Source organism: Maribacter sp. 1_MG-2023 (assembly GCF_030547005.1).
Classification (GTDB): domain Bacteria; phylum Bacteroidota; class Bacteroidia; order Flavobacteriales; family Flavobacteriaceae; genus Maribacter.
On sequence record NZ_JAUOPN010000021.1, the window covers coordinates 1 to 50,246 of the forward strand.

Sequence of the window (50,246 nt, forward strand, 5' to 3'; positions counted from 1 at the left end):
GACAATCTTGAAGCAGAGCAAACAACTCAGAATACCGCAATAGCTGCAAATGCTACAGATATAGATACTCTTGAAGCTGAGCAAACAACTCAAAATACTGCAATAGCTGCAAACGCTACAGATATCTCGACCAATGCAACTGCAATTGCAGCGCACAATACTGCCGACGAAGATGTTTCTGCAACGAACGAACTTTCTGACCTAAGCTTAAGTGCTACCAACATTCTTACCTTAACGAATGCGGAGGCTGGCGCGACAGGTGTAGACCTTTCTGGATATAAGTTAACTGGTACTACAGGTTCTATTTTCTTTGCTGATACAGACGGAACTCCTACTGAAAATAACGATCAATTATTCTGGGATAATACTAATAATAGATTAAGTATAGGCAATCCGCTAGCTGGCACGAATAAATTAACTGTAAACGGTGCAACAAGAACTAGTGGCTTGAATAACTCTGACGGTACTTTAAGCCTACCATCATATAGATTTTCTGACGATTCTGATACAGGTACTTACAGTCCTGCAGCAGATGAAATAGGTTTAGTTGTTGGCGGAATAGAAGCTTTAAAAGTTGAAGAAACATCAAATAAGACTTCTGTAATTATAAACGAAACTTTAGAATTAGAAGGCGCTGTATTAGATGAAAATGATTCTGCCGGTACAGCTGGACAAGTACTTAGTTCTACGGCTACAGGTACAGAATGGGTAGATAATTACAACCCTGTAAAAGCAATAGGTAAAATCAGCTCAACTGGTACTATAACCAAGGCAACAACCGGAGTTACGGTCGCTAGAATTAGTGTTGGTTACTACCGTGTTACCTTACCTGCAGGCTCAGTATCTGATGCAGATTATATTATACAATTATCGCAACCAGGTAGAAATGGCGCTGGTAATGACGACCCAGGTATCTCCTACTCCAACCAAACTGCAACTAGCTTTGAGGTAATCATTGGTGATAATGATAATGGTGGCACTGATAGAAGTCGCTTCGATTCTGAATTTATGTTTACCATTTTAGATTTATAATATGAATTATTCAAAATACATTGTCTATATATGTGTGTTTTTATTAGGTATTACAGCCAATGCACAATTAGATAGCGGTCTACTTGTTGGCTTAACCACAGGTACGACCACTGATATCACTAGCACTACTGATGCCGCACAAGGTTCTTTAGTGTTTAATACTGATGACAACGAGGTATATGTTTTTGACGGTACATCATGGAATGTTATGGGGAAGAAAAAAACATATACCGGTACATTTAGAATAACCAACTCTGGTTCTTCATCAATTACCGGTATTCCATTTCAACCTTCATCTGTGTCATTTGTTGCCTATGCAAATGTTGAAGATTATGATATGGATGTTGATAATGGAACTAGAAACAATGAAACAGGCTTACCTAATACTTACGGTAGTATGAAAGGGTTCGCTAGAGATGAAAATGGTACAATTACAGAACAAGTAATTTTTAATGGAGGTAGTGGAAATTCAATAAACGATATATCTAGATATGCATCTAGTTCTCATAGTATTGGGATAAAATATGCCAACCAAAATGGAGACAACTTAGGTTTAACTACTGCCACGGTCAGCAGTTTTACCTCAGACGGATTCACTATTAATACTGACAGCTTCGCTGATGGCTTAGCAATAATTTTTGAAGCTTACAAATGATAAAAAAAACACTAATTATATTATTAATTTTAATTGCCAAGTTGGGCTTTTCGCAAGCACCTACCGCAGGTGACTTGGTAGCTATACATTCGGCTACTTTAGCTGAAATAAATGCCATTGTTAGCCCATATGAAGGTTCGTTAATTTACAATTCCGATGATAGCTTTCTGTATCAATTTACAGGTAGTACATGGCAGAAACTTACCCCTGAGGGTAATGAAACAAAAATAATATCTGACGGAAATGTAACTATCGTTGGTACAGGTACATCGGCAGATCCATATATCGTTTCTTCGATTAAACCTACGTTCACAACAAACCCTGATGGTTCTTTTACATTTTCTAATGGTGTTGACCCAGATGTAAACTTTTTACCAACTGTTCCAGGTAATACTCCTATTGTTTCAAATTCTGATGCTGGAACTGGAAACTGTTCTTTATTTGGAACTAATGAAACCAGAAATGTAATCATTCAAGGCGCCTACTTTGACGGTGCTTCTACAGTAGCTATTACCGGGCAAACAGTAAATTCGGTTACAATAAACAGTTCTTCTCAAATTACGGCTAATGTAACTTCTGGTTCTTCTTTTGGTAATTATGACATTTCAGTAACTAATAATGCAGGTACTAGCACATTATCAGGAGGGTTTGTTTTACAGTCATCTACAACTTTAACGACCAATAGCATTGGTATTGCAGATATGATTCTGACCGGTTCTATGACATATGATGGGAATAAATTATTAAAGACAGCCACAGCAGGTTGGAATGCACAAGGATATTCTTCAGCACATGCTATTAGCGCAACAACTGGCGGACACTTAGACTGGATTGCCGATCAATCTAACAAGTACGTTATGATCGGTTTAAGTACCACCCCTTCTACAAGTGCATCTTATACTAATTTAGATTACGCCATGTATATGGTAACAAACAGCAATATTCAAATTAGAGAAAACGGAGCCAGCTTAGGCTATGTTAGTGGATATTCAGCTGGAGATAGATTAACGATCAATGTAGATTGCTTAGGTAACGTAACTTATTTGAAGAATGATATTGTCATATTTTCTTCATCTAAAAAAGCTACCAACCCACTGTATTTTGATTCGTCATTTCACGGTGTAGACGCCTCTATTTCTAATATAACAATGACCTACTAAAATCATGAAATTATTCAAAATCATACTTGCCTTCCTACTACTACAAAATACAAGTGTAGCACAAGATGCAGTGCATAATCATGGTAATATTCAAATTCATGATGATGGTCTAGTCGGTTTTCATATGGATGTTATAAATAATGGTGCATTCAATCAAAACAAAGGTTTAGTCGGTTTTTATTCTTTCGACAAGCCCTTAACGATATCGGGTGGATCTAATCCTATTTTTTATGATTTTGAAGTTGCAGTAGATAATGATCTTTATATTGATAATACGGTCGGTATTCAAAATAATGCAAATTTTATTACGGGTGACATTGTTACATCAAGGGTAGCATCCGAAGTAAATATTAATTTTTTGAATGATTCATTTTATACTGGTGATGAAAATTTAGCTAAGGTTGACGGCTATTCAGCCATTAGCAAGAAATCTGAATTTACCTTTCCAATTGGTCAATTCGATAAAATACGTCCGTTGAGTATAGCATCGGTGAGCTCTAATGATTACGCAAAATCTGCCTATTATTATGAAGATCCTAATACCCCGAGTGTATTTGGAACAAGCTTTAGTACATTCATTAAAGAAAACGAAGCCTTATCAATTAGTGAATATGAATTTTGGCATTTAGAAAGTACCATACCTTCAAAAGTAACTTTAACGTGGGACGAAGAAAGTAATGCCTACCTATTCGGAGAGACTATTGAGGAAATTAAAGTTGTAGGCTGGAGTGTCGTTGATAAAATTTGGGTTGATTTAGGGAACACCAATGTTGAGGGTAATTTTGCTTATGGCTCGGTAACTTCTAAAGAGTTTATACCTAGTGATTATGAAATTATAACTATTGGCGGTAATTCTGATATAATAGAAACACTTGACAATATTACTTTAGACAATTATTATATGACCCCTAACGGCGATGGTATAAATGACTTTTTAGAGATTGAAGGTATTGAAGGTTCACCAAATAACGAATTACAAATTTATAATAGGTATGGTAGACTCGTTTTTTCAATGAATGGTTATAGCAATCAGTTTACGGGCATATCTAATGTAAACGGCGTAGTAACTAGAAATACTGGTCTACCTTCAGGCATCTATTTTTATATTGTAAAACTGAATGATTTAAAATATAAGCATCAAGGCTATTTATATCTTACCTCCTACGCGGAAAATTGATGTTAAATTCTATTCCAATCAATATTTATTACTTTTACTTTAAGATTGCATGATTTACAACTTTCAAAAGTTTTTCTCTTTTGGTAAAGTTTGGCAAATCTTTTGCATTGAATAACACAACATATAATTATGCAGAGAAGAACATTTATCAATAGAAGTAGTTCGGCAGCTTTAGCCCTTGCCCTTGCCCCTAATTTCTTTATACAAGAAGAAACCGAGTATGGTATATTAGAACTCATGGGCAAAGAAGATATTAAGTTGTACGGTAAAGACATCAATCTTAGAAAAGAAGCTCATGATGCTTTTCTGGAAATGAAGAAGGCCGCATATAAAGATGGTATTGATCTAAAAATAGTTTCAAGTTTTAGAAGTTATGATAGACAAGCAGCTATTTTTGAACGTAAGTATTTAACATATACAGATGATGATGGCATGAACCCAATAGATGCTATTAATAAAATAATAGAATATTCTACCATACCTGGTACCAGCAGACATCATTGGGGGACCGACATTGATGTAGTAGACGGCTATAGAAAAGTGGATGGAGATGTATTGGTGCCTCACAAATATGAAGGTGACGGCCCTTACGTAGATTTTAAAAAGTGGATGGACGAAAATTCTGAAGCTTACGGCTTTTTTCTAGTTTACACAGACGAACCAAAAAGAAGAGGTTTTAAATATGAGCCTTGGCATTACAGCTACGCTCCTCTATCAGTACCAATGCTTGAACAATTTAGAAGTAAAAATGTCGCTTCAATTATAATTAGAGAAGATTATTATGGGACAGAGCATTTTACCATGAACTTTTTAAAAACATACATTCAAAATAATATATTAGATATCAATAGAAACTTATTATAAGCATTTCGTACATTAGAGTCTGTACTATAACACATTACCATGAGAAGAGGAAGTTGGAAAATTAGAATATTTATAGGTCTGGCCATTGTTGCCTTTGCATTTATACAAAAATGCAGCAACACTGAAGAAAACCCTTATACCGGTCGATCCCAACATATTACCATGTCTTCTGAACAAGAAATAGCTATTGGTTTACAGAGCGCCCCAGAAATGGCACAACAACATGGTGGTTTATATCCTGATCAACAATTACAGGCATTTGTTGAATCTGTTGGCAACAAACTGGTTCAAAATAGTATTGCCAAAGAAACGCCTTACCAATATGATTTTCATTTGTTGGCAGATGATCAAACAATAAATGCCTTTGCTTTACCGGGCGGACAATGCTTTATTACCTACGCATTATTTTCACAACTTAACGAAGCTCAACTAGCCGGAGTTCTTGGTCATGAGATAGGTCATGTAATAGGTAGGCATTCCGCAGAAAGAATAGCAGACAGCCAAACATGGCAAACTGCTACCATGGGCGCCACAGTTGGTGCGGGAGATATGGGTAGTATACTAGGAAGCATCGGTCAGAATACCTTATTAAAAAATGGTCGTGGTGATGAATTGGAAAGCGATGAACTAGGTGTACTATTTATGATTCAATCTGGTTATGATCCTTATGAAATGATTAAGGTGATGAAAATTTTAAAGGCAGCTGGTGGACCAGACCGTACTCCTGAATTTCAGAGCACCCACCCTGATCCTGAAAATAGAATAGAAAAAATCAGAGATGCCATAGACAAATACAAAAACCAAGGTTAATCGGTTTTTTAGTACACTTAATCTAGAGGACAATACGCGGTCTTTATATTTTTGTACATTTGGCGAAGTCCCAAGCTTATTTTGCCATTTATGAATTGCCTTTATAGCTATGATTTAATCATAGAAGAACACTATAATGGGAACAATTACACATTTTAAAAACTTATACGTGCAGGCGTTTGAGAACTGTAAACCAATCGTTTTGGTTACATTTTTAAAGGTCTACTCAGTATTTTGTGCCCTAATGATATTTTCGGCACTGTATGCTTTTGTTGTGAGAGCAGCAAATGGATTTGATTTTTAACGCGTTTTACTCTTTTACCTGAACACTATTTGAAGTAGAATAACGTAGTATTAAAAAAGGGCTCATTGATATTTCAATGAGCCCTTTTTATTTTCATAAAGGTAAACTACGAATCTTGCTTAATCACATCTAACACATCTTTAGCATTCGACATTTTCGCATAATCTTTTGCCGTATAACCTTGATCACTTTTGATGCTAAGGTTTGCCCCATTTAATAATAAAATTTTAAGTACTTCTGCCTTATTATATCTAGCAGCATACATTGCCGGTGTTAAACCTAAAGACTTCTCATTTAACTTTTCACCTAGAGCCAATAAACTTCTTACCTGATCTATATCACCCTTCATAACGGCTTTACAAAGCGAACTAATTTCTTCATTTACAGAATCAGATACCGCTTCGTTCAAAATGAAACAGTCACTATTATTTGCATAAATTCCGGTTAATGCAAACACACTAATGAATAACAAAATTGAAATTGATTTTTTCATAATATTTTCGTTTTTTGATTAATATTATTATCGATAACATTAATTTATGCATATATTTATGTTAATAACGTAATTTTAAGAAAGATATAGTAAATATTTAACAATTTAGAGATACTAAAAAAAACCTATAATCCAATTTTGAAATGAATTGGATCATAGGTTTTTGGATTTACAAGTAGAAATCGTTTAAAATAGACCTAACTTTCTACTGCAGTTTCAATTAATTCAAGAGCTTCTGTTGCATTAGATAATTCAGCATAACGTTTTGCCGTATGCCCTTGACTACTCTGCATTTTAAGATTAGCTCCGTTATTAATAAGTATTTCCAACACAGCTACCTTATTATAACGAGCAGCAAACATGGCGGGTGTCATACCTAAAGACTTCTGATTTACATCTTCGCCTAAATCTATCAACCGTTTTACAGTCTCTAAATCGCCCTGTATAACAGCTTTACAGAAAGAGCTAATATCTACTCTTGACACAAGGTCAATGTTATTCGTTGGCGCTAAAGTTTCATTTTCAGCAGCTAAAACAGTTGTTCCTACGGTAAGAGCTACCATAGATAATGTAAGGATTACTTTTTTCATGATGATTGATTTTTAATTGATGAGTACATTAGTGTACATTTAAAAGACGCCAGTTATCATTAATTGTTTCATCCTTTAACATTGTTATAACTAAACTTTAACAAACAAATCTTCACCCAAACTGAAAAAATGTTGGGATACACCACCAAAATGAAAAAGGTCGGTAATCTAGTAGCTTAACTTGGCAGAACATAGTATTTTTGTACTCCTAAAACCTTATGAAGATGAACAAAAAAGTAATCTTAATGATATTAGATGGATGGGGTAAATCTCCTGACCCATCTGTATCTGCAGTAGATAAAGCCAACACTCCTTTTATAGATAGTTTATATACCAAATATGCTAATTCTAACCTTCTTACAGATGGTATGAACGTAGGTCTACCTGAAGGTCAAATGGGTAATAGCGAAGTAGGTCATATGAATTTAGGGGCCGGTCGTATTGTTTATCAAGATTTGGCTAAAATTAATAAGGCCGTTAAAGAAAATACCTTAAGCTCTGAGCCGGTTTTAATAAGTGCTTTCGAATACGCAAAAGAGAATAATAAAGATGTTCATTTTTTAGGACTTTTAAGTGATGGTGGCGTTCACAGTCATACCAATCATATTAAAGGACTTATTGCCGCCGGTAAAGAATCTGGAGTTGAAAATATGTATTTACATGCTTTTACCGATGGTAGAGATGTAGATCCAAAAAGTGGAAAAGGTTTTTTAGAAGATATCGTTCATTTTAGCGCTGACAAAAACACGAAACTAGCTACCGTTATTGGCAGATATTATGCTATGGATCGTGATAAGCGATGGGAGCGCGTTAAAGAAGCCTATGATGTAATTGTAAATGCAGAAGGTGAAAAATCGACTGACATTGGCAAAACTATTCAAAAAAGCTATGACAATGACATTACCGATGAGTTTATAAAACCTATCGTAATGACCAGTACAGATGGCACTCCTGTTGCTTCTGTAAAAGAAGATGATGTCGTTATATTCTTCAACTTTAGAACTGACCGTGGGCGAGAACTAACACAAGTTCTAAGTCAGATAGATATGCATGAGCAAAACATGCATAAACTTAACTTATACTACGTTACGCTTACCAATTATGATGAATCTTATGAAAAGGTTCATGTTGTCTATAACAAAGATAATATCGTTGAAACTTTAGGTGAGGTATTGGCTAATGCTGGTAAAAAGCAAATACGTATTGCAGAAACCGAAAAATATCCGCATGTTACTTTCTTTTTCAATGGCGGTAGAGAAGTTCCTTTTGATGGCGAATCACGTATTTTATGTCCGTCACCAAAAGTGGCTACATATGACCTTCAACCAGAAATGAGTGCTTATGAGATTAGAGATAAAATCATTCCTGAAATTCAAAAAGGAGATGTTGATTTTATATGTTTAAACTTTGCTAATCCTGACATGGTAGGTCATACTGGTGTTATGGAAGCTGCAGTTAAAGCTTGTGAAACTGTAGACGAATGTGCAAAAGATGTTATTACAGCAGCTATAGAAAAAGATTACTCTGTAATTGTTATTGCTGATCACGGTAATTGTGAAACTATGGTAAATGAAGATGGTAGTCCTAACACGGCACACACAACTAACCCAGTTCCACTAATTTTAGTAGACAAAGATATTCATCATATTAAAGATGGCGTATTAGGAGATATTGCACCTACTATATTAAAAATGATAGGTGTAGAAAAATCGAAATTTATGACCCAAAATTCATTGGTATAAATTTAGGTACAACCGAAAGTATTTTATTTTATGATTAAATTAAAAACAGCCGAAGAGATTGAGTTAATGCGCGAAAGTGCGCTTATTGTTTCTAAAACATTAGGAATGATAGCCTCTGAAGTTAAACCAGGAGTTACTACACTACATTTAGACGCTTTGGCCGAAACTTTTATTCGTGACCATGGTGCAATACCGGGTTTCTTAGGTCTTTACGATTTCCCGAACTCATTATGTATGAGCCCAAATGCTCAAGTAGTACATGGTATTCCAAATAATACCCCTTTAGCTGAAGGGGATATTATTTCGATTGATTGCGGTGCTTTGAAAAATGAATTTTACGGAGATCATGCCTATACTTTTGAAGTAGGAGAAGTTAGCCCTGAAGTTAAAAAGTTATTAGAGGTCACTAAGAAATCGCTTTACATTGGTATTCGTGAGTTTAAAGTAGGCAATCGAGTGGGCGATGTGGGTTATGCCATACAAAAATTCACAGAAGATCATGGTTACGGTGTAGTTCGTGAATTGGTTGGTCATGGTCTTGGCAAAAAGATGCACGAAGGCCCTGAAATGCCTAATTACGGCAGACGTGGTAGAGGCAAGAAATTTGTTGAAGGAATGACGGTTGCTATTGAACCTATGACCAATATGGGCACAAAGAATATTAAGCAGCTTAAAGATGGCTGGACAATTCTTACCGCAGATGGTAAACCTAGCGCTCATTTTGAACATGATGTTGCCATAGTTAATGGAAAACCAGAGTTACTATCTACTTTCAAATATATTTATGAAGCTTTAGGTATTGTAAGTGACGAAGAAGATGAGTTCAGAAACTCTACCGTAAAAAGTTAGAAAATACAGATGAAGAAAATTTTTAAATTTTTTCTTAACCTTGTTCCAAGGCCTGTATTAATTTCTTTAAGCTATATAGTAAAGCCTTTTTTTAAGGCGTACTATCGTGGTAACACCTATGAAGACCCTATTGACGGCAATACTTTTCGTAGCTTCTTACCTTATGGATATGAAAGTCCGAGAGAAAATGTACTTTCTCCTTCTACCCTATCTTTAGAACGTCATCGTTTACTGTGGTTATTCCTGAAAGAGGAGACTAATTTTTTTACAGCTCCCCTGCATGTATTGCATTTTGCACCAGAACAAGCTTTCTATAAAAGATTCAGAAAACTAAAGAATCTAAATTACGTTACTACAGACCTTAATTCACCCTTGGCTGACGTCAAGGCAGATATTTGTAATTTACCATTTGAAGACAATACATTCGATGTTATTCTATGTAATCATGTATTAGAGCATATACCAGATGACACGAAAGCAATGTCTGAATTATATAGAATTCTTAAACCTGGTGGTTGGGGTATATTTCAAATTCCCCAAAATTTGAACAGAGAAGCAACATTTGAAGATGATACTATAACCGACAAAGTTGAACGCGCTAAAATATTTGGCCAATATGACCATGTTCGTATTTACGGAAGAGATTACTTTGATAAATTAAGAGGCATAGGTTTTACCGTCGAAGAAATAGATTTTACAAAGCTAATGAGCCAAGAAAACATCAACAGATATCGCTTAGCTCCAGGAGAGATAATTCCGTTCGTAAAAAAATAGTTATTTCACTACAAGCGCTTTAAACCCTTCTGTTGAAAACTCTTTTGTTTCCCCATTCTCATCTAGATAAATAATATAAGCTTCTAGCCTTTTATTTACTTCAACAAGCGCAAAAGCATCCTCTATATTCATTGCCATTAATGCTGTTGCATAAGCATCTGCTGTAGCACAATTATCAGCTAATATAGTTACGGCAAGTGTATTAGATACTTGGGTGTACCCAGTTTTTGGATTTACAGTATGCACATACTTTTTCCCAGTTTCTTCATCTATTCTAAACTTTCGATAGTTACCCGAAGAAGCTAATGCCCTATCATTTAAATGAATTAATATTTTAGTTGATCTATTCTCTTCCATTTCGGGATCATCAATGCCAACTACCCAAAGTTTATCTTTAATTGTATTCTTTCCTTTGGCAACTAACTCACCTCCTACTTCAATTAAATAGTTCTCTACACCCTTAGCATCTAACATAGCTGCAAGTCTGTCAATAGCATATCCCTTAGCAATAGCGTTAAAATCTAAGTAGATATTAGCCTTAGTTTTAACGATATGATTGCTATCACCCAAAGTAATCTTATCCAATCCAACAAAACTCAGTAAGCTATCAATTTTAAGACTGTCCATCGAAATTTGACGTTCAGGTCCGAAACCCCATGCATTTACAAGCGTACCTACCGTTGGATCAAAAAAGCCATTAGTTTCTTCGTGTATTGATTTAGATAACTCAAATACTTCTTGAAACATCTTATCAACAACAACAGTACTATCTCCTTTATTAATTCTAGAAATATCAGACTCCGGAATATAGGTGGAAAGCGAGTGGTTAATTACTGCGAATACGGAATCAATATCTTTTTGCAAATCTAATTTCTCGCTAGAGATAGAAATTATACTATAAGATGTACCTAAAGCACCACCTACATTTTCATTTCGAAATTTAGTGTCATTATTCTTCTTACATGATTGAAACAACCCTATTACGGCGACCAATATTAAAATATAGTTCTTCATAACTCTACTAAACCATCATAATCAACAATATACTCTTCATCTAAATACACAGGTAAATTGTGATCTGTAGCATTAACCAAACCTACACCTGCATAAAAGGTAGTTGCTTCAAATTTAATAGCATGCTCTTTCATTTTAGTAAGGTCAGACATAAAAAAATCCATATCCTTTGGGTCTCCAGGGTATTCAATCGCCTTTACAACAACAAAGCGCATTTTCTTTTCTTTTGTACATACAAACTGTGGATTCTTGCGCAATTCACTATTTACAGCTAAAAATTCGAACCCTTCATCTTCTAATTGCTTGCCAACAATATTCATTGCCAAATTATGAAGTTCTTGTTCTGTTAATACATGCATACTAAACTATGTTTTATAAAAAAACCGATACATTACATATCGGTTAGTTTTTATTATTTAAAAGACTTAAGGCTTATCCACCAAAATCATCAAAACGTATATGCTCATCTGGGATACCGAAATCTTCACCCATTTTCTGAACCGCCTTGTTCATTAACGGAGGTCCACAGAAATAAAGTTCAATATCTTCAGGAGACTCATGAAGGCTTAAGTAGTTATCAATTACACAATTGTGAATGAAACCAACAAAACCATCACCAGGAGCATCAATATTCTCTTTTACCTTCCAATTATCTTCTTCTTGTGGTTCAGATAATGCTAAGTAAAATTTGAAATTTGGAAACTCTTCCTCTAATTTATAAAAGTGATCTAAATAGAATAATTCTCTTTTAGAACGACCACCGTACCAGTATGATACTTTTCTTTTAGTTCTTAATGTTTTGAATAGGTGATATAAGTGAGAACGCATTGGCGCCATACCTGCACCACCACCTACGTATAACATTTCTGAATCTGACTCATTGATGAAGAATTCACCGTAAGGTCCAGAAATAGTACAATCATCACCTGGTTTCAAATTAAAAATGTAAGAAGAAGCAACACCAGGGTTAACATCCATCCATCCATTTTTAGCACGATCCCATGGCGGAGTTGCAATACGTACATTCAACATAATCTCTCTTCCTTCAGCAGGGAAAGAAGCCATTGAATACGCTCTTTCAACCGTTTCTGGATTCTTCATTGTTAAAGGCCAAAGGTTGAATTTATCCCATTCTGCTTGAAATTTATCTGGAGTTTCATGTTCCTCAGGGTGTGCTGTAATATCAATGTCAGCATACTTTACTTCACATTCAGGAATTTCAATTTGAATATAACCTCCAGCTTTGTAACCCATATCTTCAGGGATCTCAACTACAAATTCTTTAATAAAAGATGCTACGTTATAATTACGCACCACTTTTGCAGGCCATTTCTTAATACCAAATACCTCTTCAGGAATAGTAATCTCCATGTCTTGTTTCACCTTAACTTGACAAGCTAAACGTGCACCATGGTTTAATTCTTTTTTAGAGAAATGCGGAGTTTCTGTAGGCAATGCTTCACCACCACCAGAAAGTACATGACATTCACATTGAATACATGTTCCTCCACCACCACAGGCAGAAGGTAAAAATACTTTTTGGTTACCTAAGGTTGACAATAAAGATCCACCTGAAGAAACTTCAATTTTCTTTTCTCCGTTAATTGTAATGGTCACAGGACCTGATGGAGATAGTTTTTGTTTCGTAAACAGAAGCAATGCTACTAATGCCATCAACAGTATTAGAAATGCGACAACAGTTATTAGAATAGTTCCGCCTGTACTTGCAGCTAAAATCATGTTTATTTATTTACGTCGTTATAAGAAATTACCTTTTCGTCAATTTCTTCGTTCTTTTCTACTACTACTTCTTCAACAGGCGTTACAACCTCTGACTGAATTACCTGATTAACTTGCTCTGCAGCTTCTTCAGCGTCATCACCGCCACCAGTTAACATACCTCCAAAACTTTGAAAACCAATACCCATAAGACCAGTGATAATAAACGTAATACCTAATCCTCTTAAAGGAGCAGGAACATTACTATATCTAATTTTCTCACGAATAGCTGCAATCGCTAAAATTGCCAAGAACCATCCTATACCAGAACTAACACCATAATTGAATGCTAAACCTAAGGTTTCAATTTCTCTTGCCTGCATGAATAAAGATCCCCCAAGAATTGCACAGTTTACTGCAATCAATGGTAAAAATATACCCAATGAGTTATATAAAGAAGGTGAAAATTTCTCAACCACAATCTCTACCAATTGCACCATTGTAGCAATGGTAGCAATGAATAAAATAAAAGATAAAAAGCTAAGGTTGTAATCTACATACTCAGGACCCAACCAAACTAAGGCTCCGTCTTGTAATAAATACTTATCTAACAACCAGTTCATCGGTACAGTAACCGCTAATACGAATATAACAGCAGCACCTAAACCAACTGCAGTAGCCACTTTCTTGGATACTGCTAAATAAGAACACATCCCCAAGAACACGGCAAACACCATGTTATCGATAAAGATGGACTTAAAAAATAATTCTACATGTTCTAACATAATTTCTACTTAAATGTCTGTTTAATTCTCTTCTACTAGCGCAGGATTTCTTGAACGTTGTACCCAAATAATGATTCCTACCACAATTAATGCTGCTGGAGGAATAATCATGAAACCATTATTCTCATATCCTGTAGCATACAATCCTGTTTTCATTATTGGATCTCCTAATACAGGGTAACCAAATAAAGTTCCTGAACCCAATAACTCTCTAAAGAAACCTACGATAATTAGAATAACACCGTAACCTAAAGAATTACCAATACCGTCCAAAAATGAACGCCATGGTCCGTTTGCCAAAGCAAAAGCCTCAAAACGACCCATAATTATACAGTTGGTAATAATTAGACCTACGAATACCGCTAAGGTTTTACTTAACTCATATGCATATGCCTTTAGTACCTGATCCACAATAATCACCAATGTAGCAACTACAATTAACTGAACAATAATTCTGATTTTCGATGGAATTATATTTCTCATCAATGAGATAACTACGTTACCTGCACCTAATACGAACATTACAGAAATAGCCATTACCAAAGACGCCTTTAGCTCTGCTGTAATTGCCAATGCCGAACAAATACCTAATACCTGAATAGTAATAGGGTTATTGTCTGCAAGTGGATCCGTAATAAGATTTGCATCTTTTTTTGATAGTAGTGACATATTACTTTGCTCTAATTGTTTCTAAATAAGGTTTATATAATTTAACAGTCTCGCTAATCATAGCAGAAACACCGTTACCGGTAATAGTAGCACCAGCCAAGGCATCTACTTCGTTATCATTTTTTGTTTTGTTCAATGGATCATTGTTACCCTTTGCAACAGATATGCCCACGTATTTAGAACCGTCTAAAATAGTTTCCCCAATGAAATCGTCCATAAAATAACGCATTTTAATATTAGCTCCTAAACCAGGGGTTTCTCCTTTATGATCAAAATACACACCTTGAACAGTCATCGCCTCATCTAGAGCGATAAAACCCCAAATAGCATCCCAAAGTCCTTTACCGTACATAGGTATAATGTAGAATTTTTTATCATCCTTTTCCCCAATAAAAACTGGCAACTTATAATCTAAACCTCTTTTAAGATTTGCTAATTGCTTTTTTAAATCGATCAAATAAGCCTCGCTGTTCTCTGTAATCTCTCCATCTTGAATAACATATTGCTGCTTAATGTAATTTGCAAATACCTCTTCAACAGCATCGGTAGGAATAAAATTTACACTACCAGTATCATCACCATTTTCGTTAACACCCATTGCATAAAGAATATTCTGCTGTTTTTCAAAACGCTCATTTTCTTTGATGTTAGGGCGCAATGCTGAAGCCAAAAATGCAAGTATTGACCCAACTACCACAACCATAACAGCAGCAAAAACTACTGTATAAACGTTACTATCTGTTTTTTGTGCCATAATTAAACTGTTTCAGCTTTAAGTTCTTCTGCCTTACCATCTGAATCTTTTGGATAGATAGTTGCATTTTTTAATCTGTTCATTCTTCTTTTAATATTACCCCTAACAACATAATGATCAATTGTTGGTGCAAATACGTTCATTAAAAGGATAGCTAAGAAAACACCTTCTGGGTAAGCAGGATTGAATACACGAATCATTACAGAAATAAATCCTATAAAGAACCCATAATACCACTTCCCTTTATTTGTTTGTGAACCTGTAACAGGATCAGTAGCCATATAGACAATACCGAATGCTAAACCACCTACGATTAAATGTTTCCAGAAATCGAAACTCATCAATCCGTAAAATTTACTTGATTCGCCTACCCAACCAAAATCTACTACTTGATTGAATATTAAACCCATTACCAATGAACCAATAACAGCACTTACCATTATTCTCCAGCTAGCAATTTTTGTGAATATCAAAAATAAACCACCTAATAAGATTAAAAATGCAGATGTTTCACCTACAGAACCTGGTATAAAACCGAAGAACATATCTGAAACAGAATATGTCATTTCAGCCCCCTTATTCTGAGCTAAGTAACCTAATATAGTTTCACCGGATATCGCATCAACGTTTGCGCCAGCTAAAATTTCTTCTGAACGCTCACGAGCTCCATAAACCCAAACTTTATCACCACTCATCCAAGTAGGATATGCGAAGAACAAGAATGCTCTAATTGTTAAAGCAGGATTAAGAATATTCATTCCCGTTCCTCCAAAAACCTCTTTACCTATAACAACACCAAAAACAACGGCTACAGACAACATCCAAAGTGGCGTATCAATAGGCACTATTAATGGAACTAACATACCGGTAACTAAATACCCCTCTTCTACTTCGTGACCTTTTATAACAGCAAAAATAAATTCTACTATAAGACCGACACCATAAGAAACAACTACTAATGGCAATACCTTAATGATACCGATCCAAAAATTGTCCCAAGTAAGGAAATCATTCATCAAAGAAAAATCTGCCGGAAATCCGTTTATTGCAGAATAGTGTTGGTAACCTGCGTTGAACATAGAAAATATCAACACTGGTACCAGCGCCATTATTACCGTATTCATTGTTCGCTTTAAATCATCTGCCGATTTTACGTGTGTACCACCTGCATGAGTAGTCTCATCTGGCGAAAACAAAAAAGTATGAAAGGCATTAAAGGCAGGAGCCATTTTCTTACCCTGATACTTCAGTTTAAGTTCGTGTAATTTGCTTTTTAAACTCATTTCTTATCCTATTTCTTTTTGCAATAAATCTAGCCCCTCACGAATAATCTTCTGGTGTGGTTGCTTAGAAATACATATAAACTCAGTTAACGAAAAATCTTCTGGAGCCACCTCGTACAAACCTAATTGCTCCATTTCATCCAAGTCTTTTACCATACAAGCTTTTAACAATTGCATTGGAAAAATATCCATCGGAAAAACTTTCTCATATTGTCCCGTCACTACGAAAGCCCTGTGCTCTCCGTTAGTATTGGTATCTAAATCATACTTTTTGTTTGGCTGCATCCAAGAGAAAGTCAATGCTCTTGTTGCCGAAACTTTATTAAAAACTGGCTTATTCCATCCGAACAATTCATAATCGTCTCCTTCTGGAATAACTGTTACAGTATTATTATAATACCCTAGGTAACCATCTGGTCTACTTTTAGAACCCGTAAGAACATCACCATTTATGACTCTAAAGTTTTCTTCGTTCACACCACTAGCGTATAAAAAAGTAGAAATCTCTGCTCCTATTTTTGTTGTATAATATTTAGGCGCCTTAACTGAAGAACCTGCTAGCGCTATAACACGCTCTGCATTGAACTTACCTGTCAACAAATATTCACCTATAATGATTAAATCTTGCGGAGTAACCGTCCAAACCAACTCACCTTTATTAATAGGATCTAATTTATTTATTTGTGTACCTACCAAACCTGAAGGATGCGGACCAGAAACATTATGCAACTCTATGCCAGTCATGGAAGACAATGGCGATTTGCTAGAACCTACAGATAAATGAACTTTACCAGGCGTTAATTTACCCAATGCCGTAATTGCAGCTTGTAATTCTTTTTCTTTACCCTGTAATACATAATCCAAATCTGCTTGTAACGGCCCACTTGAATATCCAGAAATAAAAATAGATTTCGGTGTAGTATCAGGATTAGCGACTACATCATAAGGTCTCTGCTTAATAAATGGCCAACAGCCACTTTTCAACAGAACAGCTTTCAACTCTTCTTTCGATGTATTGTTTACATCTAAAGCAGCACCCGAAAATGCCTCTTGTGTTTTGTCTGCTAATATCTTTAAGGTCAAAATACGTCTTCTATCCCCTCTTTCAATCTCAATAAGCTCACCGCTTACTGGCGAAACAAAAAGCATGCTTTCCATGTTTTTGTTATAAAACAAAGGCTCTCCCGCTTTTACTTCGGTGCCTTGCTTTACCATCATTTTTGGGGTAATTCCGTGAAAATCACTTAACTGTATAGCGTAAACATTACTTAAAACAGCTTTTGAAGTAGTCTGTTCTGCGGTTCCCACCAGATTAATGTTGAGCCCTTTTTTAATTCGAATGTCTTTTGACATGTGCGTATAGACCTTTAGGTTATCAAAATTTGAGCAAATTTAAGTACAAAAACTTCGTTTTCATAATTATTGTCCCATAAATTAGACAATAGAACGAGGTATATTTTTTAGGCACCCTTTTTGTTTACCTTTACTTAAAAAAACGGGGTATAATGCGCATTTTCTTCAAACACTTTATTTGTCTATTATTTTTACAAAATTTAGCTGCTCAAGTTCAAGAAGAGTTTAATCCTCCTGAGAATATAAAATCTATAGTTTTCAAAGGCCCTACCGAAGATCAATTCCCTGTTATTAAAATAGGAGAACCTTTATATCTAGAGTTCGATGATATTTTAGCCAACGAACAAGATTACTACTATAAGGTAATTCATTGCGATTACGACTGGACACCCTCTTCTTTATTAAAATCTCAATATTTAGATGGTGTCGATAATCAACGAATTACTGATTACGAAAATAGTTTTAGCACGCTACAATCATATTCTAATTATCAACTGACCATACCAAACGATAATGTTCGACTTAAAGTTAGCGGCAATTATCTTATAGAAATTTACAATAGCAACAACGACTTACAATTCTCAAGAAGATTTGTAGTATACAAAGACATTGTTGCTGTTTCTACTTCTATTAAACGTTCTAGAGATTTTAATTATATCAACGAAAAGCAAGTCGTTCAATTTAGTATTACTTCTGGATCATTACGTCTTATAAACCCGAAAAAAGAAGTTAAAGTTGCCATTCTTCAAAACCATTATTGGCCCACAGCTATTACCAACATTGCACCACAATACACTTTAGGGAGCGAATTAGTCTATAAATATGATCAAGAAACCGCCTTTTATGGTGGTAACGAATTTCTATTGTTCGATACTAGTGACCTTAGAGCACCTAGTTCACAAATTTCTAGTATTGATCTCACAGACCTTTATAATCATTATTTATTCGCTGATGATTTTAGAAACGACAAACCATACACCTATTTTCCTGATATAAATGGAGATTTTGTCGTTAGAACTTTACAAGGTGACAATACCTCTAGAGAAGCTGAGTACACCAATGTTTATTTTAGTTTACCTTACACTGAATACATTGCTTTAGATGATGTCTATATTTTTGGAAAGTTCAATAATTACGCCCTTACAGACCAAAACAAACTGGTTTATAATGAAAAAAACGGCATGTTAGAAGCCACCCTAAAAATGAAACAGGGTTTTTATAATTACAAATACGTAGTTAAAGGTGGTGAAAAAATTAAATTAAATGAGGTTGGCGGCAACTTCCATTTTACAGAAAACAATTATCTGGTACTTGTATATTACCGCAATTTTGGCGATATGTACGATAGTATTATAGGTATTGGCTCTGCCAATTCTAGAAATATCACCAACTAGCTGTATATTTACGTTTTTCATTGATTATGGAGAACAAACCCGCCGTTCAACCATCAGGCAGATTTAAACTAAAATATAGAGGTATAGATTGCCTAAATTGCGGGCACCCTCTAGATTTAAGTGATAAATATTGCCCTAATTGCTCACAAGCCAACAGCACCAAAAAACTCACCCTTTTTGATTTTTTCGAAGAGTTTCTTGCGAATTATTTCTCATACGATTCTAAGTTATGGAAAACCTTAACTGCCTTACTTTTAAGACCAGGCAAAATAACAAGGGAATACATTTCAGGCAAACGACTTTCCTACACCAACCCTTTTCGATTTCTACTCAGCTTATCTATTATTTATTTTCTGATTATCAGCTTTAGCAGCGAATTTGAATCTTTCAATAAATTTGGCTACGAAATCAGAAAACCAATTATTGATCTTCAAACAGAATTTGATAAAATTGAATTTGAAAATGAAGAAGAACGGCAGCTTGCCCTAATTCAAATGGACTCGCTTAAAATAAATAGCTTTTTCAAAAATCAAATGAGCGATAAAGACTCTACTATTTTAGTAAACCCTAAGTCTTATTTTAAAGAAATTAATACAGAAGATCTAACACGCCGCTTTCTTGGCAAAATAGACTTCTTCAACACCGTTATTAAGCACGATACCATTTATTATTTTGAACAAGGTTTAACTAAATTTGAAATACCAGAAAACAAAGAAAATGAAATGGCATTTAACTTAGCAAGTAGCTTGGTTGACATTGAAAAACGACCCGGAACGTTCGTGAATTCTTTAATTTCAAAGCTACCATTCACCACATTTTTCTTTCTTCCGTTCTTTTCTATTTTCATTTGGATGGTCTATGTCAGAAAAAAATACACTTATACCGATCATTTAATCTTTAGTTTCCACAATCAGTCATTATTATTTATCTTGCTCATTGTTAGCAATTTGATTAACGTAGTGTTCAATATTAGTAGCGAAGGATTGTTTATTTTAATATTCGCTATCTACCTTTATAAAGCAATGCGAAATTTCTATCAGCAAGGAAGAGTTAAAACGGTTATAAAATATTTTTTCCTAAATACATTATTTTTTATCTTAGGAAGTATAGCGATAACCATATTAATCGCAGCAAGCGTATTTACATATTAAATATGATGATAACACAGGTAACTAAAGGCATTAAAATTTCGGTTCAAACAACTTTTGAAGGCACGTTCTTTAAAAACTACAAAATGCATTATGCTTTTGGGTATACTATTACCATTGAGAACCAAAGCAAAGATGTTGTTCAGTTAACTTCTCGTCATTGGAAAATATATGACTCTTTAAATGAAATGGAAACCTTAGATGGTGAAGGTGTGATTGGAAAAAAACCAGTAATTCAGTCAGGGGAATCTCACACCTATAATTCAGGTTGCCTACTAACTTCGCCAATAGGCGCAATGAAAGGTCATTACAATATGGTAATTATGAGTAATGCAGAAAAATTTAGGGTTTATATTCCTACTTTTAAATTTAGCGCACCTTTCGCCCTTAACTAAACTCTTTTTATAGTTTTTAGTCCACCACCCTTTTAGTACCTTTGTTCAACTTTTTAATTTAAAAAAATTGACAATGGGTAAAGGATTTTTTCAAGTTCCTACAGCATTTAATGAACCAATTAAAAGCTATGCTCCTGGATCTCCAGAAAGAGAAGCAGTTTTGGAACAATACAAAGCATATTTCAACAACACGGTTGATGTACCAATGTATATTGGTTCAGAAGAGGTACGTACAGGCAATACTAAGCCAATGTCGCCACCACACGATCACAAAAACATTGTAGGTACTTATCATACTGCCAATAAAGAAAATGTACAATCTGCAATTGATAACTGTTTATCATCTAGAGATGCATGGGCTAACTTAACTTGGGAGCAACGTGCAGCTATTTTCTTAAAAGCTGCTGAATTACTTGCAGGTCCTTATCGTGCGAAGATTAATGCGGCAACCATGATTGCACAATCTAAAAATATTCACCAAGCAGAAATAGATGCCGCTTGCGAGTTAATTGACTTTTTACGTTTTAACGTAGAGTACATGTCGCAAATTTATGCTGAACAACCAGATTCTGCCGAAGGTATTTGGAACAGGGTAGAATATCGTCCTTTAGAAGGATTCATTTACGCAATTACCCCTTTCAACTTTACTGCTATTGCCGGTAATTTACCTGCAAGTGCAGCTATGATGGGTAACGTTGTTGTTTGGAAGCCAAGTGACTCTCAGGTTTTCTCTGCAAAAGTTATTGTAGATGTTTTCAAAGAAGCCGGTTTGCCTGACGGAGTTATCAATGTTGTTTATGGTGATCCAGTAATGATTACCGAAACCGTATTGGCTAGCCCAGATTTTGCCGGTATTCACTTTACAGGTTCTACACACGTGTTCAAAGAACTTTGGAAGCAAATAGGAAATAACATTCATACCTACAAAACATACCCAAAAATAGTTGGTGAAACTGGTGGTAAAGATTTTATTCTAGCACACCCAACTGCTAACCCTAAACAAGTAGCTACAGCGATTTCAAGAGGTGCATTCGAATTTCAAGGTCAAAAATGTAGCGCAGCTTCAAGAGTATATTTACCAAAATCTACTTCTAAAGAGATTTTAGAATATGTTAAAGCTGATATTGCTTCTTTTAACAAGCCTGGATCTCCTGAAGATATGAGCAATTTCATTACTGCAGTTATTCATGAAGGTTCTTTTGATAAATTGGCAAAATATATTACCCAAGCAAAAGAAGATAAAAATGCCGAAGTATATGCTGGTGGATCTTTTGACAAATCTAAAGGTTACTTTATTGAGCCAACCGTTATCTTAACAACAGACCCTAAATACACTACTATGGAAACTGAATTATTCGGTCCTGTAGTTACTATTTATGTTTACGATGATAAAGATTGGAGCGAAACATTACAATTAATTGATGGCACTTCTGAGTACGCACTTACTGGCGCTGTACTTTCACAAGATAGATATGCTATTGACGAAGCTACCAAAGCATTACAAAACTGTGCAGGCAACTTCTATATTAACGATAAACCTACAGGTGCTGTAGTTGGTCAACAACCTTTCGGTGGAGCAAGAGCTTCTGGAACAAACGATAAGGCTGGATCAGCTCAAAACCTTTTGCGTTGGGTTTCTCCAAGATTAATAAAAGAGACTTTTGTTACTCCTGTTGATTACAGGTATCCGTTTTTAGGATAAAAATAACTTTAAAGGCTGAATGTAAATTCAGCCTTTTTTTTGACATAGCGCTTCTTTTAGCTTACATTACATGTATTGTAATTTACTTTTAACAACCTTAATATACTAATTATGAAAAAGTTACTACTTACAGCATTCTTATTTACAGGATGCTTTTCTTACGCACAAGAAGAATTAACACAAAACACAATCAAAGCCGTTTTAACCGGAAATCAATCTCAAGTGATACAACTTGCCGAAGCTTTTCCTGAAGAAAAATATGACTGGAGACCAGCAGAAGGTATCAGCTCTGTTGGCGAAGCGCTTTTACACGTTGCAGGTGGCAATTACTTTTTAGCCTCTAAATTAGGATTTGCTCCACCAGAAGATGTAGATGTAATGAACTTAGGTAAAATTACAGGTAAAGAGAACATCATTGCAGCTCTTAAAAAATCTAACGAATTCGTTCTAGAAAATATTACCAATGTTGAAGATGGTTCTTTAAACGAAGAAGTTGATTTCGGTTTTATGAAATCTAATAAACTAGGTGGATTATTAGCCATTATGGAACACAACGGCGAACATAAAGGTCAACTTATTGCTTATGCAAGAACAAACGGAGTTGTACCACCATGGAGTGAGTAATCATTTTTACAAATACTAAAAACGTCCATCAACTATTTGTCGATGGACGTTTTTTTTGCTATTTAAGAAACATTAACACCACTTCAATACAATACCAATGTAAATTTAACGTTAATTAATTGTAAACTCAGGGTAATTTTTCGAAATTTGTACCTCACTAAAAATCAATTGCTTATGACTATCGATAGTATTAAATTACACATGACATGCATTCAAATCCATTCTTGGAATTATTTAAAAGAGTTTGCTCGTAAATACAAGAAGGCTTATTACAGTTCTTTTCTTCTGTAAAAACTTTACGCTTACCCTTTATACTTTAACGGCAAATAGACCATTTTCTTTGTCTCAAAGAAATCTTCTTTAAAATAATCGGTCAAATTATAGATTTCAGCCGTTCTATAGTCTTTTAATTCCTCGTTTAAATCACCACCTTTTAAATACAATATTCCATTGCGAATAGGGTGTTGAGATTCCTTTTTGATTTTTCCTTTTATCCAGTGCACAAAAGTTGGCATCGCTGCCACTGCCCTACTAACGATAAAATCGAATTTACCCGGTATCTCTTCAACCCTAGCGTTTATGGTAGTTACATTAGTTAACTGTAAGCCCTCAACAACCTCATTTACTACTTTTATTTTTTTACCAATAGAGTCCACTAATGTGAAATGTACTTCAGGAAATAAAATAGCCAATGGTATACCAGGAAAACCACCACCTGTTCCAACATCAAGTATTGAAGCGCCATCTTTAAATTCTATGAATTTTGCGATACCCAATGAATGCAAAACATGTCTGAGATAAAGCTCATCTATATCTTTTCTTGATACCACATTAATTTTTTGGTTCCAATCCTTATATAATTCCTCTAATTTTCTAAATTCTTGTTTTTGATTTTCAGATAAATTGGGAAAATTTTCAAATATGATTTCAACAGTCATGCGTATATTTGTAAATAGATAATATTAGTATTTTCACTGATGCAAAGATTTAGCTTTTAATTAAGCTATCAAACTATTATAGATTCAATTACAAAATATTAAGTAAAAGATTACCAAATTATGGAACAAAATACCATTCGTTTTCCAAGAACAGATTCTGCAAAGTTTTTTAAAACTTTGAACAGTAGAGTTAACGATTATTTCAAAACAAATAAATTAAAGAAAACAGGCAACTGGAAATTACACTTAAAAACTGTAGTTATGTTCGTTCTTTTTCTTGCTCCTTATTTTTTAATACTGACGTTAGGATTACCTAATTGGGCTAATTTTCTCTTAACTATCGTTATGGGTGTTGGCATGGCCGGGGTTGGCATGAACGTAATGCATGATGGCAACCATGGTGCATATTCCAATAAGAAATGGGTTAACAAGTTAATGGGGAGTAGTATCTACATTCTTGCAGGCAATGTATACAACTGGCAGGTACAACACAATGTACTTCACCATACATACACCAACATTCATGAACATGATGAAGATATGGAAGCGGGTAGAATATTACGTTTCTCAAAACATGCGGAATGGAAAAAACACCATAAGTTTCAGCATTTTTATTCCGTTTTACTTTACGGATTATTAACGTTTAACTGGGCGATTACAACCGATTTTCAGCAAATGTACAGGTACATGAAGCGTAAATTATCTTACGGAAAACTACCAAATGCTACCATGAACTGGAGTACCCTTATTATTACAAAATTACTTTACATCACTATTTGGATCGTGTTACCAATGTTGATTTTAGATATCGCATGGTGGAAAATCTTAATCGGATTCTTTTTAATGCATTATGTTGCAGGGGTAATATTAAGTGTTGTCTTTCAATTAGCCCATATTGTTGATGACGCCGACACACCATTACCTGATGAATCTGGCACTATGAAAAATACATGGGCAATTCACCAATTATTTACTACCGTAAATTTTGGAACTAAAAACAAGATTGTAAATTGGTTTACTGGTGGTTTAAATCATCAAGTTGAACACCATATATTTCCAAACATTAGTCACGTACATTACACAAATATTTCGAAAATTGTGAAACAAACGGCGCAAGAATTTAATTTACCATATCACGAGTATAAAACTACTAGAAAAGCTATAATTTCGCACTTCAAACATTTAAAAGAATTAGGCAAAGAGCCTACATTACAATACTAGAAATTAAGAGCAACCATGAGCAATCAACTTTCGGACAGAATTAACAGCGTTACACCGTCAGCTACTTTGGAAATGGCCGCTAAGGCCCGTGAATTAAGAGCACAAGGAAAAGATATTATCGGTTTAAGCCTAGGCGAACCAGATTTTAATACTCCTGATTATATTAAAAATGCTGCTATTCAAGCAGTAAAAGACGATTACAATTCTTATACACCAGTTGATGGGTACGTAGATTTAAAAAAGGCTATTATCACTAAATTCAAAAGAGATAACAACCTATCATACGAACTACCACAAATTGTTGTTTCAACAGGTGCTAAACAATCTTTATACAATGTGGCACAGGTTATTCTAAACCCTGGCGATGAAGTTATTTTACCATGCCCTTACTGGGTTAGTTATAGTGATATTGTAAAGTTGGCAGATGGCGTTCCTGTAGAAGTGCCTACTTCTCTAGAGAACGATTTTAAAATGACTCCCGAACAGTTAGAAGCTGCTATTACACCTAAAACAAAAATGTTATGGTATAGCTCTCCTTGTAACCCTAGTGGATCTATCTACAGCAAAAAAGAATTACGTGCACTTGCGGATGTTCTTAAGAACCATCCTCAAATTATTGTGGTAAGTGATGAAATTTACGAGCATATTAATTATGGTGTTACCGCACATGCATCAATGGCAGAATTTGAAGATATGTTTGATCGTACCGTTACTGTAAACGGAGTTGCAAAAGCATTTGCAATGACAGGATGGCGTATTGGTTATATAGGTGCACCTGCCTACATTGCGCGTGCAACAAACAAGCTACAAGGTCAAGTTACCAGTGGCGCAAATTGTATTGCTCAGCGTGCCGTAATTACTGCTTTAGAAGAATCGCCTGACCTTATTAAATACATGGTAGATGAATTTAAAGAAAGACGTAAACTTATTTTAGGCTTGCTAAACGATATTGAAGGCTTTAAATGTAACGAGCCAGAAGGTGCTTTTTATGTTTACCCAGATGTAACCGCTTATTTTGGCAAAATATTCAATGGAACGACAATTAACAACGCGTCAGATTTCTCAATGTACATTTTAGAAGCTGCCAATGTTGCAACCGTAACCGGTGATGCTTTTGGAAATGGTAATTGCATACGTATTTCTTATGCTGCTTCGGTAAAAGAAATCAAGGAAGCCATATCAAGAATAAAAGAAGCGTTGAAATAAACCACAGCTAATCATATAATAAAAACGTCCCTTCAAATGAAGGGACGTTTTTATGTTTTATACTTTCATTAAACTTAAGTTCTTTTCCAAAAATAAGGAGTCAATAATATCAGTACAGTAAATAATTCTAACCTACCTGCCAACATTAAAAAACCGCACCACCACTTTGCCAAATCGGGTAAACTATTAAAATTACTCACAGGATTTAAACTTCCTAACGCCGGACCTACATTACCCAAAGATGATGCCGCACCACCAATAGCAGACTCAAAATCTAATCCTAAAAAGCCCAACACTAAAGCACCTATTATGAAGAGTAGCATGTAGAGCACAAAGAATCCAATAATATTATAAACTATTTTCTCTTTTACAGTCTTATTGTTATATCGTACAGGTATGATGGCATTCGTATGCAAAGTTCGCTTAAACTCCAATACACCATTCTTTATAATCAATAAGTGACGCATTACTTTTATACCACCTGCCGTTGATCCCGCCGACCCTCCTAAGAAGAACAATCCGAAGAAAAACACGGTCAAGAAAGGTGTCCACTGCGTAAAATCTGCACTAACAAATCCGGTTGTAGTAATAACCGAAATTATTTGAAACAATGAATGTCTGAATGCGCTTTCTGCCTTACCTAAAACCATAGGATATCCAGGAGTAAGATCGGTAATATTAGCTTGATAATATACTACGAGAGCTACTATAATAGTAAAAACAATGGTAAAACCGGCGTAGTACTTAAACTCTTCATCTTGTATAACTTTTTGAACCTTCCCTTTAAAAGCGAAATAGCTAAGTACAAAATTACTACCCGCCAAAAACATAAAGAAAATGATGATATATTGAATTACAGGTTGGTCATTCCAATGTGCTACACTGGCATTTTTAGTTGAAAAACCACCAGTAGATAGCGTAGCCATAGCATGATTTATTGCATCAAAAAATGACATTCCTGCTACTTGAAGCAAAATGGTTTCTGCTACAGTGTAGCCGAAATAAATTAGCCACAAGCGTTTTGCCGTATCTGTAATTCTTGGGTGTAATTTATCTCCTGTAGGTCCTGGCGCTTCCGCAGAAAACAACTGCATACCTCCTATTCCCAGCAAAGGTAATATGGCAATTGCCAAAACAATGATACCCATTCCACCAATCCAATGAGTTAAGCTTCTCCAAAATAAAATACCTTCTGGCATCGCTTCTATATCATCCATAATAGATGCACCAGTTGTAGTATAACCTGATATAGTTTCGAAAAAAGCATTTGTTACCGTTGGTATAGCCCCTGAAAATAAATAAGGCAGCATACCAGAAATAGACATCACTATCCACCCGAAGGTTACAATAATATAGCCTTCTTTCTGCTTTACTTCTTTTTTATGACCCCTGGTATAGTACATCATAAAAACCCCTACAAACATTGTGCTTATAGATGCCAAAGCTATACTTAAAGTTGCTCCATCTTGGTAAACACCACTGACAACAGCCGCCAAAAGCATAAAGCCTCCATTGCATAGCAATAGAAGCCCCATTATATGAATTATGATTCTTAAATTAAGCCGCATCTTATAGGAACATTCGTTCTATTTTTTGAATCTCGTTCGGCAAACAACAAACTACAACTCGATCACCTTCTTGAATCTTAAATCCACCAAGTGCAATATGCCCTACACCATCTCTAACCACACCACCAATAGTAGCAGCTTTCGGAAAATCTAATTCCCTAATTGTAGCACCGGTTACTTTAGAATTCTTTTTTACTATAAATTCTAAAATCTCAGCATTCAAATTATTCAAACGCATTAAGGCAACCACTTCTCCTTTACGTATATGTCTAAAAATATTATTTGCAGCCAGTAGCTTTTTATTGATCAACGTATCAATACCAATAGAATGAGAGAGCTGAAAATAATCCATATTCTCAACTAGCGCTATTGTCTTTTTTATATATTTTGATTTTGCCACCAAGCAAGACATAATATTCGTTTCAGAATTTCCAGTTACCGCAATAAAGGCATCCATAGATTCTAAACTCTCTTCATCTAGCAATTCAACATTTCTACCATCACCATTAATTACAAGTGCATTTGGCAACTCATCTGCTAAATCAAAGGCTTTCTCTTTGTTTTTTTCTATCAACTTTACGTTGAATTTATTGGCACAAAGATCTCTAGCCGTTTTATAACCTACTTTACTTCCTCCAAGAATCATTACATTCTTGATTTCGGCTTTTTTCTTTCCAGTTAATTTATAAAGCTCATCTACACCTTTTTTCACAGTTATAAAATACACTTGATCACCTTCCTTAAAAACCGTATCACCTCTAGGTATTACCGTATACTGAGTACCTGTTCGCTGTAATGCAATTGGCATGAAATGTAATTCTGGAAAGATCTTTGCCGCTTCTTTAACTTGCTTGCCTACAAATGGTGCCGACTTCAATAATGATACACCTACCATTATCAACTCTCCATCTTCAAATTCGTAAGTATCATTAAATGCCGATTTATTTAAAAGCATCTGTATTTCAGTTGCCGCCAAAGCCTCTGGAGATATCAACTCATCGATACCTAAATCTGAAAATCTCAATAAATCTTTATTCTTAATAAACTCTGTATTCGATATTCTGGCAATAGTTCGCTTACAGCCTAATTGCTTAGCCAGCATGCAAAGTGTTAAATTTGTAGTTTCAGATGAAGTTACAGCAATAACCAAATCTGAATCTTTTACCTGTGCATCGTTTAATACAGCAATAGAAGTTGCATCGCCTTTTAAAACTCGTATATCTAGATGATTATCTGCGTAAGCAAGACTTTCTTTTTTAGAATCGATTAAGGTAATATCCTGTGATTCATAAGAGAGCAACTTGGCTAAATGAAAGCCTACTTCCCCAGCACCAGCAATTATAATCTTCATTTATTTTATTAGACCGCTACTTATCAAGCACTAATTTTCTTCTCTTAACTATCATATATACTTAAAAGTAGTCTTGAAATCTATAGCATTTATTATGGGGCAAAATTACATAATTAAATTAGTTTATTCTTTATTTTCAATTCTTTAACCATCAATAACCAACCTAAATCGTTAAAAAGGAATAAAGCATTAGCTATATTGTATATTTGCCAAAAAAATAGCAATAAAATGCCCCAAAAAGTTACTCCATACAAAGATTCTAACCTGGGAAAAAAGGAACAGGTTACTAAAATGTTCGATACTATCTCTAAAAATTATGACGGTCTAAACCGCGTAATATCATTTGGAATAGATATTAAATGGCGTAAAAAGGTTGTAGAAATATTAAAAAAAGAAAACCCACAATCTATTCTAGATATTGCTACAGGTACCGGTGACCTTGCTATAGCACTTGTTAAAACTGGCGCAAAAAAGATTGTAGGTCTAGATATTTCTCCAGGCATGCTAGCTGTCGGTAAAGAAAAAGTGACCGATAAAAAACTAAACAGTACTATTGAAATGGTTGTTGGCGATAGTGAGAAACTAACTTTTGAAGACAATTCTTTTGACGCAGTAACAGTTTCTTTCGGAGTAAGAAATTTTGAAACACTGAATACCGGTATGGCAGAAATTCTACGTATCTTAAAACCAAATGGCACCTTGGTTGTTTTAGAAACTTCAGTACCTACCAAAACTCCGTACAAACAAGGCTATAGCTTTTACACTAAAAATATACTTCCGCTAATAGGAAAATTATTCTCAAAAGATGATTCTGCTTATGGCTATTTAAGTGAATCTGCTTCTGTTTTTCCACATGGTGAAAACTTCAACAATATTTTACGCGAAATAGGGTTTATAGATGTAACGAATAAACCTCAAACATTTGGGGTTGCATCAATTTATGTTGCAAAGAAGGCTAATCTATAGTTTTAGCATACTTACAATATATATTTGACGTTTTACAATCGTAAACCAGGATATATGAAAAAGTGGTTTTTTATACCTCTAACGTTGTTGCTTGTTAATATAGCAAGTGCTCAATTCAACGAAAGTCCCATATTGAATAAACAAAACGAAGATAAGAAACTCTTAAACTGGGGCTACTTCCTTGGTTTAAATCAATATGACTTTAAATTTGAATATAAGGAAAATGCTCCTGACATTTTGGTCAGTAAAAGCTTCGGCTTTAACGTGGGTTTAATTGGTGAAATACGCCTAAATGAGTTTTTTGATGTACGTTTTGAACCTGGTCTACATTATGGTTCTAGATTATTAGGTTTTCCGTCTCCGTTAATTGAAGATGAACGCGATGCACTAGTAGAAGTAAAATCAACATACATAAATTTTCCTTTACTTTTAAAAGCGAGCACCAGAAGGTATGGCAATTTTAAACCATTTCTTTTGGGTGGCGTATCGACAGGACTCAACCTAGGTAGCAATGAGGACAGTCTTGACGACAATGAAACTGGCACCTTTAGAATGAAAAAATGGGTTTACAACTATGAACTTGGTTTCGGAATTGATTTTTACCTAGAGTACTTCAAATTCACCCCTTCTATTCGTGGTGTTTTTGCCATAACTGATGAGTTAATACCCGATAATGACCCCAACAGCCCTTGGACCGGGAATATCGAGTCTTTAAAAACACGCGGAATCTTCATCAACTTTACTTTTGAGTAGCAATTAGCAATTAGCAATTAGCAATTAGCAATTAGCAAAAAATAAATTTATCGATTTATAACACCTAGTTACTTTCTAATTTCATGAAGTAAAATCGCAGTTGCAGAAGCTACATTTAAACTTTCTGTAGTTGCTTCGCCAAATTGAGGGATTGCCAACCTATCGGTACATAGTGCTGCAACAGCACCAGAAACTCCTTTGCCCTCATTACCCATAATCATTATTCCTTTCTCCGGTAATTTCGAATCATTAACACTTACACCATCCATAAAAGTACCATATATAGGCAATTTTGCTGATGACAAAAATACCTCAAGGTCTGTATACCGAATATTCACCCGCGTAATCGAACCCATAGTAGCTTGCAATACTTTAGCGTTATAGCAATCTACAGTAGTAGCAGAACAAACAATATCAGTAATACCAAACCAATCGCAAAGTCTAATAATGGTTCCTAAATTACCTGGATCTTGAATACCGTCTAATACCAAAATCCAATCAGATAAAATATTTTCTGTTTGTTTAGGGATATGAAATACTCCAAGATATCCATTGGGGTTCTTTAGACTACTAACCTGCCCCAACGCTTTATTAGATATTGCGTTTACTTGTAAACCATTTACATCTAACCCGCTGGGATCTACAGCAAACAGCTTATATACTTTAATGTCGGAATTCACTACTTCCTCCACCGTCTTTTTACCTTCCACAACAAATAGTCCATGCTCATTTCGGCACTTTTTTTGCTGTAGACTTTTGATAAGTTTCAATTCACTTTTGACAACCATTCAAATAATGTATTTTTGATTTCTATGAGGATGGCACTTTGCTCCAAAAACAACATGGCTAAATTAAGCTTATTATCACTACTGGCAATAGTCTTGCTATCCTGCAACTCGTTAAAAAAAGTTGAGGACGACGAGTACTTGGTGATTAAAAACTCCATTTACGCCGATTCTATTAAATTAAAAAACGCTGAATTAGAAAGTCTTATCTACCAAAAACCTAATTCAACTGTTTTAGGATATCCTTTAAGACTAAACCTTTATAATCTTGCGAAAGAAAATCCTGATTCTTCATACAATGCTTGGCTCGACCGTAAAGAGAACAGAAAAAAGAGACTTAATAATTTATTGTCAGAAAAACAGGTTAAGCGCTTAGGAGAGTCCTTTTTAGTAAAAGGGCTAAGCAATTGGCTTGAAGATATAGGTGAAGAACCTACAGTTTTAGATACCTCAAAAACAAGATTAAGTCTAACAAAACTTAGCGCATACTACGAAAGTAAAGGTTATTTTACCAATAGTACTACTTATAGTATTGACAGCACAAAACGAAAAAAAGCTAAAGTATATTATCATATAGAATTAGGCGACCCTTATATGATAGATTCTCTTAGTAACAGTATTTCATCAAAGGCCATAGATTCTCTTTACTTTTTACATTCTGCAAACTCGCTGATAAAGGAAGGGCAACAATTTGATTTATCTAATTTCAATAATGAACGTGAACGACTAGCAAGTATTTTTAGAAATAGTGGAATTAGAAACTTTCAAGAAAGCTCTATTGCCTTTGATATTCTAAGGGATACAACAAGGGCTGCAGGTGACCAGAAAATGAACATCACCTTAAATATTGGCGATCTAAAAACAAGAGGAGAAAATGAAGTTACCACCTCTGCATACAAAGTTGAAAAAATCAATAAAATTAATATTTATACAGACTACCTATCTACAAGTACACAAGATTCACTCTACACTTTAGACTATCAAGACTACACAATTCATTATTCCAAAAATTTTGACATAAAACCAAAAACATTGGCAAATGCGATCTTTTTTAAAAAAGATAGTACTTATAGAGATGTAGATAAAATTAGAACATCTAGGCAGTTAAATGCCCTTAATGTATTTAAATACCCAAACATCATTTTTGAAGCGGACTCTTTAGACAACCAAGTAAACACTAATATTTATCTCGCTCCGAAAACAAAATATGCACTTAGCACTAATTTTGAAGTTAGCCGTTCCAATATACGACGTTTAGGAGTTGGTCTCGGCACCACCCTACTAATAAGAAACATTTTTAAAGGAGCTGAAAACTTAAGCATCTCCGCTAATGGCTCTTATGGGCTTTTAAGCCGAAATACTTTTGAGGCTAATTACTTTTCAGAATTCGGAGGTGACATTACCCTAGACTTTCCTAGAATCTGGTTCCCCTTTATTAATACCTCTAGAATTATACCTAATTATACACTACCAAAAACAAGGATCGCGATAGGAACCAATTTCCAGAACAATATTGGTCTAGACAAACAGACCCTAAATACCGTTTTGGCTTATAATTGGGCACCTAGCGACTTTGTAAACCATAATGTCGAATTACTCAATATTCAATTCGTTAGAAATGTAAATGAAGAACGATTTTACAATGTATACACAAACACCTATGAACTTTTAGATGAAATTGCGGATAAATACAAAGACCCCGTCTTATACCCTGAGTTAGTTGAATACTTTGAACCAGGTGATGGTGATGACGAGCTGAATTTAATAATTCCATCTGGCACTACAGGCTTTACAGATGCCATATTAAATGAAGATGTTGCTTCAACCCCGGATGATTTTGACGATGTGAATTCTATTGAGGAAAGAAGAATTAGACTTACTGAGAATAACCTAATTTTTGCAACCAACTATACCTTTAATAAAACCAATAGAACTGGAATACTAGATAATTCATTTTATCAATTTCGCTGGAAAATAGAAGGCGCAGGTAATGTATTATCCGCCTTTTCATCGATTATACCTTTTAACAAAAAAGATGATCAACTTTTAGTTTTTGGAGTACCATTTTCTCAGTATATCAAGAACGAATTTGAGTATGTTAAATATTGGGATTTATCACGTTCTAATGTACTAGCCGCTAGGGCTTTTTTCGGTATTGCTATTCCTTATGGCAACTCTAACAGTATCCCATTTGTTCGTAGTTATTTTGGTGGTGGCTCAAATGACAACCGCGCATGGTTTCCTTATTCTTTAGGACCAGGTAGCGTATCTGCAATAAACGATTTTAACGAAGCAAATTTAAAATTAGCCTTAAACTTAGAATACAGATTTCCGGTAGCAGGTGATATTAACGGAGCCATATTTGCTGATGCAGGAAACATATGGAACGTGCTGGATAATGTAGAAGATCCAGATGCTACTTTTGACGGACTAAGCTCTCTAAAGGACATTGCCCTTGGTACAGGTTTTGGCGTGCGGTACGATTTTACCTATTTTCTATTTCGATTAGATTTAGGCTTCAAAACCTATAATCCTGCTGAAATTCAGTCTAAGCGCTGGTTTAGAGATTATAACTTCGCAAATTCCGTATTGCAAATAGGCATCAACTATCCCTTTTAAATATAATTGTTTTATTACTTTTGTTTTTCATTTTTTTTTAGAAACAAACAACAACATAATTATGGCTCACAATATCAAACCGGGAGTTGCAACCGGAGACGAAGTTCAAGCAATTTTCAATTACGCAAAAGAAAAAGGATTTGCATTACCTGCGGTAAACGTTATTGGTTCAGATACTATTAATGGTGTTTTAGAGACAGCTGCAAGTTTAAATGCTCCTGTTATCATTCAATTTTCTAATGGTGGAGCTCAGTTTAATGCCGGTAAAGGTCTTTCTAATGATGGACAAAAAGCAGCTATTCTAGGTGCAGTTGCAGGCGCAAAACATGTTCACCAATTAGCAGAAGCTTATGGTGCTACAGTTATTCTTCATACAGATCATTGTGCAAAAAAATTATTGCCTTGGATCGACGGTCTTCTAGATGCTAGTGAAAAACATTTCGCTGAAACTGGTAAATCTTTGTTCAGTTCACATATGATCGATCTTTCTGAAGAGCCTTTAGAAGAGAACATCGAAATCTGTAAGGGTTATTTAGAGCGCATGAGCAAAATGAACATGACGCTAGAAATCGAACTAGGTATTACTGGCGGCGAAGAAGATGGTGTTGACAATTCTGATGTAGATGATTCTAAATTATACACACAACCAGAAGAAGTAGCATATGCTTACGAAGAACTTTCTAAAGTAAGCCCAAAGTTCACTATCGCTGCTGCATTCGGTAACGTACATGGTGTTTATAAGCCAGGTAACGTAAAATTGACTCCGAAAATTCTTAAAAACTCCCAAGAGTATATTTCTGAAAAATATGGTGTTGAGCACAACCATATCGATTTCGTATTTCACGGTGGATCTGGATCTACTGTTGAAGAAATTAGAGAAGGTATTAGCTACGGTGTTATTAAAATGAATATTGACACAGATTTACAGTATGCCTTTTTAGCAGGTGTTCGTGACTATGTTCAAGATAACAAAGACTACTTACAAGCACAAATAGGCAACCCTAAAGGTGCAGATGAGCCTAACAAGAAATTTTACGATCCAAGAGTTTGGTTGAGAAAAGGTGAAACTGCTTTTATAGAGCGTTTGAAAAAAGCCTTTGAAGACTTAAACAACGTAAATACACTTTAATAGTATAGGATAACCAAAAAATGGATGATATGACGGCTTGGTTTAAAAGAAAAGAAAAAGGCATACAAACCTCTACCGAAGAAAAGAAAGACACACCTAAAGGCTTGTGGTACAAATCGCCAACAGGTAAAATAGTTGAGTCAGACGATCTTGCAAAAAACTTTTATGTAAGTCCTGAAGATGATTACCATGTAAGAATCGGTAGTAAGGAGTATTTTGAAATTTTGTTCGATGACAACAAGTTTAGAGAACTTGATGCAAATCTTACTTCTAAAGACCCTTTAAAATTTGAGGATACCAAGAAATATAGCGAGCGTTTAAAAGCGGCACAGAAAAAAACCGGACTTAAAGATGCTGTAAGAACAGGATACGGAAAGTCATTTGGTAAAGATATCGTAATCTGTTGTATGGATTTTAAATTCATCGGTGGTTCTATGGGTAGTGTCGTTGGCGAGAAAATTGCTCGTGGTATTGACTACGCCATTAAAAAGAAAACACCATTTATGATGATTTCTAAATCTGGTGGAGCTCGTATGATGGAGGCAGCGCTTTCATTAATGCAATTAGCAAAAACATCTGCCAAACTTGCGCAGTTGTCTGAAGCTGGTTTACCATATATTTCTTTATGTACAGATCCAACAACTGGTGGTACAACTGCATCATATGCAATGCTTGGCGATATTAATATTGCAGAACCAGGTGCATTGATAGGTTTTGCCGGTCCAAGAATTGTAAAGGATACTACTGGTAAAGATTTACCTGAAGGCTTTCAGTCATCTGAATTTTTATTGGAACACGGATTCTTAGATTTCATTTCACACAGAAAAGATTTAAAGAAAAAAGTCAACCTCTATATAGACCTTATTCAAAATAATCCGGTGAGATTAGAAAAAGCAACGGCTTGAAAACTTTAGTATGTACCATACTATCATTTTGGTTTTTATGCTGTTCTACAGATAAAGAAAAAGTGCTCGTCGATGAATCAGATTCGACGAGCATTTTTGATTTTAATGCACAAGTTACCGAGGTAAGCATAACAGGAGAGTCAAATGCGTATACAATTGCTACTACAGTCTCTAGTCCTGATACAGGTTGTGACCAATATGCAGATTGGTGGGAAATCATTGATTTAGAAGGAAATCTTATTTATAGAAGAATTCTAACTCATAGTCATGTAGACGAACAACCATTTACAAGATCAGGTTCTAATATTCCTCTTAAAAATGAAGACGAAGTTTATATTCGTGTTCACATGAATACTACAGGTTATGCATCTGCTGTACAAAAAGGGTCTATCATCAATGGGTTTTCTGCTTCTGAATTAAGCTCAGATTTTGCTGAAGGTTTAGAAATAATAGCACCATTGCCCAATGGTTGTGCTTTTTGATGTAAATTATCAAAATATAAATTAAACATTTCAAAAAATATCATACCTTTGCGCCCTGATTGAAAATCAATCATGTACATAAAAATCATTTAAATTAATATTGGAATGTATTTAACAAAAGAAGTAAAAGCCGAAATTTTCAAGAAACACGGCGGTAAAGCAGAGAACACTGGTTCTACAGAAGGACAGATTGCTTTATTCACACACCGAATCAATCACTTGACCGGTCACTTGAAAAGAAATCATAAAGACTATAACACTGAGCGTTCACTTGTGAAACTCGTAGGTAAAAGAAGAAGTCTTCTTGATTACATGATTAAAAATGATATTGTAAAATACAGAGAGCTAATTAAAGAGCTAGGTATTAGAAAATAATATTGCAAAAGGGGATAGCTAGCTATCCCCTTTTTTAATACTCCTGCCTTAGGAGTTTAAGCCAAACATATTGGCAAAGGCGAACAAAAAGCTACACACGGTTTTTCATTGGTCAACACAACAACACAACAACTCCGACCAGAGAATTTCAGTCGGAAAGACCATTGTTTAACAAATTTGCATTGCGCAAATTTTAATCGAATTTTATGATTCCAAAAGTATTTAAAGAGGTCATAGACCTTGGGGACGGTAGAGAAATTTCTATCGAAACAGGAAAATTGGCAAAACAGGCACACGGTTCTGTTGTTGTTCAATCAGGAAAATGTATGTTATTATGTACAGTTGTTTCCAACTACAAACAAAGTGATGTGGACTTTCTTCCACTTACGGTAGATTACCGTGAAAAATTTGCTGCTGCTGGTCGTTACCCAGGTGGTTTCTTTAAAAGAGAAGCAAGACCAAGTGATGGTGAAGTTTTAACTATGCGTTTAGTGGATCGTGTTTTACGTCCATTATTCCCAAAAGATTACCACTCTGAAACTCAGGTGATGATTCAATTAATGTCTCATGATGATGACGTTATGCCAGATGCAATGGCAGGTTTAGCTGCTTCTGCTGCTATTCAATTATCAGATTTTCCATTCGAATGCCCAATTTCTGAAGCTAGAGTTGCTCGTGTAAATGGCGAATTCGTAATTAACCCAACTCGCGCTCAATTAGCAGAGTCTGACATCGATATGATGATTGGTGCTTCGGCTGATTCAGTAATGATGGTTGAAGGTGAAATGGATGAGATTTCTGAAGAAGAAATGACAGAAGCTATCAAATTTGCTCATGAAGCAATTAAAGTACAATGTGCTGCTCAAGTTGCATTGGCTGAAGCTTTTGGCAAAAAAGAAGTTCGTGAGTACCAAGGTGAAAGAGAAGAAGCTGATTTGGCTAAGAAAATTCACGACATGGCTTATGACAAAGTATATGCTATTGCTCAAGCAGGTTCTGCTAAGCATGAACGTAGTGCTGCTTTTGGTGAAATCAAAGAAGAAATTAAAGCATCTTTTTCTGAAGAAGAGCAAGCTGATTTTGGCGGATTAATTTCTAAATATTACAATAAAGCTGAAAAAGCAGCTGTACGTGATTTAACATTGAACGAAGGTTTACGTTTAGATGGTCGTAAGACTGATGAAATTAGACCTATTTGGTGTGAGGTTGATTATTTACCTTCTACTCATGGATCTGCAATCTTTACCCGTGGAGAAACTCAAGCTTTAGCTACAGTAACTTTAGGTACATCTAGAGATGCAAACAAAATAGATATGCCATCTTACGAAGGCGAAGAGAATTTCTATTTACATTATAACTTCCCTCCTTTCTGTACAGGTGAAGCTAGACCAATTCGTGGAACATCTCGTAGAGAAGTTGGTCACGGTAACTTAGCTCAACGTGCCTTAAAAGGTATGATTCCTGCAGATTGCCCTTATACAGTTCGTGTTGTATCTGAAGTTTTAGAATCTAACGGTTCTTCTTCAATGGCAACAGTTTGTGCTGGTACAATGGCTATGATGGATGCTGGTGTTAAAATGAAGAAACCAGTTTCTGGAATTGCAATGGGATTAATTTCTGATGCTGATTCTGGTAAATATGCTGTATTATCCGATATTTTAGGTGATGAAGATCATTTAGGAGATATGGATTTTAAAGTAACTGGTACTGCTGATGGTATTACTGCTTGCCAAATGGATATTAAAGTAAAAGGATTGTCTTACGAAATTCTTGTAAATGCTTTAAAGCAAGCTAGAGATGGTCGTTTACACATCTTAGGTAAAATTACCGATACGATTTCTGCTCCTGCTGAAAGCGTTAAAGATCACGCGCCTACAATGGTTACTCGTAGAGTTCCTAACGAATTTATTGGTGCTTTAATTGGTCCTGGTGGAAAAGTAATTCAAGAGATGCAAAAGGAAACTGAAACGACTATCGTTATAAATGAGGATCCTGTTACCGAAGAAGGTATTGTAGAAATTTTAGGTGTAGGTAGTAAAGGTATTGATGCTGTTATGGCAAAAATAGATTCTATCTTATTTAAACCTGAAGTTGGTAGCGTTTACGAAGTAAAAGTTATTAAAATGCTTGATTTTGGTGCGGTTGTAGAATATATGGATGCGCCTGGTAACGAAGTATTATTGCACGTAAGTGAACTAGCTTGGGAGCGTACAGAAAATGTAGCTGATGTTGTAAACATGGGCGATGTATTCGATGTTAAGTATTTTGGCCTAGACAAACGTACACGTAAAGAGAAAGTTTCTCGTAAAGCGCTTTTACCAAAACCAGAAGGTTTTGTTGAAAGACCACCACGTGATGACAAGCGTAGAGATGACCGTCGTGGAAACGATCGTAGTCGTGATCGCGACAGAAAACCAAGAAGAGATTAATACTCTTGTAAGTTTATAAAGTAAGCCCCGACGTATATGTTGGGGCTTTTTTTATGCATTTCAACAGATTAATGAAGTTTTTTGCCTCCAATTGTAACATTCGGAAGATTTTTACGTATAAGTATATGCAGTCTATGCAAATTGAACTTAATTTATTTTAATGAGACAGCTTAAGATTACAAAACAGGTCACCAATAGAGAGACCGCATCTTTGGACAAGTACTTACAAGAAATTGGAAAAGTGGACTTGATTACCGCTGATGAAGAAGTAGAATTGGCACAACGTATTAAGGCAGGCGATCAGCGTGCTCTTGAAGAACTTACGAAAGCCAACCTCAGATTCGTGGTTTCAGTTGCTAAGCAGTACCAAAACCAAGGCCTTACTTTACCAGATTTGATTAACGAGGGAAACCTTGGTCTTATCAAAGCTGCACAGCGTTTTGACGAAACGCGGGGATTTAAATTTATCTCCTACGCCGTATGGTGGATCCGTCAATCTATATTACAAGCTTTGGCAGAACAATCTCGTATCGTTCGTTTGCCATTGAACAAAATTGGTTCTATCAACAAAATCAACAAGACTTTTGCTTTCTTAGAGCAAGCGCATGAAAGAATGCCTTCTCCTGAAGAAATCGCGAAAGAATTGGATATGACTGTTGACGACGTAAAACAATCATTGAAAAACTCAGGTAGACACGTATCTATGGATGCGCCTCTTATAGACGGTGAAGATTCTAACCTTTACGATGTACTTCGTAGTGGCGAATCTCCAAATCCAGATAGAGAATTATTACATGAGTCTTTACGTACAGAAATTGAGCGTGCTTTAGAAACTCTGACGCCTCGTGAGGCAGATGTTATTCGTTTATACTTTGGTCTTGCTAATCAGCATTCTATGACCTTAGAAGAAATTGGTGAAACTTTTGATCTAACAAGAGAAAGAGTTCGTCAAATTAAAGAAAAAGCGATTAGACGTTTAAAGCATACTTCTAGAAGTAAAATATTAAAAACGTATTTGGGTTAAAAATCCTAAGCGTTCAAGCTATAAAAATTACACGTTAAATATTCCTTAAATTGGCAATATTGGCATATTAGTTGTAATTTTAACGGTAACAACAGTTTATCATGACTGTTCGTTTTTTGATTGATGAATAAACTCCGGCTGATTACCGGAGTTTTTTCATTTATAATAGTTTGTAATGTAATTTGAAAAGTTAGGTATCTGTATACTGACACATACCCTAAAAAATCTTTCCTTACCTTAGAGTATCAACATTAACCTAATGAAACATACAGTACTAATTCTAATGAGTTTTGCGCTGTTCAACTCTTGTAATCCCAAAAAGACTATTACCGACTTCAATAAGTACCCTAAACCTATAGACGAAAACCTTTGGATACAATACACCAAAGATGCTACGCTCTTTAAACTTTGGTCTCCAAATGCTGAAGAAGTAATTTTAAGACTCTATAAAGATGGACATGACGCTACTGTGTTTTCATACTATAACCTGACAAAAAAGCATCAAGGTATTTGGCAAACAAAAGTAGATGGTGATTTAAATGGCATCTATTACACCTATCAAGTTAAAATTAATGATTCGTGGCTAGATGAAACTCCGGGAATTTATGCAAAAGCTGTAGGTGTTAATGGCAATAGAGCTATGGTCTTAGATATGGAAACCACCAACCCGAAGGCTTGGAAAAAAGACTCACCCCCTACTCTTAGTAAATATAATGAAGCTATAATTTATGAATTACATGTTCGTGACATGACAATTCATCCGCAGTCTGGCTCATCACTACCTGGTACATACTTAGGGTTAATAGAAGCTGAAACTAAAGGTCCAAACCGAGTTGCTACAGGTATTGATCATTTAAAAGAATTAGGCATTACCCATGTGCATCTTTTACCCACTTTAGACCACTACTCTATTGATGAAACTAATTTAGACACTCCACAATTTAATTGGGGTTACGACCCTAATAACTACAATACCCCTGAAGGTTCTTTTTCTACCGACCCCTTTAATGCAGAAGTTCGCATTAAAGAGTTCAAGCAAATGGTAAAAACTTTTCATGATAATGGTATTGGGGTTATTTTAGATGTCGCATATAACCACACTGGCAAAACAAAAGAATCTAACTTTAATCAAGAAGTACCTGGGTACTACTATCGCCATTGGGAAGATGGTTCTTATTCAGATGCTGCTGCCTGCGGTAACGAAACTGCCTCAGAGCGTGCTATGATGCGGAAATTCATGATTGAATCTGTCTTACATTGGACGAAAGAATATCATATTGACGGATTCCGTTTCGACCTCATGGGTATTCATGACATTGAAACCATGAATAAAATTGGCGAAACTGTTTTAATAATAAATCCTGATGCACTTTTATATGGCGAAGGATGGACTGCTAAAGATTCTCCTCTAGCAGAAGAAAAACGAGCCCTTAAAAAACATATGCAGCAACTTCCAAAATTTGCTGCTTTTAGTGATGATTTACGTGATGGGTTAAAAGGTTCAGTTTTCGAGGATGAAAGTTTAGGTTTTGTTAGTGGTGCCAAGAATACAGAGGAATCGATTAAATTCGGAATTGTAGGTGCCATTCAACATCCTCAAATTGAATATGAAGATATAAATTATTCTGACGACCCTTGGACCTTAGAACCATGGCAATCTATCAACTATGTTTCATGCCACGATAATCATACCTTATTTGACAAACTTAAAATTTCAAGACCAGATGCAACATTAGAAGAATTGATTACTATGGATAAATTAGCGAATGCCATTGTACTGACCTCCCAAGGCACCCCGTTTCTTCATGCTGGATCAGAAATGCTTCGTACTAAAAACGGAGAACATAATTCTTACAACCTACCAGATAGTATTAATCAAATAAACTGGAATTGGAAAAATGACCATAAAGAGGTTTTTGAGTATTATAAAAACCTTATTCAATTACGAAAAGCACATTCGGCATTTACCATGCACAATGCCCTTGATATACAAAAGCATTTAAAATTTCAAAAAGCAAATGACAGCCTTGTCTCCTTCATTTTAGAAGAGCATGCAAATGGTGATACTTGGAAGAATATTTTGGTTATTTACAATGCACACAACAAAAACATTAATTATAAAATTGATGGGGTTTGGCAAAAAGCTGTTTCTGGTAGTACCTTTGACTTTCAAGGGCTGCATATACTGAAAAACAATATCGAAGTACCGCCGCTATCAATGTACATAGCATTTCAGAAATAATTGTAAGTCTATAAAATTTTAATAAAACATGAGTTCAGATCCTCAACCTAACAATCCGCTTCATGGTATTAAGCTAGCAACAATACTTGAAGAACTTACAGAAAAATATTCTTGGGAAGATTTGGCTGGTCAAGTTGATATTAATTGCTTTAAAAGTAATCCGTCTATAAAATCAAGCTTAAAATTTTTACGTAGAACTCCGTGGGCACGTGAAAAAGTTGAACATTTATACTTACAATCCTTCAAAAAATAATGAGCCTTAATATAGTACTCATAGAACCAGAAATACCGAATAATACAGGTAACATCGGCAGATTAGCTCTCGGAACAGGATCTACATTGCATTTGGTAAAACCATTCGGATTTGAACTTACCGATAAACGTTTAAAAAGAGCGGGACTAGATTACTGGCAACACCTCAATGTTATTATGTACGAGAATGTTGATGAATTCTTTGACCAGCATAAGGACAAAAAAATGATATTCTTTTCTGCTACGGCTACCAAAAATCATTGGGAAATGGATTTTGAAGATGACATGTTTCTCGTTTTCGGGAAAGAATCTGTTGGCTTACCTAAAGAATTATTACAGCAAAACATCGAGAACAATTCCAAGATTCCATTGTATAGCGAACACATTAGAAGTTTAAACTTAGCCAATGCTGTAGCCATTACCATTTACGAAGGTTTACGACAAATAAACCTGAAATAATTGCTTTCTTTTGATAACTGAAATGGTGCAAAATTTTAAAAAAATGCTAACTAAACTATCGGTAGTAAAATTTAAGTTGCACTAATTTTCTCTTCCTAAATCAAAAACTTCAATCTAGTTTTCCAATTAAAATCCATCACTTACCAAATTCCAAATAACATAAGCTCATATTACCTATATCGTAAAAAATCAGCATAATATCACGATTCTATCATTCATGAAAAAATATTCAAATTAGTCCAGATATTAGGTTTCCCCAACTTCCCGTTAAAATTTTAAAATCATTTAATTATAGCAGAATAATTGATTATTTTCAAAGTGAAATTCTTTTATTCCACCATTAGAACCAACCTAACTTCCACCTTATGAATACGAAAAGATGCTACCTATTACTTGCATTTACATTGGTCGCCTTTAGCATCAGTTTTGCACAAAAAAGATCTAAAAAAACAACTGCAACAATAACTCCAGAATTCTACGAAAATCTAGAATGGCGAAATATCGGCCCTGTACGTGGTGGTCGTTCTTTAGGATCTTCGGGAAGTCCAAGTAGGCCTAACGAATATTATTTCGGTGCAACAGGTGGCGGATTATGGAAAACTACAGATGGCGGTAATGAATGGGAAGCTGTTACCGATGGTCAAATTACAAGCTCTTCCGTTGGTGCAGTTGCGGTCGCAGAAACTAATCCTGATATTGTATACATTGGTATGGGAGAAGTACAATTGCGCGGCAGTATCACCCAAGGTGACGGAGTTTATAAATCAGCTGATGCCGGTAAAACTTGGACACATCTAGGGCTAGAAGAAACTCAAGCGGTTTCTAGAATTAGAATTCACCCAACAAATCCTGATATTGTCTATGTAGCAGCTTTAGGTCACCCATATGGCGATAATGAACAACGTGGTGTTTTTAAAAGTACCGATGGCGGAAAAAATTGGAACAAGACATTATATGTAAGCGACAAGGCAGGTGCCGTAGATTTAATAATTGACAGAAATAATCCTAATGTTTTATACGCAAGCACATGGCAAGTTCAAAGAAAAGCATGGAAAATGTGGGGCGGAGGACCAGATTGTAAACTATGGAAATCCACTGACGCCGGTGAAACTTGGATAGATCTTTCGAAAAACCCTGGAATGCCAAAAGGTCCGTTAGGTAAAATCGGTGTTACAGTTTCACCAGCAGATTCTAATCGTGTTTGGGCCGTTGTGGAAGCTAACGAAGGTGGTGTTTTTCGTTCAGACGATGCCGGTAAAACTTGGGAACGTACCAATGATGAAAGAAAACTGAGACAACGTGCTTTTTACTATTCGAGAATTTATGCGGATCCGCTTGACAAAGACATTGTTTACGGACTTAATGTTGATTTTTGGAAGTCTACAGATGGCGGAAAAACTTTTGACATAAAAATTAAAGTACCACATGGCGATAATCATGATTTATGGATAGACCCTAACAATCCAGACCGTATGATTTCTTCTAATGACGGCGGTGGTGTTGTTAGTATCAATGGTGGAAAATCATGGACAAAAGAAGATTACACTACTACACAACTGTACCATGTAATGACAACGAACGACGTACCTTATCATGTTGCTGGCGCACAACAAGACAATAGTACTATTGCCGTACCAAGTGATGGCTGGGGACATATGCAAGCAAGAGGTCAAGGAGATGGTTGGGCTTACGCTGTTGGCGGTGGCGAAAGTGGGTGGATTACCCAACATCCTACGGACTTAGATATTTTTTATGCCGGTAGCCAAGGAGCACTTTTAACTCGTTATGATAGAAGTAACGGACAATCTAGAGATATTCAAGTATACCCACGTTTTTTCTCTGGTGAGCCCGCTAGTGCCTTACCAGAACGCTGGCAGTGGACTTTTCCTATTATGTTCGCTCCAAAAGATTCTAATTTGATGTACACATGCTCTCAACATGTTTGGAAAACTACAGATGACGGACAGTCTTGGGAAAAAATTAGTCCAGATTTAACGTATGCAGACCCAACTACTTTAGGTAAAACTGGCGGTATTATCACCATGGATATGAACGGACCAGAAATTTACGCTACCGTATTTGCCCTTGCTCCATCAAACCACGATATCAATACCATATGGGCAGGTTCCGATGATGGCAAAATCCATATTACAAGAGATGGAGGTGAAAATTGGACAGATATTACTCCAAAAGATTTACCAAAATTTTCAAGAGTAAGTATTATTGATGAATCTATTCATAACCCGGGTACACTCTATGCTGCAGCTAATAGATATCAAGTTGATGACAGACAACCTTATGTTTACAAAACACATGATTTTGGTAAAACTTGGACCAAGATTATTACCGGTATTGAAGACGGTCATTTTGCAAGAGCCGTACGTGAAGATCCTGTAAAAGAAGGTCTGTTATTTTTAGCTACAGAACATGGAGTATATTTTTCAATGAACGATGGTGAGCTATGGCAAAGTCTTCAGTTAGAACTTCCAGATACTCCTGTTAGAGATTTAGTCATAAAAGATAATGATGTCGTATTAGGAACACATGGAAGAGGATTCTGGATCTTGGATGATATTCAACCCATAAGACAGTTTACCCCAGAAATGGCAAAGCAAGATGCTGTTCTGTTTAAACCTACAGATGCGCTTAGAGGTTTAACAAACGCCTCTATTCAATACTACTTAAAGGAACAAAAAGACACCATCACTTTTGAAATTTATGATGCTCAAAATAAATTAATCAACACCTTTACCGGTAGCAAACCGAAATATGAAGTAGACCCTAATATTCCTTATTGGCTGAAAGGCGGATCAACAAAGCCTACCACTGCAAAAGGAATAAATACGTTTACTTGGGATATGAGATATACTGGCGCCACCACTTTTGACGGTATGATTATTTGGAGTGCAAGACCTGCTCGAGGACCAAAAGCTCCATTAGGAATTTATAAAGTGAAAATGAAATCTGGCGATTATGAAAAAACATATGCCTTCGAAATAAAAATGGACCCAAATTTAAAAGGTATCACCAAAGAAGATTTAGATGAGCAGTTTGAACTTTCGAATAAAATTATGGGTAAAACTACTGCTGCCAATGAAGCGGTGATTAAAATTCATGAAATAAAAAAATCCCTTACAGCTTCGAAAGAGAGTATTGATACCAGCGACTATACTAATACAGTCACTCCATTTTTAAATGATTTATCAGAAGTTGAAGAAGCATTGTATCAAGTAAAAAACCAATCGGGTCAGGATCCTTTGAATTTCCCTATTAAGCTTAATAATAGATTAGCTTCATTACGTCGCAGTGTTGAATCTGGAGAAGCAAAACCTACTAACGGAGCTTATAAAGTGTATGAAGAACTATCTGCAGAACTTAAAATTGAACTTCAAAAACTGGATAGTATTTTGAGTAAATACAAAACGAAAATAAATCCTATATTAACTAAAAATGGTGGTTCGAAGATTGATTAAATGATGTTAAAGCAAAAGCTAAAACACAATTAAAACGAATTACAAATACGTATTTTTGTAATGAACAAATAAGGTTTATTCATATGAAAAAGGCAAGTATAGCGCCATCACTTTTAGCAGCAGACTTTGGAAATCTACAACGTGATGTAGAAATGGTAAATTCAAGTGAGGCGGAGTATCATCATATTGATGTTATGGATGGAGTTTTTGTTCCAAATATATCTTACGGTATGCCTGTTGTAAAAGCCATTCAAAAACATGCTACAAAACCTTTAGATGTACATTTGATGATTGTGGACCCTGATAGATATCTTGAAGAATTCGCAAAACTTGGAGCTCATATTTTGACGGTACATTATGAAGCGTGTACGCATTTACATAGAACTATACAAGCCATAAAGGCTTTGGGCATGAAAGCTGGTGTTGCTTTGAATCCGCATACAAATGTTTTGCTTTTAGAAGATATCATTCAAGATATTGACGTTGTATTGATTATGAGTGTAAATCCTGGCTTTGGTGGACAATCATTTATAGAAAATACATATGATAAAATAAAAGCTACCAAAGCTTTAATTACAAGAAAGAAATCATCTGCTCTTATAGAAGTTGATGGCGGAGTTACCACTGCCAATTCAAAGAAATTAGTTGAAGCTGGTGCAGATATTTTAGTTGCCGGTAGTTTTGTATTTAAAAGCGCCGATCCAATTAAAACTATAAAAGAACTAAAAGGATGAAAACTGTATTTGACATGGTCATCATCGGTGGTGGACCAATTGGAATTGCATGTGGTTTGGAAGCAAAGAAAAACGGACTAAACTACCTAATTTTAGAAAAGGGGCCTATTGTGAATTCGCTTTTTCATTACCCTAGTAACATGCAGTTTTTCTCTTCATCTGAAAAATTAGAGATTGACGAAATACCATTTATAAGTAATGAAGCTAAACCTAAACGAGATGAAGCTTTAGAATACTATAGACGTATTGTGACCTCAAATAAATTGAATATACATCTTTTTGAAAAAGTAGAAAATGTTCAAAAAAATGAGAATGTATTTACAATAGTTTCAGATAAGGCCACCTATTCTTCAAAACAGGTTGTAATATCTACTGGTTTTTATGACCTACCTAATTTATTGAATGTGCCAGGCGAAAATTTAGAGAAAGTAGTGCACTATTATGATAACCCACATTATTATTCAGGTCAAAAAGTAGCCGTAATTGGAGCTAGCAATTCTGCTATTGACGCAGCACTTGAATGTTGGCGAAAAGGTGCAGAGGTCTCTTTGATTATTCGTGGCTCAGAAGTCGGGCAACGCGTTAAATATTGGGTACGACCAGATATCATTAATAGAATTGAAGAAGGTAGCATCAAAGCTTATTACAACACAACTATAAAATCAATTTCAAAAAATCACATCAATTTAACCACAAAAGATGGAGATATAGCCATTGAAAATGACTTTGTTTTAGCACTAACTGGATATAAACCTAATTTTAAATTTTTAGAAAAAATAGGTGTCAATACAAGTAATGACGAAAAGAAATTACCCGATTACAATCCAGATACTATGGAAACTAATGTCGCAGGTCTTTATTTAGCAGGTGTAATTTGTGGAGGGATGGAAACCCACAAATGGTTTATAGAGAATTCTAGAATTCACGCAAAAATGATTGTTAAGAATATTATTTCGAGTACGATAACTACCTCGTAATTAACTGATATAATGGCATTAAAAATTGTCACAACAATAGACACTTTTTAAAAACGTTATATTTACTTAGCAACAAAACCAAACCTTATGATTTTCTTCGGTACCGGATCAGCAAATCTTGACTCTGTAAAAACAAGAAATATTACTTGTCAACACTGCAACAATCCAGATACTATTTACATCAATATTTACAGAAAGCATGCACACGTTTTTTGGATCCCTATGTTTCCATTAGGCAAAAGTGTTAGTTCTTATTGCAACCATTGTAAAGAGACCTTGTCGCCAAAACAAATGCCAGAGGCTCTTAAAACGCAATATAAAAACATAAAAGATGAAGCTAAAGGACCTATATGGCAATTTTCAGGACTTTTAGTATTAGCACTTTTGATAGGATTTGCAATTTATTCTGGTGGAAAAGACAAAGAAAATACGCAACTATATTTATCAGCTCCGGCTGTTGGTGATATATACCAATACAAGGCTGATAATGGCAATTATTCTACAATGAGACTTGAAAAAGTAACTTCAGATAGTTTATACCTTTCCTTAAACGATTATGAAATATCAAAAAAATCTAGACTATATAAGATTGATAAAGATGAGAACTATTCTGAGGTAACTTATGGGTATTCAAAAAATGAAGTTTCTCAAATGCAAAAAGAAGGTGTTATTTTCGATATTAATAGAGATTAATAATCAGCATTCAAAACAAACGAAAACCTGAGAAGCAAACTTCTCAGGTTTTTTTATATACACTACTGAAAGTTTCAATTTATGTGTGTTTACTTTTAAAATTGATAACTACAAATATCAATTCAAAAATATGGCATCAGTCATTCTTTTATATAACATGGTTATATAAAACACTTAAGGAATAACTCATAACTAAAAATATCAGATTAACTTTCATTTACAACTTCTCTTTCAAATTAACGATGAACTAAGTTTGATTATATGAAGATTATGCTCGAATAGAAGTTAAATCCTTATTGACCATATTAACTATCCTAACAGACTTATCTATATAACTTAATTCTAGTAGTAGTAGTAGTAGTAGTAGTGGTAATA

Annotated in this window: 47 protein-coding genes; 33 read left to right on the forward strand and 14 right to left on the reverse strand. The window is 35.2% G+C overall.

Annotated features, from left to right (window positions below):
- The 7 genes from Q4500_RS17300 to Q4500_RS18680 all read left to right on the forward strand — a co-directional run.
- On the forward strand, window positions 1–1,032 hold a 1,032-nt coding region (locus tag Q4500_RS17300), incomplete at its 5' end, for a hypothetical protein (protein ID WP_303600837.1).
- A gap of 1 nt (window position 1,033) precedes the next feature.
- On the forward strand, window positions 1,034–1,687 hold the full coding sequence (locus tag Q4500_RS17305) for a hypothetical protein (protein ID WP_303600838.1): 654 nt from the start codon (window positions 1,034–1,036) through the stop codon (window positions 1,685–1,687).
- Window positions 1,684–2,847, forward strand: coding sequence for a hypothetical protein (locus Q4500_RS17310; protein WP_303600839.1), 1,164 nt, complete (start codon window positions 1,684–1,686; stop codon window positions 2,845–2,847). Before Q4500_RS17305 ends, Q4500_RS17310 begins: the two co-directional genes overlap by 4 nt.
- A gap of 4 nt (window positions 2,848–2,851) precedes the next feature.
- The gene (locus Q4500_RS17315) at window positions 2,852–4,024 is read left to right on the forward strand and encodes a gliding motility-associated C-terminal domain-containing protein (RefSeq protein ID WP_303600840.1); all 1,173 of its coding nucleotides are present in this window, start codon (window positions 2,852–2,854) and stop codon (window positions 4,022–4,024) included.
- A 129-nt stretch (window positions 4,025–4,153) separates the two neighbouring features.
- Window positions 4,154–4,888, forward strand: a complete 735-nt coding sequence (locus tag Q4500_RS17320; protein WP_303600841.1) for a M15 family metallopeptidase — start codon at window positions 4,154–4,156, stop codon at window positions 4,886–4,888.
- Between the two features lie 39 nt (window positions 4,889–4,927).
- The gene (locus tag Q4500_RS17325) at window positions 4,928–5,698 is read left to right on the forward strand and encodes a M48 family metalloprotease (RefSeq protein WP_303600842.1); all 771 of its coding nucleotides are present in this window, start codon (window positions 4,928–4,930) and stop codon (window positions 5,696–5,698) included.
- A 136-nt stretch (window positions 5,699–5,834) separates the two neighbouring features.
- Window positions 5,835–6,002: a DUF6747 family protein gene (locus tag Q4500_RS18680; RefSeq protein ID WP_363323252.1), complete on the forward strand. Its 168-nt coding sequence runs from the start codon at window positions 5,835–5,837 to the stop codon at window positions 6,000–6,002.
- A 106-nt stretch (window positions 6,003–6,108) separates the two neighbouring features.
- On the opposite strand, the gene Q4500_RS17330 is transcribed toward Q4500_RS18680, so the two are convergent.
- Both Q4500_RS17330 and Q4500_RS17335 read right to left on the reverse strand, forming a co-directional pair.
- A complete protein-coding gene (locus tag Q4500_RS17330; protein WP_303600843.1) occupies window positions 6,109–6,495 on the reverse strand; it encodes an ankyrin repeat domain-containing protein in 387 nt (128 codons plus the stop codon).
- A 197-nt stretch (window positions 6,496–6,692) separates the two neighbouring features.
- Window positions 6,693–7,085, reverse strand: a complete 393-nt coding sequence (locus Q4500_RS17335; RefSeq protein ID WP_303600844.1) for an ankyrin repeat domain-containing protein — start codon at window positions 7,083–7,085, stop codon at window positions 6,693–6,695.
- A 224-nt stretch (window positions 7,086–7,309) separates the two neighbouring features.
- Between Q4500_RS17335 and gpmI the strand changes: the two genes are divergently transcribed.
- The 3 genes from gpmI to Q4500_RS17350 are packed head-to-tail and all read left to right on the forward strand — an operon-like array spanning window position 7,310 to window position 10,450.
- Entirely contained in the window at window positions 7,310–8,827 is a 1,518-nt protein-coding gene (gene gpmI / locus Q4500_RS17340) for a 2,3-bisphosphoglycerate-independent phosphoglycerate mutase (RefSeq protein ID WP_303600845.1), read from the forward strand.
- A gap of 30 nt (window positions 8,828–8,857) precedes the next feature.
- Window positions 8,858–9,676, forward strand: coding sequence for a type I methionyl aminopeptidase (gene map, locus Q4500_RS17345; RefSeq protein WP_303600846.1), 819 nt, complete (start codon window positions 8,858–8,860; stop codon window positions 9,674–9,676).
- A 9-nt stretch (window positions 9,677–9,685) separates the two neighbouring features.
- The gene (locus Q4500_RS17350; protein ID WP_303600847.1) at window positions 9,686–10,450 is read left to right on the forward strand and encodes a class I SAM-dependent methyltransferase; all 765 of its coding nucleotides are present in this window, start codon (window positions 9,686–9,688) and stop codon (window positions 10,448–10,450) included.
- Here the strand turns inward: Q4500_RS17350 and Q4500_RS17355 are convergent, their stop codons facing one another.
- The 8 genes from Q4500_RS17355 to Q4500_RS17390 all read right to left on the reverse strand — a co-directional run bounded on the left by Q4500_RS17355 (window position 10,451) and on the right by Q4500_RS17390 (window position 18,027).
- A complete protein-coding gene (locus Q4500_RS17355; protein ID WP_303600848.1) occupies window positions 10,451–11,464 on the reverse strand; it encodes an FAD:protein FMN transferase in 1,014 nt (337 codons plus the stop codon).
- Entirely contained in the window at window positions 11,461–11,823 is a 363-nt protein-coding gene (locus Q4500_RS17360) for a Na(+)-translocating NADH-quinone reductase subunit F (RefSeq protein WP_303600849.1), read from the reverse strand. Before Q4500_RS17360 ends, Q4500_RS17355 begins: the two co-directional genes overlap by 4 nt.
- A 73-nt stretch (window positions 11,824–11,896) precedes the next feature.
- Window positions 11,897–13,204, reverse strand: a complete 1,308-nt coding sequence (nqrF, locus tag Q4500_RS17365) for an NADH:ubiquinone reductase (Na(+)-transporting) subunit F (protein WP_303600850.1) — start codon at window positions 13,202–13,204, stop codon at window positions 11,897–11,899.
- A 2-nt stretch (window positions 13,205–13,206) separates the two neighbouring features.
- Window positions 13,207–13,968 (reverse strand): NADH:ubiquinone reductase (Na(+)-transporting) subunit E, encoded by a 762-nt coding sequence (gene nqrE / locus Q4500_RS17370; protein ID WP_303600851.1) that lies wholly within the window; start codon window positions 13,966–13,968, stop codon window positions 13,207–13,209.
- 21 nt (window positions 13,969–13,989) lie between these two features.
- Entirely contained in the window at window positions 13,990–14,637 is a 648-nt protein-coding gene (locus tag Q4500_RS17375) for an NADH:ubiquinone reductase (Na(+)-transporting) subunit D (RefSeq protein ID WP_303600852.1), read from the reverse strand.
- A 1-nt stretch (window position 14,638) separates the two neighbouring features.
- On the reverse strand, window positions 14,639–15,391 hold the full coding sequence (locus Q4500_RS17380; protein WP_303600853.1) for a Na(+)-translocating NADH-quinone reductase subunit C: 753 nt from the start codon (window positions 15,389–15,391) through the stop codon (window positions 14,639–14,641).
- A gap of 2 nt (window positions 15,392–15,393) precedes the next feature.
- The gene (locus Q4500_RS17385) at window positions 15,394–16,674 is read right to left on the reverse strand and encodes an NADH:ubiquinone reductase (Na(+)-transporting) subunit B (RefSeq protein ID WP_303600854.1); all 1,281 of its coding nucleotides are present in this window, start codon (window positions 16,672–16,674) and stop codon (window positions 15,394–15,396) included.
- Window positions 16,675–16,677: 3 nt separating this feature from the next.
- Complete coding sequence (locus tag Q4500_RS17390) at window positions 16,678–18,027, reverse strand: Na(+)-translocating NADH-quinone reductase subunit A (protein WP_303600855.1); 1,350 nt, start codon at window positions 18,025–18,027, stop codon at window positions 16,678–16,680.
- Window positions 18,028–18,179: 152 nt separating this feature from the next.
- Here Q4500_RS17390 and Q4500_RS17395 point away from each other — a divergent pair, with 152 nt between their 5' ends.
- From Q4500_RS17395 to Q4500_RS17415, 5 genes are all read left to right on the forward strand, one after another.
- Complete coding sequence (locus tag Q4500_RS17395) at window positions 18,180–19,421, forward strand: DUF5103 domain-containing protein (protein ID WP_303600856.1); 1,242 nt, start codon at window positions 18,180–18,182, stop codon at window positions 19,419–19,421.
- 26 nt (window positions 19,422–19,447) lie between these two features.
- Window positions 19,448–20,572, forward strand: a complete 1,125-nt coding sequence (locus tag Q4500_RS17400) for a DUF3667 domain-containing protein (protein WP_303600857.1) — start codon at window positions 19,448–19,450, stop codon at window positions 20,570–20,572.
- A 5-nt stretch (window positions 20,573–20,577) separates the two neighbouring features.
- Window positions 20,578–20,964 (forward strand): Co2+/Mg2+ efflux protein ApaG, encoded by a 387-nt coding sequence (gene apaG, locus Q4500_RS17405; protein WP_303600874.1) that lies wholly within the window; start codon window positions 20,578–20,580, stop codon window positions 20,962–20,964.
- A 73-nt stretch (window positions 20,965–21,037) separates the two neighbouring features.
- Window positions 21,038–22,666, forward strand: a complete 1,629-nt coding sequence (gene pruA, locus Q4500_RS17410) for an L-glutamate gamma-semialdehyde dehydrogenase (RefSeq protein WP_303600858.1) — start codon at window positions 21,038–21,040, stop codon at window positions 22,664–22,666.
- A gap of 111 nt (window positions 22,667–22,777) precedes the next feature.
- Window positions 22,778–23,290, forward strand: a complete 513-nt coding sequence (locus Q4500_RS17415) for a DinB family protein (RefSeq protein WP_303600859.1) — start codon at window positions 22,778–22,780, stop codon at window positions 23,288–23,290.
- A gap of 302 nt (window positions 23,291–23,592) precedes the next feature.
- Here the strand turns inward: Q4500_RS17415 and rsmG are convergent, their stop codons facing one another.
- Complete coding sequence (rsmG, locus tag Q4500_RS17420; RefSeq protein ID WP_303600860.1) at window positions 23,593–24,228, reverse strand: 16S rRNA (guanine(527)-N(7))-methyltransferase RsmG; 636 nt, start codon at window positions 24,226–24,228, stop codon at window positions 23,593–23,595.
- 120 nt (window positions 24,229–24,348) lie between these two features.
- On the opposite strand from rsmG, the gene Q4500_RS17425 reads away from it, so the two are divergent.
- Together Q4500_RS17425 and Q4500_RS17430 are read left to right on the forward strand one after the other, a co-directional pair.
- On the forward strand, window positions 24,349–25,449 hold the full coding sequence (locus Q4500_RS17425; RefSeq protein ID WP_303600861.1) for an acyl-CoA desaturase: 1,101 nt from the start codon (window positions 24,349–24,351) through the stop codon (window positions 25,447–25,449).
- 15 nt (window positions 25,450–25,464) lie between these two features.
- The gene (locus Q4500_RS17430; protein ID WP_303600862.1) at window positions 25,465–26,655 is read left to right on the forward strand and encodes a pyridoxal phosphate-dependent aminotransferase; all 1,191 of its coding nucleotides are present in this window, start codon (window positions 25,465–25,467) and stop codon (window positions 26,653–26,655) included.
- A 74-nt stretch (window positions 26,656–26,729) separates the two neighbouring features.
- Here Q4500_RS17430 and Q4500_RS17435 read toward each other — a convergent pair whose 3' ends face one another.
- The gene (locus Q4500_RS17435) at window positions 26,730–28,223 is read right to left on the reverse strand and encodes a TrkH family potassium uptake protein (RefSeq protein WP_299326168.1); all 1,494 of its coding nucleotides are present in this window, start codon (window positions 28,221–28,223) and stop codon (window positions 26,730–26,732) included.
- 1 nt (window position 28,224) lies between these two features.
- Entirely contained in the window at window positions 28,225–29,574 is a 1,350-nt protein-coding gene (gene trkA / locus Q4500_RS17440) for a Trk system potassium transporter TrkA (protein WP_073247406.1), read from the reverse strand.
- A 228-nt stretch (window positions 29,575–29,802) separates the two neighbouring features.
- Here trkA and ubiE point away from each other — a divergent pair, with 228 nt between their 5' ends.
- Both ubiE and Q4500_RS17450 read left to right on the forward strand, forming a co-directional pair.
- Window positions 29,803–30,540, forward strand: a complete 738-nt coding sequence (ubiE, locus tag Q4500_RS17445) for a bifunctional demethylmenaquinone methyltransferase/2-methoxy-6-polyprenyl-1,4-benzoquinol methylase UbiE (RefSeq protein WP_303600863.1) — start codon at window positions 29,803–29,805, stop codon at window positions 30,538–30,540.
- Window positions 30,541–30,594: 54 nt separating this feature from the next.
- Window positions 30,595–31,293, forward strand: coding sequence for a porin family protein (locus Q4500_RS17450; RefSeq protein ID WP_303600864.1), 699 nt, complete (start codon window positions 30,595–30,597; stop codon window positions 31,291–31,293).
- A 68-nt stretch (window positions 31,294–31,361) separates the two neighbouring features.
- On the opposite strand, the gene Q4500_RS17455 is transcribed toward Q4500_RS17450, so the two are convergent.
- Window positions 31,362–32,081 (reverse strand): RNA methyltransferase, encoded by a 720-nt coding sequence (locus tag Q4500_RS17455; protein ID WP_303600865.1) that lies wholly within the window; start codon window positions 32,079–32,081, stop codon window positions 31,362–31,364.
- A gap of 54 nt (window positions 32,082–32,135) precedes the next feature.
- On the opposite strand from Q4500_RS17455, the gene Q4500_RS17460 reads away from it, so the two are divergent.
- From Q4500_RS17460 to Q4500_RS17525, 14 genes are all read left to right on the forward strand, one after another.
- Window positions 32,136–34,697, forward strand: a complete 2,562-nt coding sequence (locus Q4500_RS17460) for a BamA/TamA family outer membrane protein (protein WP_303600866.1) — start codon at window positions 32,136–32,138, stop codon at window positions 34,695–34,697.
- Between the two features lie 61 nt (window positions 34,698–34,758).
- A complete protein-coding gene (gene fbaA, locus Q4500_RS17465; protein ID WP_282076246.1) occupies window positions 34,759–35,826 on the forward strand; it encodes a class II fructose-bisphosphate aldolase in 1,068 nt (355 codons plus the stop codon).
- Between the two features lie 29 nt (window positions 35,827–35,855).
- Window positions 35,856–36,731, forward strand: coding sequence for an acetyl-CoA carboxylase, carboxyltransferase subunit beta (accD, locus tag Q4500_RS17470; RefSeq protein ID WP_299326486.1), 876 nt, complete (start codon window positions 35,856–35,858; stop codon window positions 36,729–36,731).
- Window positions 36,728–37,213: a hypothetical protein gene (locus tag Q4500_RS17475; protein ID WP_299326450.1), complete on the forward strand. Its 486-nt coding sequence runs from the start codon at window positions 36,728–36,730 to the stop codon at window positions 37,211–37,213. Before accD ends, Q4500_RS17475 begins: the two co-directional genes overlap by 4 nt.
- A gap of 105 nt (window positions 37,214–37,318) precedes the next feature.
- Complete coding sequence (rpsO, locus tag Q4500_RS17480; protein ID WP_038235085.1) at window positions 37,319–37,588, forward strand: 30S ribosomal protein S15; 270 nt, start codon at window positions 37,319–37,321, stop codon at window positions 37,586–37,588.
- 206 nt (window positions 37,589–37,794) lie between these two features.
- The gene (locus tag Q4500_RS17485; protein ID WP_299801322.1) at window positions 37,795–40,017 is read left to right on the forward strand and encodes a polyribonucleotide nucleotidyltransferase; all 2,223 of its coding nucleotides are present in this window, start codon (window positions 37,795–37,797) and stop codon (window positions 40,015–40,017) included.
- A 160-nt stretch (window positions 40,018–40,177) separates the two neighbouring features.
- Window positions 40,178–41,041, forward strand: coding sequence for an RNA polymerase sigma factor RpoD/SigA (locus Q4500_RS17490; RefSeq protein WP_299326462.1), 864 nt, complete (start codon window positions 40,178–40,180; stop codon window positions 41,039–41,041).
- A gap of 259 nt (window positions 41,042–41,300) precedes the next feature.
- On the forward strand, window positions 41,301–43,283 hold the full coding sequence (gene pulA / locus Q4500_RS17495; protein ID WP_303600867.1) for a type I pullulanase: 1,983 nt from the start codon (window positions 41,301–41,303) through the stop codon (window positions 43,281–43,283).
- A gap of 28 nt (window positions 43,284–43,311) precedes the next feature.
- The gene (locus tag Q4500_RS17500; RefSeq protein WP_303600868.1) at window positions 43,312–43,536 is read left to right on the forward strand and encodes a VF530 family protein; all 225 of its coding nucleotides are present in this window, start codon (window positions 43,312–43,314) and stop codon (window positions 43,534–43,536) included.
- Complete coding sequence (locus Q4500_RS17505) at window positions 43,536–43,994, forward strand: tRNA (cytidine(34)-2'-O)-methyltransferase (protein ID WP_303600869.1); 459 nt, start codon at window positions 43,536–43,538, stop codon at window positions 43,992–43,994. Before Q4500_RS17500 ends, Q4500_RS17505 begins: the two co-directional genes overlap by 1 nt.
- A gap of 365 nt (window positions 43,995–44,359) precedes the next feature.
- Window positions 44,360–47,467: a glycosyl hydrolase gene (locus Q4500_RS17510; RefSeq protein WP_303600870.1), complete on the forward strand. Its 3,108-nt coding sequence runs from the start codon at window positions 44,360–44,362 to the stop codon at window positions 47,465–47,467.
- Window positions 47,468–47,550: 83 nt separating this feature from the next.
- Window positions 47,551–48,201, forward strand: a complete 651-nt coding sequence (rpe, locus tag Q4500_RS17515) for a ribulose-phosphate 3-epimerase (protein WP_303600871.1) — start codon at window positions 47,551–47,553, stop codon at window positions 48,199–48,201.
- Window positions 48,198–49,178 (forward strand): YpdA family putative bacillithiol disulfide reductase, encoded by a 981-nt coding sequence (locus tag Q4500_RS17520; RefSeq protein WP_303600872.1) that lies wholly within the window; start codon window positions 48,198–48,200, stop codon window positions 49,176–49,178. The genes rpe and Q4500_RS17520 overlap by 4 nt, the downstream gene beginning before the upstream one ends.
- A gap of 87 nt (window positions 49,179–49,265) precedes the next feature.
- Window positions 49,266–49,871, forward strand: a complete 606-nt coding sequence (locus Q4500_RS17525) for a hypothetical protein (RefSeq protein WP_303600873.1) — start codon at window positions 49,266–49,268, stop codon at window positions 49,869–49,871.
- Window positions 49,872–50,246: the final 375 nt, after the last annotated feature.

Excerpts from the sequence above, each read along its gene's own strand:
- Q4500_RS17305 (WP_303600838.1), top strand. The coding sequence starts at position 1,034 with ATGAATTATTCAAAATACATTGTCTATATATGTGTGTTTTTATTAGGT.
- Q4500_RS17310 (WP_303600839.1), top strand. The coding sequence starts at position 1,684 with ATGATAAAAAAAACACTAATTATATTATTAATTTTAATTGCCAAGTTG.
- Q4500_RS17315 (WP_303600840.1), top strand. The coding sequence starts at position 2,852 with ATGAAATTATTCAAAATCATACTTGCCTTCCTACTACTACAAAATACA.
- Q4500_RS17320 (WP_303600841.1), top strand. The coding sequence starts at position 4,154 with ATGCAGAGAAGAACATTTATCAATAGAAGTAGTTCGGCAGCTTTAGCC.
- Q4500_RS17325 (WP_303600842.1), top strand. The coding sequence starts at position 4,928 with ATGAGAAGAGGAAGTTGGAAAATTAGAATATTTATAGGTCTGGCCATT.
- Q4500_RS18680 (WP_363323252.1), top strand. The coding sequence starts at position 5,835 with ATGGGAACAATTACACATTTTAAAAACTTATACGTGCAGGCGTTTGAG.
- Q4500_RS17330 (WP_303600843.1), bottom strand. The coding sequence starts at position 6,495 with ATGAAAAAATCAATTTCAATTTTGTTATTCATTAGTGTGTTTGCATTA.
- Q4500_RS17335 (WP_303600844.1), bottom strand. The coding sequence starts at position 7,085 with ATGAAAAAAGTAATCCTTACATTATCTATGGTAGCTCTTACCGTAGGA.
- gpmI (WP_303600845.1), top strand. The coding sequence starts at position 7,310 with ATGAACAAAAAAGTAATCTTAATGATATTAGATGGATGGGGTAAATCT.
- map (WP_303600846.1), top strand. The coding sequence starts at position 8,858 with ATGATTAAATTAAAAACAGCCGAAGAGATTGAGTTAATGCGCGAAAGT.
- Q4500_RS17350 (WP_303600847.1), top strand. The coding sequence starts at position 9,686 with ATGAAGAAAATTTTTAAATTTTTTCTTAACCTTGTTCCAAGGCCTGTA.
- Q4500_RS17355 (WP_303600848.1), bottom strand. The coding sequence starts at position 11,464 with ATGAAGAACTATATTTTAATATTGGTCGCCGTAATAGGGTTGTTTCAA.
- Q4500_RS17360 (WP_303600849.1), bottom strand. The coding sequence starts at position 11,823 with ATGCATGTATTAACAGAACAAGAACTTCATAATTTGGCAATGAATATT.
- nqrF (WP_303600850.1), bottom strand. The coding sequence starts at position 13,204 with ATGATTTTAGCTGCAAGTACAGGCGGAACTATTCTAATAACTGTTGTC.
- nqrE (WP_303600851.1), bottom strand. The coding sequence starts at position 13,968 with ATGTTAGAACATGTAGAATTATTTTTTAAGTCCATCTTTATCGATAAC.
- Q4500_RS17375 (WP_303600852.1), bottom strand. The coding sequence starts at position 14,637 with ATGTCACTACTATCAAAAAAAGATGCAAATCTTATTACGGATCCACTT.
- Q4500_RS17380 (WP_303600853.1), bottom strand. The coding sequence starts at position 15,391 with ATGGCACAAAAAACAGATAGTAACGTTTATACAGTAGTTTTTGCTGCT.
- Q4500_RS17385 (WP_303600854.1), bottom strand. The coding sequence starts at position 16,674 with ATGAGTTTAAAAAGCAAATTACACGAACTTAAACTGAAGTATCAGGGT.
- Q4500_RS17390 (WP_303600855.1), bottom strand. The coding sequence starts at position 18,027 with ATGTCAAAAGACATTCGAATTAAAAAAGGGCTCAACATTAATCTGGTG.
- Q4500_RS17395 (WP_303600856.1), top strand. The coding sequence starts at position 18,180 with ATGCGCATTTTCTTCAAACACTTTATTTGTCTATTATTTTTACAAAAT.
- Q4500_RS17400 (WP_303600857.1), top strand. The coding sequence starts at position 19,448 with ATGGAGAACAAACCCGCCGTTCAACCATCAGGCAGATTTAAACTAAAA.
- apaG (WP_303600874.1), top strand. The coding sequence starts at position 20,578 with ATGATAACACAGGTAACTAAAGGCATTAAAATTTCGGTTCAAACAACT.
- pruA (WP_303600858.1), top strand. The coding sequence starts at position 21,038 with ATGGGTAAAGGATTTTTTCAAGTTCCTACAGCATTTAATGAACCAATT.
- Q4500_RS17415 (WP_303600859.1), top strand. The coding sequence starts at position 22,778 with ATGAAAAAGTTACTACTTACAGCATTCTTATTTACAGGATGCTTTTCT.
- rsmG (WP_303600860.1), bottom strand. The coding sequence starts at position 24,228 with ATGACTGTTGAAATCATATTTGAAAATTTTCCCAATTTATCTGAAAAT.
- Q4500_RS17425 (WP_303600861.1), top strand. The coding sequence starts at position 24,349 with ATGGAACAAAATACCATTCGTTTTCCAAGAACAGATTCTGCAAAGTTT.
- Q4500_RS17430 (WP_303600862.1), top strand. The coding sequence starts at position 25,465 with ATGAGCAATCAACTTTCGGACAGAATTAACAGCGTTACACCGTCAGCT.
- Q4500_RS17435 (WP_299326168.1), bottom strand. The coding sequence starts at position 28,223 with ATGCGGCTTAATTTAAGAATCATAATTCATATAATGGGGCTTCTATTG.
- trkA (WP_073247406.1), bottom strand. The coding sequence starts at position 29,574 with ATGAAGATTATAATTGCTGGTGCTGGGGAAGTAGGCTTTCATTTAGCC.
- ubiE (WP_303600863.1), top strand. The coding sequence starts at position 29,803 with ATGCCCCAAAAAGTTACTCCATACAAAGATTCTAACCTGGGAAAAAAG.
- Q4500_RS17450 (WP_303600864.1), top strand. The coding sequence starts at position 30,595 with ATGAAAAAGTGGTTTTTTATACCTCTAACGTTGTTGCTTGTTAATATA.
- Q4500_RS17455 (WP_303600865.1), bottom strand. The coding sequence starts at position 32,081 with ATGGTTGTCAAAAGTGAATTGAAACTTATCAAAAGTCTACAGCAAAAA.
- Q4500_RS17460 (WP_303600866.1), top strand. The coding sequence starts at position 32,136 with ATGGCTAAATTAAGCTTATTATCACTACTGGCAATAGTCTTGCTATCC.
- fbaA (WP_282076246.1), top strand. The coding sequence starts at position 34,759 with ATGGCTCACAATATCAAACCGGGAGTTGCAACCGGAGACGAAGTTCAA.
- accD (WP_299326486.1), top strand. The coding sequence starts at position 35,856 with ATGACGGCTTGGTTTAAAAGAAAAGAAAAAGGCATACAAACCTCTACC.
- rpsO (WP_038235085.1), top strand. The coding sequence starts at position 37,319 with ATGTATTTAACAAAAGAAGTAAAAGCCGAAATTTTCAAGAAACACGGC.
- Q4500_RS17485 (WP_299801322.1), top strand. The coding sequence starts at position 37,795 with ATGATTCCAAAAGTATTTAAAGAGGTCATAGACCTTGGGGACGGTAGA.
- Q4500_RS17490 (WP_299326462.1), top strand. The coding sequence starts at position 40,178 with ATGAGACAGCTTAAGATTACAAAACAGGTCACCAATAGAGAGACCGCA.
- pulA (WP_303600867.1), top strand. The coding sequence starts at position 41,301 with ATGAAACATACAGTACTAATTCTAATGAGTTTTGCGCTGTTCAACTCT.
- Q4500_RS17500 (WP_303600868.1), top strand. The coding sequence starts at position 43,312 with ATGAGTTCAGATCCTCAACCTAACAATCCGCTTCATGGTATTAAGCTA.
- Q4500_RS17505 (WP_303600869.1), top strand. The coding sequence starts at position 43,536 with ATGAGCCTTAATATAGTACTCATAGAACCAGAAATACCGAATAATACA.
- Q4500_RS17510 (WP_303600870.1), top strand. The coding sequence starts at position 44,360 with ATGAATACGAAAAGATGCTACCTATTACTTGCATTTACATTGGTCGCC.
- rpe (WP_303600871.1), top strand. The coding sequence starts at position 47,551 with ATGAAAAAGGCAAGTATAGCGCCATCACTTTTAGCAGCAGACTTTGGA.
- Q4500_RS17520 (WP_303600872.1), top strand. The coding sequence starts at position 48,198 with ATGAAAACTGTATTTGACATGGTCATCATCGGTGGTGGACCAATTGGA.
- Q4500_RS17525 (WP_303600873.1), top strand. The coding sequence starts at position 49,266 with ATGATTTTCTTCGGTACCGGATCAGCAAATCTTGACTCTGTAAAAACA.